The organism is Dyella sp. (genome assembly GCF_035685885.1).
GTDB lineage: Bacteria > Pseudomonadota > Gammaproteobacteria > Xanthomonadales > Rhodanobacteraceae > Dyella.
In genome coordinates, this window is sequence record NZ_DASRZX010000005.1 from 1 (window position 1) to 53913 (window position 53913).

At 64.9% G+C, this 53913-nt stretch carries 55 protein-coding genes, 2 tRNA genes, 1 other RNA gene and 1 pseudogene; 8 read left to right on the forward strand and 51 right to left on the reverse strand.

Annotated elements, in window-relative coordinates:
• The 30 genes from VFG49_RS00930 to VFG49_RS01075 all read right to left on the reverse strand — a co-directional run bounded on the left by VFG49_RS00930 (position 1) and on the right by VFG49_RS01075 (position 28996).
• Positions 1–77 (reverse strand) — tRNA-Met (locus VFG49_RS00930).
• Between the two features lie 113 nt (positions 78–190).
• A complete protein-coding gene (nuoN, locus tag VFG49_RS00935) occupies positions 191–1630 on the reverse strand; it encodes an NADH-quinone oxidoreductase subunit NuoN (RefSeq protein WP_324857463.1) in 1440 nt (479 codons plus the stop codon).
• 16 nt (positions 1631–1646) lie between these two features.
• On the reverse strand, positions 1647–3155 hold the full coding sequence (locus tag VFG49_RS00940; protein WP_324857465.1) for an NADH-quinone oxidoreductase subunit M: 1509 nt from the start codon (positions 3153–3155) through the stop codon (positions 1647–1649).
• A gap of 13 nt (positions 3156–3168) precedes the next feature.
• Positions 3169–5202, reverse strand: a complete 2034-nt coding sequence (nuoL, locus tag VFG49_RS00945) for an NADH-quinone oxidoreductase subunit L (RefSeq protein ID WP_324857467.1) — start codon at positions 5200–5202, stop codon at positions 3169–3171.
• Between the two features lie 4 nt (positions 5203–5206).
• Complete coding sequence (nuoK, locus tag VFG49_RS00950; RefSeq protein ID WP_038616898.1) at positions 5207–5512, reverse strand: NADH-quinone oxidoreductase subunit NuoK; 306 nt, start codon at positions 5510–5512, stop codon at positions 5207–5209.
• Positions 5509–6159, reverse strand: a complete 651-nt coding sequence (locus VFG49_RS00955; RefSeq protein WP_324857568.1) for an NADH-quinone oxidoreductase subunit J — start codon at positions 6157–6159, stop codon at positions 5509–5511. Before VFG49_RS00955 ends, nuoK begins: the two co-directional genes overlap by 4 nt.
• Before the next feature lie 13 nt (positions 6160–6172).
• Positions 6173–6664 (reverse strand): NADH-quinone oxidoreductase subunit NuoI, encoded by a 492-nt coding sequence (gene nuoI / locus VFG49_RS00960; RefSeq protein ID WP_038616894.1) that lies wholly within the window; start codon positions 6662–6664, stop codon positions 6173–6175.
• Between the two features lie 8 nt (positions 6665–6672).
• The gene (gene nuoH, locus VFG49_RS00965; protein WP_324857470.1) at positions 6673–7701 is read right to left on the reverse strand and encodes an NADH-quinone oxidoreductase subunit NuoH; all 1029 of its coding nucleotides are present in this window, start codon (positions 7699–7701) and stop codon (positions 6673–6675) included.
• Positions 7702–7706: 5 nt separating this feature from the next.
• Positions 7707–10028 carry an NADH-quinone oxidoreductase subunit NuoG gene (gene nuoG / locus VFG49_RS00970; protein WP_324857472.1) on the reverse strand — a complete coding sequence of 774 codons (2322 nt, stop codon included), beginning with the start codon at positions 10026–10028 and terminating at the stop codon, positions 7707–7709.
• Positions 10025–11335, reverse strand: a complete 1311-nt coding sequence (nuoF, locus tag VFG49_RS00975; protein ID WP_324857474.1) for an NADH-quinone oxidoreductase subunit NuoF — start codon at positions 11333–11335, stop codon at positions 10025–10027. The genes nuoG and nuoF overlap by 4 nt, the downstream gene beginning before the upstream one ends.
• A gap of 12 nt (positions 11336–11347) precedes the next feature.
• Positions 11348–11875 carry an NADH-quinone oxidoreductase subunit NuoE gene (gene nuoE / locus VFG49_RS00980; RefSeq protein WP_324857476.1) on the reverse strand — a complete coding sequence of 176 codons (528 nt, stop codon included), beginning with the start codon at positions 11873–11875 and terminating at the stop codon, positions 11348–11350.
• Between the two features lie 19 nt (positions 11876–11894).
• A complete protein-coding gene (locus tag VFG49_RS00985) occupies positions 11895–13148 on the reverse strand; it encodes an NADH-quinone oxidoreductase subunit D (RefSeq protein WP_324857478.1) in 1254 nt (417 codons plus the stop codon).
• A 2-nt stretch (positions 13149–13150) separates the two neighbouring features.
• Positions 13151–13879: an NADH-quinone oxidoreductase subunit C gene (locus VFG49_RS00990; protein WP_324857480.1), complete on the reverse strand. Its 729-nt coding sequence runs from the start codon at positions 13877–13879 to the stop codon at positions 13151–13153.
• A 17-nt stretch (positions 13880–13896) separates the two neighbouring features.
• A complete protein-coding gene (locus tag VFG49_RS00995; protein WP_243049268.1) occupies positions 13897–14454 on the reverse strand; it encodes a NuoB/complex I 20 kDa subunit family protein in 558 nt (185 codons plus the stop codon).
• Entirely contained in the window at positions 14445–14801 is a 357-nt protein-coding gene (locus VFG49_RS01000; RefSeq protein ID WP_324857484.1) for an NADH-quinone oxidoreductase subunit A, read from the reverse strand. Before VFG49_RS01000 ends, VFG49_RS00995 begins: the two co-directional genes overlap by 10 nt.
• A gap of 280 nt (positions 14802–15081) precedes the next feature.
• A complete protein-coding gene (locus tag VFG49_RS01005) occupies positions 15082–15438 on the reverse strand; it encodes a PilZ domain-containing protein (RefSeq protein WP_324857486.1) in 357 nt (118 codons plus the stop codon).
• A gap of 111 nt (positions 15439–15549) precedes the next feature.
• Positions 15550–16479 (reverse strand): PIG-L family deacetylase, encoded by a 930-nt coding sequence (locus VFG49_RS01010; RefSeq protein ID WP_324857488.1) that lies wholly within the window; start codon positions 16477–16479, stop codon positions 15550–15552.
• A 1-nt stretch (position 16480) separates the two neighbouring features.
• Entirely contained in the window at positions 16481–18055 is a 1575-nt protein-coding gene (locus VFG49_RS01015; RefSeq protein WP_324857490.1) for a hypothetical protein, read from the reverse strand.
• 128 nt (positions 18056–18183) lie between these two features.
• Entirely contained in the window at positions 18184–19119 is a 936-nt protein-coding gene (holB, locus tag VFG49_RS01020; protein WP_324857492.1) for a DNA polymerase III subunit delta', read from the reverse strand.
• A complete protein-coding gene (gene tmk, locus VFG49_RS01025) occupies positions 19116–19751 on the reverse strand; it encodes a dTMP kinase (protein WP_324857494.1) in 636 nt (211 codons plus the stop codon). Before tmk ends, holB begins: the two co-directional genes overlap by 4 nt.
• Positions 19748–20785, reverse strand: a complete 1038-nt coding sequence (gene mltG, locus VFG49_RS01030) for an endolytic transglycosylase MltG (protein ID WP_324857497.1) — start codon at positions 20783–20785, stop codon at positions 19748–19750. Before mltG ends, tmk begins: the two co-directional genes overlap by 4 nt.
• Positions 20782–21609, reverse strand: a complete 828-nt coding sequence (gene pabC / locus VFG49_RS01035; protein ID WP_324857499.1) for an aminodeoxychorismate lyase — start codon at positions 21607–21609, stop codon at positions 20782–20784. Before pabC ends, mltG begins: the two co-directional genes overlap by 4 nt.
• A complete protein-coding gene (locus tag VFG49_RS01040; protein ID WP_414649016.1) occupies positions 21609–22979 on the reverse strand; it encodes an aminodeoxychorismate synthase component I in 1371 nt (456 codons plus the stop codon). Before VFG49_RS01040 ends, pabC begins: the two co-directional genes overlap by 1 nt.
• 257 nt (positions 22980–23236) lie before the next feature.
• Entirely contained in the window at positions 23237–24475 is a 1239-nt protein-coding gene (gene fabF / locus VFG49_RS01045) for a beta-ketoacyl-ACP synthase II (RefSeq protein ID WP_324857501.1), read from the reverse strand.
• 214 nt (positions 24476–24689) lie between these two features.
• Positions 24690–24929, reverse strand: coding sequence for an acyl carrier protein (acpP, locus tag VFG49_RS01050; RefSeq protein ID WP_114823364.1), 240 nt, complete (start codon positions 24927–24929; stop codon positions 24690–24692).
• Positions 24930–25228: 299 nt separating this feature from the next.
• Positions 25229–25972: a 3-oxoacyl-ACP reductase FabG gene (gene fabG, locus VFG49_RS01055; protein WP_324857506.1), complete on the reverse strand. Its 744-nt coding sequence runs from the start codon at positions 25970–25972 to the stop codon at positions 25229–25231.
• A 64-nt stretch (positions 25973–26036) separates the two neighbouring features.
• Entirely contained in the window at positions 26037–26984 is a 948-nt protein-coding gene (fabD, locus tag VFG49_RS01060; RefSeq protein WP_324857508.1) for an ACP S-malonyltransferase, read from the reverse strand.
• 192 nt (positions 26985–27176) lie between these two features.
• Positions 27177–28151, reverse strand: a complete 975-nt coding sequence (locus tag VFG49_RS01065; RefSeq protein ID WP_324857510.1) for a beta-ketoacyl-ACP synthase III — start codon at positions 28149–28151, stop codon at positions 27177–27179.
• A 149-nt stretch (positions 28152–28300) separates the two neighbouring features.
• Entirely contained in the window at positions 28301–28495 is a 195-nt protein-coding gene (gene rpmF, locus VFG49_RS01070; RefSeq protein ID WP_019466219.1) for a 50S ribosomal protein L32, read from the reverse strand.
• 18 nt (positions 28496–28513) lie between these two features.
• Positions 28514–28996 (reverse strand): YceD family protein, encoded by a 483-nt coding sequence (locus VFG49_RS01075; RefSeq protein WP_324857572.1) that lies wholly within the window; start codon positions 28994–28996, stop codon positions 28514–28516.
• Positions 28997–29174: 178 nt separating this feature from the next.
• Between VFG49_RS01075 and VFG49_RS01080 the strand changes: the two genes are divergently transcribed.
• Positions 29175–29624 (forward strand): hypothetical protein, encoded by a 450-nt coding sequence (locus VFG49_RS01080; RefSeq protein ID WP_324857515.1) that lies wholly within the window; start codon positions 29175–29177, stop codon positions 29622–29624.
• The gene (locus VFG49_RS01085) at positions 29621–30205 is read left to right on the forward strand and encodes a Maf family protein (RefSeq protein ID WP_324857517.1); all 585 of its coding nucleotides are present in this window, start codon (positions 29621–29623) and stop codon (positions 30203–30205) included. Before VFG49_RS01080 ends, VFG49_RS01085 begins: the two co-directional genes overlap by 4 nt.
• Here the strand turns inward: VFG49_RS01085 and VFG49_RS01090 are convergent.
• The gene (locus tag VFG49_RS01090; protein ID WP_324857518.1) at positions 30202–31803 is read right to left on the reverse strand and encodes an ArnT family glycosyltransferase; all 1602 of its coding nucleotides are present in this window, start codon (positions 31801–31803) and stop codon (positions 30202–30204) included. The two genes, VFG49_RS01085 and VFG49_RS01090, sit on opposite strands and share 4 nt — an antisense overlap.
• A gap of 41 nt (positions 31804–31844) precedes the next feature.
• Between VFG49_RS01090 and VFG49_RS01095 the strand changes: the two genes are divergently transcribed.
• Genes VFG49_RS01095 through VFG49_RS01110 form a run of 4 tightly spaced genes read left to right on the forward strand, consistent with a single transcriptional unit; the run spans position 31845 to position 36363 of the window.
• On the forward strand, positions 31845–32786 hold the full coding sequence (locus tag VFG49_RS01095; protein ID WP_324857520.1) for a MoxR family ATPase: 942 nt from the start codon (positions 31845–31847) through the stop codon (positions 32784–32786).
• Positions 32786–33742, forward strand: a complete 957-nt coding sequence (locus VFG49_RS01100; RefSeq protein ID WP_324857522.1) for a DUF58 domain-containing protein — start codon at positions 32786–32788, stop codon at positions 33740–33742. Before VFG49_RS01095 ends, VFG49_RS01100 begins: the two co-directional genes overlap by 1 nt.
• The gene (locus tag VFG49_RS01105; RefSeq protein ID WP_324857524.1) at positions 33739–35712 is read left to right on the forward strand and encodes a DUF3488 and transglutaminase-like domain-containing protein; all 1974 of its coding nucleotides are present in this window, start codon (positions 33739–33741) and stop codon (positions 35710–35712) included. The genes VFG49_RS01100 and VFG49_RS01105 overlap by 4 nt, the downstream gene beginning before the upstream one ends.
• Before the next feature lie 48 nt (positions 35713–35760).
• The gene (locus tag VFG49_RS01110) at positions 35761–36363 is read left to right on the forward strand and encodes a Slp family lipoprotein (RefSeq protein WP_324857526.1); all 603 of its coding nucleotides are present in this window, start codon (positions 35761–35763) and stop codon (positions 36361–36363) included.
• 71 nt (positions 36364–36434) lie between these two features.
• Here the strand turns inward: VFG49_RS01110 and VFG49_RS01115 are convergent, their stop codons facing one another.
• From VFG49_RS01115 to VFG49_RS01155, 9 genes are all read right to left on the reverse strand, one after another.
• Positions 36435–36779 (reverse strand): histidine triad nucleotide-binding protein, encoded by a 345-nt coding sequence (locus VFG49_RS01115; protein WP_324857528.1) that lies wholly within the window; start codon positions 36777–36779, stop codon positions 36435–36437.
• A gap of 17 nt (positions 36780–36796) precedes the next feature.
• The gene (locus tag VFG49_RS01120; RefSeq protein ID WP_324857530.1) at positions 36797–37207 is read right to left on the reverse strand and encodes a GNAT family N-acetyltransferase; all 411 of its coding nucleotides are present in this window, start codon (positions 37205–37207) and stop codon (positions 36797–36799) included.
• A complete protein-coding gene (gene recR, locus VFG49_RS01125) occupies positions 37204–37797 on the reverse strand; it encodes a recombination mediator RecR (protein WP_324857533.1) in 594 nt (197 codons plus the stop codon). The genes VFG49_RS01120 and recR overlap by 4 nt, the downstream gene beginning before the upstream one ends.
• A gap of 99 nt (positions 37798–37896) precedes the next feature.
• Complete coding sequence (locus tag VFG49_RS01130) at positions 37897–38220, reverse strand: YbaB/EbfC family nucleoid-associated protein (protein WP_324857535.1); 324 nt, start codon at positions 38218–38220, stop codon at positions 37897–37899.
• Positions 38221–38239: 19 nt separating this feature from the next.
• The gene (dnaX, locus tag VFG49_RS01135; protein WP_324857537.1) at positions 38240–39907 is read right to left on the reverse strand and encodes a DNA polymerase III subunit gamma/tau; all 1668 of its coding nucleotides are present in this window, start codon (positions 39905–39907) and stop codon (positions 38240–38242) included.
• A 100-nt stretch (positions 39908–40007) separates the two neighbouring features.
• Positions 40008–40104: signal recognition particle sRNA small type (gene ffs / locus VFG49_RS01140), an RNA gene on the reverse strand.
• 249 nt (positions 40105–40353) lie between these two features.
• Positions 40354–40446 (reverse strand) — tRNA-Ser (locus tag VFG49_RS01145).
• A gap of 106 nt (positions 40447–40552) precedes the next feature.
• On the reverse strand, positions 40553–41311 hold the full coding sequence (locus tag VFG49_RS01150; protein WP_324857539.1) for an MBL fold metallo-hydrolase: 759 nt from the start codon (positions 41309–41311) through the stop codon (positions 40553–40555).
• 265 nt (positions 41312–41576) lie between these two features.
• The gene (locus VFG49_RS01155; RefSeq protein WP_324857541.1) at positions 41577–42302 is read right to left on the reverse strand and encodes a 3-deoxy-D-manno-octulosonic acid kinase; all 726 of its coding nucleotides are present in this window, start codon (positions 42300–42302) and stop codon (positions 41577–41579) included.
• A 58-nt stretch (positions 42303–42360) separates the two neighbouring features.
• Between VFG49_RS01155 and VFG49_RS01160 the strand changes: the two genes are divergently transcribed.
• Complete coding sequence (locus VFG49_RS01160) at positions 42361–43404, forward strand: glycosyltransferase family 9 protein (protein ID WP_324857543.1); 1044 nt, start codon at positions 42361–42363, stop codon at positions 43402–43404.
• Positions 43405–43510: 106 nt separating this feature from the next.
• On the opposite strand, the gene VFG49_RS01165 is transcribed toward VFG49_RS01160, so the two are convergent.
• The gene (locus VFG49_RS01165) at positions 43511–43909 is read right to left on the reverse strand and encodes a DUF6165 family protein (protein WP_324857545.1); all 399 of its coding nucleotides are present in this window, start codon (positions 43907–43909) and stop codon (positions 43511–43513) included.
• Positions 43910–44053: 144 nt separating this feature from the next.
• On the opposite strand from VFG49_RS01165, the gene VFG49_RS01170 reads away from it, so the two are divergent.
• Positions 44054–44527: a glycine zipper 2TM domain-containing protein gene (locus VFG49_RS01170; protein ID WP_324857547.1), complete on the forward strand. Its 474-nt coding sequence runs from the start codon at positions 44054–44056 to the stop codon at positions 44525–44527.
• Positions 44528–44589: 62 nt separating this feature from the next.
• Here VFG49_RS01170 and lpxK read toward each other — a convergent pair whose 3' ends face one another.
• The 10 genes and pseudogenes from lpxK to VFG49_RS01220 form a co-directional block, all read right to left on the reverse strand.
• The gene (gene lpxK, locus VFG49_RS01175) at positions 44590–45600 is read right to left on the reverse strand and encodes a tetraacyldisaccharide 4'-kinase (RefSeq protein WP_324857549.1); all 1011 of its coding nucleotides are present in this window, start codon (positions 45598–45600) and stop codon (positions 44590–44592) included.
• On the reverse strand, positions 45584–47356 hold the full coding sequence (gene msbA, locus VFG49_RS01180) for a lipid A export permease/ATP-binding protein MsbA (RefSeq protein ID WP_324857551.1): 1773 nt from the start codon (positions 47354–47356) through the stop codon (positions 45584–45586). The genes lpxK and msbA overlap by 17 nt, the downstream gene beginning before the upstream one ends.
• Positions 47353–47784: a biopolymer transporter ExbD gene (locus VFG49_RS01185; RefSeq protein ID WP_324857553.1), complete on the reverse strand. Its 432-nt coding sequence runs from the start codon at positions 47782–47784 to the stop codon at positions 47353–47355. The genes msbA and VFG49_RS01185 overlap by 4 nt, the downstream gene beginning before the upstream one ends.
• A 3-nt stretch (positions 47785–47787) precedes the next feature.
• Positions 47788–48429, reverse strand: coding sequence for a MotA/TolQ/ExbB proton channel family protein (locus tag VFG49_RS01190; RefSeq protein ID WP_414649017.1), 642 nt, complete (start codon positions 48427–48429; stop codon positions 47788–47790).
• Positions 48430–48558: 129 nt separating this feature from the next.
• Entirely contained in the window at positions 48559–50853 is a 2295-nt protein-coding gene (locus VFG49_RS01195; RefSeq protein ID WP_324857558.1) for a DNA internalization-related competence protein ComEC/Rec2, read from the reverse strand.
• A 101-nt stretch (positions 50854–50954) separates the two neighbouring features.
• A complete protein-coding gene (lolD, locus tag VFG49_RS01200) occupies positions 50955–51653 on the reverse strand; it encodes a lipoprotein-releasing ABC transporter ATP-binding protein LolD (protein WP_324857561.1) in 699 nt (232 codons plus the stop codon).
• 4 nt (positions 51654–51657) lie between these two features.
• On the reverse strand, positions 51658–52905 hold the full coding sequence (locus VFG49_RS01205) for a lipoprotein-releasing ABC transporter permease subunit (RefSeq protein ID WP_324857563.1): 1248 nt from the start codon (positions 52903–52905) through the stop codon (positions 51658–51660).
• Between the two features lie 88 nt (positions 52906–52993).
• On the reverse strand, positions 52994–53446 hold the full coding sequence (locus VFG49_RS01210) for a hypothetical protein (protein ID WP_324857564.1): 453 nt from the start codon (positions 53444–53446) through the stop codon (positions 52994–52996).
• Positions 53418–53666 carry a succinate dehydrogenase assembly factor 2 gene (locus VFG49_RS01215; protein WP_324857566.1) on the reverse strand — a complete coding sequence of 83 codons (249 nt, stop codon included), beginning with the start codon at positions 53664–53666 and terminating at the stop codon, positions 53418–53420. The genes VFG49_RS01210 and VFG49_RS01215 overlap by 29 nt, the downstream gene beginning before the upstream one ends.
• Before the next feature lie 66 nt (positions 53667–53732).
• Positions 53733–53913 (reverse strand): annotated as a pseudogene (locus tag VFG49_RS01220) (succinate dehydrogenase iron-sulfur subunit); the annotation flags it as partial.

The following is a 53913-nucleotide window of genomic DNA, read 5'->3' on the forward strand; positions in this document are numbered from 1 at the left end:
TGGTAGCGGGGGCAGGATTCGAACCTGCGACCTTCGGGTTATGAGCCCGACGAGCTGCCAGACTGCTCCACCCCGCATCAGAGTCCAGAAATATTAGCGAGATGGCCGATTTCTTGCAAGCCTTTTCGCGAAATTATTTCAATTCAACCGTGCCGATCACGCATGACGGACAGATCCGCCACGCGGTTCATCAGCCAACAAACACACGCTGACACCAGCCGAACAACGGGCCCCAGGCAAGGCCTAGCACCAGCAGCGCGAGCACGTTCAACGACAGCACCAGACGGACAGAAATATCGCCCTGCAGGCGGATTTCGGTGCCTTCCACCGGCTTGTCGAAGTACATCACCTTGACCACGCGCAAGTAATAGTAAAGGCCAATGATGGCAAACACGGCGCCGACGAGGGCCAGCCACAGGAAGCCGGCGTGGATCGCGGCCTGCAGCACCAGCAGCTTGGCGAAGAAGCCGAACAGCGGCGGCACGCCGGCCAGCGAAAACATCACCAGCATCATCAGGAACGCAGCCCAGGGCGAGCGCTGGTTGAGGCCCTTGAGGTCGTCGATCTCCTCGCACTCAAAGCCTGCGCGGGCCAGGGCGAGAATCACGCCGAAGGCCGCCGCACTCATCAGGGCATAGCTGATGGCGTAGAACAGCGACGCGGCAAAACCCTCGGGGGTGGGATTGACCAGGCCCAACAGCAGGTAGCCCATGTGCGAGATGGTCGAGTACGCAAGCAGGCGCTTGAGGTTGCTCTGCACGATGGCGACGATGTTGCCGATGGCCAGCGAAACCACCGCCAGGCAGGCCAGCATCATCTGCCAGTGCTGGGACATCTCACCCAGACCCGAATCCAGCAGGCGATAGGCCATGCCAAACGCCGCCAGCTTGGGGGCCGAGCCGATGAAGATGGTTACCGCTGTCGGCGAGCCCTGGTAAACGTCCGGAATCCACATGTGGAACGGCGCGGCACCCAGCTTGAAACCGATACCCACGATCATGAAGATCAGGCCGAACACCAGCAGGTGCGGCATGCCGGTATGGGTGGCGGCCGTGTGCAGGTGCGCCAGATCCAGCGTGCCGGTGGCACCGTAGACCATCGACATGCCGTACAGCAGCATGCCCGAGGCGAGCGCACCCAGCACGAAGTACTTGATCGCCGCTTCCGATGACAGGCGCGAATCGCGGTTCAACGCCACCAGCGCATACGAGGACAGCGTCAGCTGTTCAAGACCGAGGTACACGGTGATCAGGTTGCCGGCCGAAACCAGCAGCATGATGCCGATCACCGCAAAAATGGTCAGCGTGTAGAACTCACCGACGAACAGCTTGCGGTCGATCAGGTAGGGCTTGGCGTAGACGAACACCAGCGCCGTGCTGAGCAAGGCAAACACCTTGAGCACTTCGGACACGCCGTCGCGCACGAACATGCCGGAGAACGCGGTGACAGGCTGGCTGGGCTGGCCTTCCACAACGAGGTAGATGCCCACCAGCAGCACCGCGATCGACAGCCAGTGCAGCATCGGGCGCTGCTCGGCTTTCATGAAGGCATCCAGCAACAGCAGCAAGCACGCCGCCGCCACCAGATACAGCTCCGGCAACAGGATCAGAAGGTCATTGAAATTCGGCATGATCAGTCAGTCCTGCTTAGATCTTGTGGTTGCCAAGCTGCGTGACCAGCTGCGAGACCGAGGTATCCATCAGCTGCACCAGCGGATGCGGCCAGACGCCCAGCATCAGCACCGCAGCGGCGAACGCGCCGAGAACAAACCATTCACGGCCATTGATGTCCTTCATCTCGGCCACGTGCGGATTGGTGATGTCGCCCCACAGCACGCGCTTGACCATGTATAGCGTGTAAGCCGCGCCGATGATCAGGGTGAAGGCGGCGAAGAACGCGATCCATGCATTGGCCTGGAAGCTGGCCAGGATCACCTGGAATTCGCCCACGAAACCGCTGGTTCCCGGCAGGCCGCTGTTCGCCATCGCAAACAGCACGTAGAAGAAGCCGAACCACGGCATCACGTTGATGACGCCGCCGTAATCCTTGATCTGTCGTGTGTGCATGCGGTCATACAGCACGCCGATGCACGAGAACATCGCGCCCGACACGAAGCCGTGCGAAATCATCTGCACCATGGCGCCCTGCATGCCCAGCTTGGCGGCATCCACGTTGCCGGCCCCGCGCACCAGCATGAAGGCGATGAAGATACCCAGGGTGACGAAGCCCATGTGCGCCACGGACGAATACGCCACCAGCTTCTTCATGTCTTCCTGCACCAGCGCGATGTAGCCGATGTAGACCACCGCGATCAGGCTCAGTCCGATCACCACCCAGGCATAGGCCTCGGAGGCATCGGGAACGATCGGCAGCGAGAAGCGCAGGAAACCGTAGCCACCGATCTTCAGCATCACCGCGGCCAGCACCACCGAACCGCCGGTCGGCGCCTCGACGTGGGCGTCCGGCAACCAGGTGTGCACCGGCACCATCGGCACCTTCACCGCGAAGGCGATGAGGAAGGCGAAGAACAGCCAGGTCTGCTCCTTCATACTCAAAGGCAGTGCGGCCAGCGTGGCCAGGTCGAACGAGCCGGCCTTCAGGTACAGGTAGATCAGGCCCACCAGCATGAAGATGGAGCCGAAGAACGTGTAGATGAAGAACTTCAGCGTGGCATACACGCGACGCGGGCCACCCCAGACACCGATGAGGATGAACATCGGGATCAGCATGGCTTCAAAGAACACGTAGAACAGCAACGCGTCGGTGGCGCAGAACACGCCGATCATCAGGCCTTCGAGCACCAGCATGGCGGCCATGTACTGGTGCGGATTGACCTGGATGACGTCCCAGGCACCCACGATGACCAGAATGCCCACGAAGGTGGTCAGCAGGATCAGGGCAATCGAGATGCCATCCACGGCCAGTGCGTAATGCACGTTGAGGCCGGCGATCCAGAGGTGGTCTTCTACCATCTGCTTGGCGGCATCGGCCGAGTTGTACTGCGGCAGCAGGTAGAGGCTCACCGCGAAGGTGGCGATGGCCACCAGCAACGAGATCCAGCGCGCGGCGTTGGGCCGGCTGGATCCGGCGAGCAGCACGGGGATGGCTCCCAGGATGGGAAGCCAGATCAGCAGGCTGAGCAAATGATTGAACATGGAGCAGGTTCCCTTATTGCCCGACCAGCCAATACCCGCCGAGCAGCAGGATAAGGCCGAGAATCATCGCGAAGGCGTAGTGATAGAGATAACCGGATTGCAGGCGGCGCATGCCACCGGCGATGCGATCCACCAGACCCGCCGAACCATCGACCAGCACGCCGTCGATCACCGCCGCGTCACCGCCCTTCCACAGGGCCCGACCCAGCGCCATGCCACCACGGGCGAAGACGATGTAGTACACCGCATCGAACCAGTATTTGTGGTTCAGCAGGTTGTAGATCGGCTTGAGCGCGGTCTTGATGCGATCGGCCACGGACGGGTTGAACAGGTAGATGTAGGTCTGGATGGCGAACGCAGCGGCCACCAGCCAGAACGGCAGCTGGGTGAAGCCGTGTAGGGCCATCGATGCCGCACCGTGGAATTCCTTGCCGATCTCGCCGAGGACGTTGTTCGCCTCGTTGACGTGGATCGCACCGCCAAACCAATCGCCGAACAGCATCGGCTGGATCGCGAAGAAGCCAACGAGCAGCGACGGAATCGCCAGCAGCACCAACGGCAGCGTGACCACCCACGGCGTCTCATGCGGCGTCTCGTGCATGATGCCCGCCTCGTGATGGCCGTGGTGGTCCTTGTGCTCCACGTGATGGCCGTGGCCATGATCGTGGACCACCGTGAAGCGCTCCTTGCCGTGGAAGGTCAGGTACATCTGGCGGAACGTGTACAGCGCCGTCACAAAGGCACCGGCCATCACACAGAAGTAGGCGTAACCCGAGCCCCAGCGATGCGACTCGCCCACGGCCTCGATGATCGCGTCCTTCGAATAGAAGCCCGCGAAGAACGGCACGCCGCACAACGCCAGTGAGCCGATCCACATGGTGATCCAGGTGATCGGCATGTACTTGCGCAGGCCGCCCATGTAGCGCATGTCCTGCTCATGGTGCATGGCGATGATCACCGAACCCGCACCGAGGAACAGCAGCGCCTTGAAGAAGGCATGGGTCATCAGGTGGAACACGGCGCCGGAGTAAGCCGACACACCCAGTGCCACCGTCATGTAGCCCAGCTGCGACAGCGTGGAATACGCCACCACGCGCTTGATGTCGTTCTGCACGATGCCGATCAGGCCGGTGAACAGCGCGCCGGTGGCGCCGATGAGCATCACGAAGCTCAGCGCGGTCTCCGACAGCTCGAAGATCGGCGACATGCGCGCGACCATGAAGATGCCGGCGGTCACCATCGTCGCGGCGTGGATCAGAGCTGAGATCGGGGTCGGGCCCTCCATCGAGTCCGGCAACCACACATGCAGCGGCACCTGGGCCGATTTGCCCATGGCACCGATGAACAACAGGATGCAGATCACCGTCGCGGCATCCCAGTGGGTGTTCTGCGTGATCTGCAGGGTCTTGCCCACCAGGGTCGGCGCGGCCGTGAACGCCGTGGCGTAGTCCAGCGTGCCCAGGAAATACAGCACGCCCGCGATGCCAAGCAGGAAGCCGAAGTCGCCGACGCGGTTGACCAGGAAGGCCTTAAGGTTGGCGAAGATCGCCGTCGGGCGCTTGTACCAGAAGCCGATCAGCAGGTACGACACCAGGCCCACCGCTTCCCAGCCGAAGAACAGTTGCATGAAGTTGTTGCTCATCACGAGCATCAACATCGAGAAGGTGAACAGCGAGATGTAGCTGAAGAAGCGCTGGTAGCCCGGGTCCTCATGCATGTAGCCGATGGTGTAGATGTGCACCAGCAGCGACACGAAAGTGACCACCACCATCATCATGGCGGTGAGGCGATCGACCAGGAAGCCCACGTGGGCGTTGTACTTGCCGATCTCGAACCAGGTGTAGATGTTCTGGTTGTAGACCGGGGCACCGCCGGCGGTGAGCTGGTACAGCACGTAGAACGACAGGCCGCAGGCAATCGCCACGCCGAGGATGGTCGCGGTGTGCGAGCCGGCGCGGCCGATGATGCGACCGAGGAAGCCCGCCAGCAGGCAGCCGACGAGCGGCGCCAGAGCGATGGTCAGCAAAATGGAGGTAGACAGTTCCATCGGCTCAGCCCTTCATGCTGTCGATTTCGGCGACATTGATGGTGCTGCGGTTGCGGAACAGCAGGACCAGGATCGCCAGGCCGATGGCGGTTTCCGCCGCGGCCACGGTGAGGATGAAGAACACGAACACCTGCCCCGCCACGTCGCCCAGGAAGCGGGAGAAGGCCACGAAGTTGATGTTGACGGCGAGCAGCATGAGCTCAATCGACATCAGCAGCACGATCACGTTCTTGCGGTTGATGAAGAGGCTGGCCAGGGCGATGCTGAAGAGCACCGCGCCGAGCACGATGAAATGGGCGAGCGTGATCATGGGGTGGTCTCCTTGCCCGCTTCCGGCTGGGGCGCGGCGGGCACTTCCGCCGCCATCTTCACCACGCGGATGCGGCTGGTTGCCTTGACGCGAACCTGCTGCGAGGCCTGCTGGTGACGCACGCCGGTGCGATGACGCAGGGTCAGCACCACGGCAGCGACAACGCCCACGGTCAGGATCAGCGCGGCGATCTCGAACGGCAGCAGGAACTGGGTGTACAGCGCATGGCCCAGCCACTCAGTGTTGGACATGCCCGCCACGGTGGCCGGGTTCGCACCCATTACCGCCTCATGCATGGCGCGCACGCCGATCAGTCCGAGCATTTCGCCCAGCATGATCAAAGCCACGATGATGCCCACCGGCAGGAACTTGATGAAGCCTTCCCGGACATTTTCCTTGTCGATGTCCAGCATCATCACCACGAACAGGAACAGCACCATCACCGCGCCCACGTAGACCACGATGAGGGCAATGGCGAGGAACTCCGCTTCGGCCAGCAGCCAGATGCAGGCCGTGCTGAAGAAGGTGAGCACCAGCGACAGCACGGCATGCACCGTGTTGCGCAGGGTGATCACGCCCAACGCTGCCACCACGGTCACCGTGGCGAATGCGTAGAAGCAGACGAGTTGGAACACAGAAGGATCGATCACAGTAGTGTCCTCAACGGTACGCGGCATCTTGGGCGCGAGCCGCGGCGATGTCCGCTTCGAAGCGGTCGCCGATGGCCAGCAGCTGCGGCTTGGTCACCACGTTCTCGCCACGCTGCTCGAAGTGGTATTCATGGATGTGCGTCTCGACGATCGAGTCGACCGGGCAGCTCTCTTCGCAGAAGCCGCAGAAGATGCACTTGAACAGGTCGATGTCGTAGCGCGTGGTGCGGCGCTGGCCGTCGCTTTCGCGCGGTGCCGAATCGATGGTGATGGCAAGCGCCGGGCACACTGCCTCGCACAGCTTGCATGCAATGCAGCGCTCTTCGCCGTTGGCGTAGCGACGCAACGCATGCAGACCACGGAAGCGATTGGACTTGGGGATGTGCTCCATCGGGTAGCGCATCGTGTACTTCGGGCTGAACATGTAGCGCATGGTCAGGGCCATGCCCTTGAACAGCTCGATGAGCAGCAGGCTCTTGAAATAGTGAGTAACGCGGGACATGGTTCTCTTCAGCCTCCCGTGCCGACGGTGACCCAGCCGAAGTACTTCATGCAGCCGGCGACGAGGACCCAGACGATGGTGATGGGGATGAACACCTTCCAGCCCAGACGCATGATCTGGTCATAGCGGTAGCGCGGGAAGCTGGCGCGGAACCACAGGAAGAGGAATGCGAAGAAGAACACCTTGGCAAACAGCCACAGGATGCTGGCGTGTCCCAGGAAACCCCACGAGGCCGGCAGCGGCGACAGCCAGCCGCCCATGAACAGGATCGGGGCCAGGAAGCTGATCAGGATCATGTTGGCGTATTCGGCCAGGAAGAACAGCGCGAAGGCAGAGCCCGAATATTCCACGTGGAAACCGGCGACGATTTCCGACTCGCCTTCCGCCACGTCGAACGGCGCGCGATTGGTTTCCGCCACGCCCGCGATGAAGTAGATGATGAAGACCGGCAGCAGCGGCCACATGAACCAGTCGCCGATGCCCTTGCTGCCCGCCTGGGCATGCACGATGTCGGTGAGGTTCAGCGACCCCGCCAGCACCAGCACGCAGACCAGGCACAGGCCCATCGCCAGTTCGTAGGAGATGACCTGCGCGGCCGAACGCATGGCACCGAGCAGTGCGTAACGCGAATTGGACGCCCAGCCGGCGAGGATGATGCCGTACACACCCAGCGAGGTCATCGCCAGCAGGTAGAGCACGCCGGCGTTGATGTTGGCCAGCACCATCTGGTCGTTGAACGGGATCACCGCCCACGCGGCCAGCGCCGGCACCAGCGCCAGCATCGGCGCGAGGTAGTACAGGACCTTGTTTGCGCTGGTCGGAAGGATCACTTCCTTGAGCAGAAGCTTGACCACGTCCGCGAAGGCCTGCAGCAGGCCGAAGGGACCGATCTTGTTGGGCCCCATGCGCACGTGCATCCAGCCGATGACCTTGCGCTCCCACCACACATACATGGCCACCGCGATCACCAGCGGCAGGACGATGCACAGGATGTAGACGATTGGCCAGATGATCTGGTTGAGGATCTGTTCGCCCATGTGCTTTACGCCTTGCTCAGGGTGAGGGCCGCGCCGTACGGCGGCAGCGTGACAGTGTCGTCGTGCGCGGCTTCGATCCAGGCGGCGCCATCGGGCACGCTCGCATCGATCACCAGCGGAAGCACCGCATGCGCGATGCGGACCGAGGCACCCTCGCCCAAGCCCAGGCGCTGTGCTTCGTCAGCGTTCACGCGTACCGCCGGTGCGCGGTTCAGCGGATGCTTGCTGAGCGCCGTGGCGCGGCGAAGCACGGCGTCGGTGCGATAGATCGGCCAAGTGGCGAGGCGCGTCAGGCCCGAAGCCGACGGACGCGATGCCAGCTCGGCGCGCGACTGATGGCCACGATCGCTGATGCCTTCGCGCAAACCGGCGAGATCATCGAACTCGAAACCTGCCACCTTGAGCACGCCGCCCAGTGCACGCAGCACCTTCCAGCCCGGACGCGCTTCGCCTGGCGCCCTGGAACCGGCCGCCACGCTCTGGGCGAGACCATCGACGTTCACCAGCGTGCCATCGTTTTCCGGCAGCAGCGCGATCGGCAGGATCACGTTGGCCACCTCGCGCAGCGCGGGGCTGGCGTAAGCGGAGAACGCCACGACCTGCTGGGCGCCCTTGAGCGCATCGAGCAGCGCGGCACCGTCTGCAAAGTCCTGCGGCTCGACGCCGTACAGCACGTAAGCCTTGCGCGACTGGGTCAGCATGGCCTGAGCATCGAGGCCGCCATTGCCCGGCAGCACACCGACCTTGGCCAAGCCCACGGCATTCGCGCCCACCGGCAGCTCGTTGTAGGCCGCACCGGTGGCTTCCGCGATGAAGCGGGCCACGGCACGCAACCACGACGCCTGCGGATGGGTAACTGCCGCCTCGCCAAGGATGACGACGGCGCTGCCGCTCTTCATCGCGGCGATCGCGTCCTTGTCACCCTGGTCGGACGAGGCACCGTCGATGGCCGAAGCCAGCGCGGACGGTGCGCTAGCACCGCTTTCGACGGCCGCCCTGGCCAGCGACAGCAGCGCATCGATCAGCGCCTGCGGCGCCACGATGGCTTCGCCGGCCAGCGCATAGTTGAAGTTGAAGCTCGCCGGATTGACGGCGTAGACCTTGGCGCCCTTCTTCACCGCCTGATGAATGCGATGATTGAGCAGCGGCATCTCGTGACGCAGGTCCGAGCCTACCAGCAGCGCAGCCTTGACCTTGTCCAGCTCGGCCACCGGCTTGGCGAACGCCACCGCAGCGGCATTGTCGGCGAAATCGAGCTGGCGCACGCGATGGTCGACGTGGGCGCTGCCCAGTCCACGGGCCAGGCGCACCAGCAGGTCGCCTTCCTCGTTGGTGGTAGCCGGATGCACCAGCACGCCCAGGTCGCTGCCCGGCACCGCCTTCAGCGATTCCACGGCCGCACCCAGCGCGTCTTCCCAAGTGGTGGTCTGCCACTGGCCGTTGCGCTTCACCTGCGGCGCATTTACGCGATCGGCGGCGTAAAGACCCTGGTGGCTGTAGCGGTCGCGGTCGGACAGCCAGCACTCGTTGATCGATTCGTTGTCGCGCGGCACCGTGCGCAGTACTTCCCCGCGGCGCGTGTGCAGCCACAGGTTGGAGCCCAGTGCATCGTGGTAGGCGACGGACGGCTTGGCGATCAGCTCCCAGGCGCGCGCCTGGTACTGGAACGGCTTGTTGGTCAGCGCGCCGACCGGGCAGACGTCGATGATGTTGCCCGACAGCTCCGTCTCGATCGTCTTGCCGATATACGTGCCGATCTGCAGGTTGTCGCCACGGCTCATGCCGCCCAGCTCGTAGGTACCGGCGATTTCGCTGGTGAAGCGCACGCAGCGCGTGCACTGGATGCAGCGGGTCATCTCGGTGGCGACCAGTGGGCCGAGGTTTTCGTCCGCGATGGTGCGCTTGCGCTCGGTGTAACGCGACACGCTGCGGCCGTAGCCCAGCGCGACGTCCTGCAGCTCGCACTCGCCACCCTGATCGCAGATCGGGCAATCCAGCGGGTGGTTGATCAGCAGGAATTCCATGACGTCCTTCTGATACTTCAGGGCGACGTCGGTGCGGGTCTTCACCTTCATGCCTTCGGCCACCGGGGTGGCGCAGGCCGGCTGCGGCTTGGGCATGGGCTTGCCGCCCATCTCCACTTCCACCAGGCACATGCGGCAGTTGGCGGCGATGGGAAGCTTGCGGTGATAGCAGAAACGCGGAATCGACACGCCAATGGCGTCGGCCGCTTCGATGATCATGGCGCCCTTGCGGATCTGCGTGGGCTTGCCATCGACCTCGATGTTCACGAGGTCGAGATTTGGCGTGGCGGGCTGCGCACTCATGCGGCGGCTCCAAGCTTGTCGTCGACGATGGAGCGACCGTTGACGATGTAGTACTCGAATTCATCCCAGAACTGGCGCAGGAAGCCCTGCACCGGCCACGCCGCGGCTTCGCCGAATGCGCAGATGGTGTGGCCTTCGATCTGGCCGGCAATGGCCTTGAGGCGATGCAGGTCTTCCATGGTGCCCTGGCCGTCCACGATGCGGGTCAGCACGCGGTGCATCCAGCCGGTGCCTTCGCGGCACGGGGTGCACTGGCCGCAGGATTCCTTGTGGAAGAACTGCGAGATGCGGCGGGTGAAGCGGACCGTGCAGACGGTGTCGTCGAGCACCACGATGGCGCCCGAGCCAAGACCGGTCTTGAGGTCACGCAGGGTGTCGTAGTCGAACGGCAAGCCCTTCAGCTGCTCGGCGCGCAGCACTGGCATGGACACGCCACCCGGAATCGCGCCCTTCAGCGTGCGGCCCGGACGCAGGCCGCCGGCCATCTCCAGTAGTTCGTCGAAGGTGGTGCCCAGCGGCACTTCGAAATTGCCGCCCTTCTGCACGCAACCGGAGACCGAGAAGATCTTCGGACCACCGTTCTTGGTCTTGCTCTGCGCCAGGAACCAGTCGGCGCCCTTGCGCAGGATGGCCGGCACCGAGGCATAGGTTTCGGTGTTGTTGATGGTGCTGGGCTTGCCGTACAGGCCGAAGTTGGCCGGGAACGGCGGCTTGAAGCGCGGTTGGCCCTTCTTGCCTTCCAGCGACTCCATCAGCGCGGTTTCTTCGCCGCAGATGTAGGCACCGGCGCCGAGTGCGCCATAGATGTCCACATCGAGGCCGGTGCCCTGGATGTTCTTGCCGAGCAAACCGGCGGCATACGCTTCCTTGAGCGCCTCTTCGAAGTGCTCGAACGGTTCGTGATGGAACTCGCCACGCAGGTAGTTGTAGGCAACCGTCGAGCCGGTGCAATAGCACGCGATCGCCATGCCCTCGATCACCGCATGCGGGTTGAAGCGCAGGATGTCGCGGTCCTTGCAGGTGCCCGGCTCGGACTCGTCCGAGTTGCAGAGAATGTACTTCTGCATGTTGCCCTTGGGCATGAAGGACCACTTCAGGCCGGTCGGGAAGCCAGCGCCGCCTCGGCCGCGCAGGTTGCTCTTCTTGATCTCCTCGATCAGAGCGTTCGGATCGGGCTTCTCGGCGAGGATTTTCTTCCACGCTTCATAACCACCGACCTGGGTGTAGCTGTCCATCGCCCACGGCTTGTCGAAATGCAGCGTGGTGTAGACGACCTGGTGTTCCTGGGGTGCGGGTCCGTAAGCCATTGCGCCCTGCCCTTACTTGAGACCGTCGAGAATCTCGTCGATCTTCTGGATCGACAGACGCTCGTGGTAGTGACCATTGACGGTCATCGCCGGCGCGCTGGCGCAGGCGGCGATGCATTCTTCTTCGCGCTTCAGATACACGCGGCCATCGGCGGTGCTTTCGCCGAGCTTGATGCCAAGCTTCTTCTCGGCGTGTGCCACCAGTTCGTCGGCGCCATTGAGCCAGCACGAGACATTGGTGCAGATGGCGACGTTGTTGCGCCCGACGGGCTTGGTTTCCAGCATCGAGTAGAAGCTGGCAACCTCGTAGGCCCACACGGCGGGCAGCTCGAGGTACTTGGCGACGGCGGTGATCAGTTCATCGGTGAGGAAGCCCTGGTTCTGCTCCTGCGCGGCAAACAGCGCCTGGATCAGCGCCGAACGCTTGCGATCCGCAGGGAAACGGGCAACCCACTCCTCGATGTGATGACGAGTGTGTTCGTTGAGTACGACAAGCGGGTCGACGTTCTTGACCTGCTCGTAATTTCCGGTGGCTTTCATGTGTGCTTATCCTCCGGGCTCAGCGATCGACTTCGCCGAACACGAGGTCATAGGTACCGATCATCGCCACCACGTCAGCCAGCATGTGGCCGCGCACGAAGGCGTCCATCGAGGACAGGTGGGCAAACCCAGGCGCACGCAAGTGCACGCGGAACGGCTTGTTGGCACCGTCGGACACCAGGTAGCAGCCGAACTCGCCCTTCGGCGCTTCGACGGCGGCGTAGGTCTCGCCCGCAGGCACGCCATAGCCTTCCGTGAAGAGCTTGAAGTGATGGATCAGCGCTTCCATGTCCTCCTTCATGTCTTCGCGATGAGGCGGCGCGACTTTGAAGTTCTGGACGATGACCGGGCCGGGGTTGGCCTTCAGCCACTTCACGCACTGCTGGATGATGCGGTTGGACTGGCGCATCTCTTCGACGCGCACCAGGTAACGGTCGTAGCAGTCGCCGCCCGATGCCACCGGGATGTCGAAATCCATCTCGGCGTATTTGGCGTATGGCTGCTTCTTGCGCAGATCCCACTCGATGCCCGAGCCGCGCAGCATCACACCGGTCAGGCCCCAGGCCTGCGCCATTTCCGGCGAAATCACGCCGATGCCGACGGTGCGCTGCTTCCAGATGCGGTTGTTGGTGAGCAGTTCCTCGTACTCGTCCACCTTCGACGGGAAGTCGTTGGCGAACGCCTCGATGAAGTCGAGCATGGAACCTTCGCGCCAGCTGTTGAGGCGCTTGAGGTCCTTGCCCTTGTGCCAGGGCGACTCGCGGTACTGCGACATGTGTTCGGGCAGGTCACGGTAGACGCCGCCCGGGCGGTAGTAGGTCGCGTGCATGCGCGCGCCCGATACGGCCTCATAGACGTCCATCAGTTCCTCGCGTTCGCGGAACGCGTACAGGAACACCGCCATCGCGCCCAGGTCGAGCGCGTTGGAGCCGATCCACATGAGGTGGTTCAGGATGCGGGTGATCTCGTCGAACATGGTGCGGATGTACTGAGCGCGTTCCGGCACCTCGATACCCATCAGGGACTCGATGGCGCGCACGTAGGCGTGCTCGTTGCACATCATCGACACGTAGTCGAGACGATCCATGTAGCCGATCGACTGGTTGAATGGCTTGGATTCGGCCAGCTTCTCGGTGCCGCGGTGGAGCAGGCCCACGTGCGGATCGGCGCGGACGATCGTTTCGCCGTCCATCTCCAGCACCAGGCGCAACACGCCGTGCGCAGCCGGATGCTGCGGGCCGAAGTTCATGGTGTAGTTGCGGATCTCTTGCATGATCAGTTGTTCCGCCAGTTGTCGGCCGCTTCGGCCTTGGCCTGCAGCAGGTCGGCGTCGTCACGGATGACGCGCGGCACCAGCACGCGCGGCTCGATCGACACGGGTTCGTAAACCACGCGCTTCTGCTCGGGGTCGTAGCGCACTTCGACGTTGCCGATCAGCGGGAAGTCCTTGCGGAACGGATGGCCCACAAAGCCGTAGTCGGTGAGGATGCGGCGCAGGTCGGGATGGCCTTCGTACACGATGCCGAACAGGTCGAACGATTCGCGCTCGAACCAGTTCACGCCCGGCCAGATGCCGGTGAGCGACGGCACCATCGGCAGCGTGTCGTCTTCGCAGAACACGCGCAGGCGCAGGCGCTGGTTGTTTTCCAGCGACAGCAGGTGCACCACGGACGCGAAGCGGCGCTTCTGCATCTCGGGACGCGGACGGTCGGACCACTTGAAGCGACCCATCGCCTCGCCTTCCACACCACGCGAGAAGCCGGTGCCGGACACGGTTTCGGTATCCCACTCGGTCTGGCCGTAGCCCAGGTAATCGATGCCGCACACGTCGATCGGCAGACGGAAACGGAACGGGGCTTCGTCACGCAGCGCGGTGGCCACCGCGAGCAGGTCGACGGCGGCCACTTCGGCGGTGACTTCATTGCGGACGACGCTGACTTTCAGCGTGTCGCCGAATCGCGCGGAAAGGCGCTCGACCAGCGAGTTCGATCGGGTATCAGTCATGCTCAGCTGCGCCTTTGTCAGGAACGCGCGATGGTGTTGGTGCGGCGGATCTTCTTTTGCAACTGCAGGATGCCGTGGATCAGGGCTTCAGCCGTCGGCGGGCAGCCCGGCACGTAGATGTCCACCGGCACGATGCGATCGCAACCGCGCACCACGGAATAGGAGTAGTGGTAATAGCCGCCGCCGTTGGCGCAGCTGCCCATCGAGATGACCCACTTGGGGTCCGGCATCTGGTCGTAGACCTTGCGCAACGCCGGGGCCATCTTGTTGACCAGGGTACCGGCCACAATCATCACGTCGGACTGACGCGGACTCGGGCGGAAGATCACGCCGTAGCGGTCCAGGTCCAGGCGCGCGGCGCCGGCGTGCATCATTTCCACGGCGCAGCAGGCCAGACCGAAGGTCATCGGCCACATCGAGCCGGTGCGCGCCCAGTTCATCAAAGCATCGACGCTGGTGGTGGCAAAGCCGCGCTGCATGACCGGGTTGTCCTCGGCCGGACGCAGGATGTCGTCCACCAGGTTCAACGGCTGCGGGTTGTGCATCACCCGATCAAGGGACGAGATCACTCCCATTCCAGTGCTCCCTTCTTCCATACGTAAGCGAAACCAATGACCAAGAGCAGCAGGAACGTCGCCATTTCCACCAGCGCGATGATGCCGATCTTCTGGAACACCACCGCCCACGGAAACAGGAAAGCGATTTCCAGGTCGAAGATGATGAAGAGGATCGCCAGCAGGTAGTAGCGCACGTCAAAGCGCATCCGGGCGTCTTCGAAGGCTTCGAAGCCGCACTCGTACGGCGCGAGCTTCTCTGCATCGGGACGACGCGGTCCGGCCAGCAGGCCAATGGCGAGCAGCACCACGCCCAGGCCGGCGGCGACGCCGATGAACAACAGGATGGGCCAATATTCGGCAAGCACGGTGAAACGTACCTCCGCGCCTTCAATGGCGCATCAGTGACCGTCGGGGGAAACGGTCCGGAACTGGGTTCGGCAGGCCGGAGAAGGCCATGGGCTATGCGCCACGTCCACGTGCATTTGCAGCCGCGGGCGTCCGACTTTCCACGATCTGAATCGGGAATCGCGACATTGTAACAGCGCGCCTAACAACAACAAGCCTTGGCGGGTATCGGGAACGCGATCCTCGCGCGGCACCGAGCGCCTCGCGGCGAGCAGCTTGCCGGGTCGATACGACCAAGGTCTACATGGTGAGCGTGGGGCGCTCGGACGAGGTCATGCCAGCCAACAGGTTCTCGATGCGGGTACGGGCCACTTCACCGTCGGTGGACTCATTGAACTGCACACCGATACCAGCCGTGCGATTGCCCTGCGCACCCACCGGAGTGACCCAGACGACCTTGCCGGCGACCGACAGGCGCTCACCCTCGTCGGTGAGGTTGATCAGCAACACGACTTCATCACCCAGTGCATAACGCTGGGCCGTGGGGGCGAACAGGCCACCGTTCTTGAGATAAGGCATGTAGGCGTTGTACAGCGCCGCCGTGTCCTTGATCTTCAACGAAATAATGCCCTGACGGGCAGCGATGGCCGGATTCATGATTGCTCCTGCAAACCCCTGCGGGGTCGACGACCCCATGAGCCGCATCGTAGCGACCCGCGTGACCCAGCGACAAGCGACGCGTCGACGGAATGTGACGGAACGTGCGGGCTAGAGCTCGCACCATCCCCAACGGTCGAAGATCCAGGGGGACGCGAGATTCATATAGAGCTTGGCGAAACGCGGGCCAGGCGCCTCCCCGTCGAGGGCGTGCAAGACGACTCTTGCCTGCCCGTCGAGCGCAACGGGAGCCTCGCCCCACGGCCAGCTGCGCGCGCCCCGACCATCAACCAGCATGAGATGCAGCCAGCGATGGAGGCCTGATGGTGGCGTCCAGGGCAGGACAAGCGCCTGCCCCTCCGAGGCCGGGGCACGCACCTGCAGATAGCGCTCGGAGCGATCCGCCAGGCGACGCATGCGCTTTCCGCTGAGGGCCATCTGGCTTCGATGGCACGCGAGGGCAGCCAGCTTGTTGGCATGCAGGCCTACGGACGAATCGAGCTTGATCCGGCCTGTCACGCTGCCTTCACGGCCGTGGACCAGGTAGGCGAGCAGCTCCGGGGCCGGTCCGCCCCAACGGGCAAGCGCCTGCCTGACCAGCACATGGGACGCGCCGTGGTCCGGGTGACGATCGCCCAACGCAGGCATGGCCACGAGATTGGGCTGGAACTCATCCAGGCTCGCGCTGATCGCCGAAACAGCCGAAGGAAGGTCTCCGCGCAGCAGGTCGGTGATCCCCATGTCCGGCCAACCGAGTGCATGCAAGGAGGCAGGCTCGACGCCCAGCTGGGCCAACGCCTGGGTGACTTCGGTCCGCCGCCGCTCGCCCCAGCGACGTCGATCCTCCGCACCAATGCGCAGCCGTCGCTCCATCCAGCGTTGCGGCCATGGATTGTTGTCGCCGTTGGTGAGCAGCAGGATGCGCACTTCGCCACCGAACTGTCTCACCTGCTGGATAAGCTCGCCCGTGGCGATCGATTCGTCGTCCGGATGCGGCGACACCACCAGCAGGCGGGTCTTGGCGCTGAGGCTGAAGGCCATATCAGTCGCCCTGCCTTGGCGTGGCCATCGGACGCCACCCACGCTCGAACGCCTGGCGCCATACCAGGGCTACCGGCACGCCCGCCGCTGCCCTCAATTGGTGAACACCGCGATCAAGCTGCCAGTGGTCGGCAGCCGGCGCACCGTCGACGCTGCCGCTCAGCCGACGGAAGCCATCGGTGAGCACGTAGTCGCCAGGCAGGGCGACGTCAATCGTCTGCTCGGCAGCGGAGGTGGGAAACATGTGGCCCGCCACCCAGACATCACGACCTGCCGGCACGTAATTGAGCATGACGAAGCGCGCGCTTGCGTAGGGCAAGCGGCGCAGCACCACCAGCATGGTCCGGTGGTCGATCAGCTCTTCGGCAATGGTGTCGGTCATCAGTCCTTTGCGCAGCCGCCGCATGGCCAGGCTTTCCAGCACAGGGTAGTAGGGACGCATGCGGAAAATGGTATCGCCCTTGGGATCCATCACTGTGTCGGATTCGTCGGTGTAGCGAAGCACCAGCGACAATTCGGCCCGCTGCGCCGCCAACTCGTCCTGCCACGGCGGCGCGTAGGCGATCACGGAGCCGACCTCGGCCACCAACACCAGCAGCACGAGGCCTCCACGCATGTGCGGCCGCGATCCCAGCCACTGCCATTGCGATGCCCAGCCACCCAGTGCCAGCACGATGGTGGGAAGCACCGGCAGGAAATCCTGCTTGGTCACCAGCGGCCACACGAACCAGATCAGCAACAGGTACACGCCGCCCTGCACGGCGAGGAACACGGTCCAGTCAAATTCCCCCAGTGATCGTCGCCGCACTTCCCGTATGGCCAGCAAGACCGCGCCAGCACCCAGCAGCAGGAACCAAAGCAGCTGCTGAGCAGCGTGGCGCTTGTTGGCTCCGCCCATGTTGTAAAGCGCCAGGCCGTACCACGCCTCCTCCAGCACGCCATGCAGCGCAAGCCACGCCGTGAAGGCAACCGGCACCAGCAGCAACCCGACCATGGCGGCCAGCCAGCAGCGAAAGCTGGCCTTTGGCGCTCCTTCCGGCAGCAGCAATCGAAGCACGGCTACGGTGAGCAGCGTCGTGGCGAGCAGGACCAGCGTCTTCTGCGATACCGCCAGGGCGCACCCCACCAGCAGTCCCGCCATGAAAAAGCGCCAGGCCCTGGGCGGAACACCCACCACGAATGCCAGCCCGGCCAGCCATAGCGCCATCCACATATCGTCGGTGCGGAACTGTCCACTCACGATGAAAAAGCGGGGGAACAATCCGGCGACGAGCATCACCACCAGGGCAATGCGCCAGCCATAGAGACGTCGGGCCATCAGGCCGGTCGCCCCCAAGGCCACGGCGTACCAGAACTGCATCGCAAGCCGCAGCCAGGTGAGCACATCGGCGCGATTGTCGAGCCAGCGCAGCAGCGGCGAATGCAGCCAGCCGAACAGTGGGCCATGGTTGTCGAAGACGTCGCGATAGGGCAGCAGCCCCTGCGTCCATGCCCACGACACATGCGCGTGCTGGGCCTCATCGGAATTGAGGGTGTACGCGTTGAGCCATGCCAGTCGAAGGACCAGCAAGAGCAAAAGGGAAATCCAGGGCCAAAGGGGAAAGCGATGCTGCAACGGGGACTTCATGCCGGAAAGCCTAAGGCAGCAGCCCTGTCATCGGGCTTTCCCGCAGATGGCGGCCATATGACGGACGCCGGCCTCCGTCAGTGCCAGCGCGAAAGCAATTCCAGCAGCAGCAGGTCGCCTCGCAGCGGCCCACGCAGGGATTCGCGCGTGCGGTTGACGGACATGTACCACTGGTCAAGCGCCTCGGCATCCAGTTGGCTGGCCAGCGGACCCGTCCCCGTCGCGGCGCGTCCCTTCACTTCGTCCGCCACTGCCTGCGCCGCAAACCAGAGACGCTGCCCGGGTTCGTTGTCGAGCCAGCGCTTCGCCACTTCCATCGCCTCGCCGCGGCCGGCGGCCAGCGCGCCGAGATCCTTGCGCACCTCCTGTCGCCGGGCCAGTGCGCCCTCTTCGGACCACTGACGGGCCAGACCCGGATTGCCACCCGCTGCCTCGAGTGCTGCCGCCGCATCCTTCACGCCATGCTGCTGCAGCCACGACAACGCCACATCATGCGACGGCAAGTGGAACTCGATGCGCTGGCAGCGGCTGCGGATCGTCTGCGGCAGACGCCATGGCGCATCGGCCACCAGCAGCAGCAAAGTCTGTGACGAAGGTTCTTCCAGCGTCTTGAGCAGCGCATTCGCCGCGGCGGCATTCATGGCGTCTGCGGGATCGATGCAGACTACCTGCCACCCACCGAACTGGCTGGCCATGGCGAGGCGCGCGGAAAGCTCGCGAATCTGGTCGACCACGATTTCGCTGCGCTGCACGCCATCCTTGCGCAAGCCAAAACTCAGCACGGCGTAGTCAGGATGCGTGCCGGCCACGAACAACAGGCAACTACGGCACTGGCCGCAAGGCTCGCCGTCACGCGGCTGCTGGCAGAGTAGACCCTGCGCGAAGCGGTGCATGAACTCGCGCTTGCCCAAACCGGCCGGGCCACACAACAGCAATGCATGCGGCATGGCATCGCGTGCGCGCCGCGCCTGCAGGCGCGACCAGTGCTCCTCTTGCCAGGGCATCACGCTCACGCGCTCACCTCAAACAGATGGCGCGTGGCATCGATGGCCGCCGCCAGCACTCCGGCCGGCGTGAGGCTGGCATCGATGATGCGGAAACGCTGCGGCTGCTCGTGCGCACGTTCACGATAAGCGGCGCGGACGCGCTCGAAAAAGGCATCGGCCTCGCTCTCGATACGGTCCGCATCGCCACGCCCTGCGGCGCGCGCGCGTCCGGTCGCCACGGGCAGATCGAGCAACAAGGTCAGGTCCGGCCTGAGATCGTTGGTCGCCCACTGCTCCAATGTGGCAATGCGCTCCATCGGCACGCCACGGCCACCGCCCTGATAGGCGTAGCTGGCATCCGTGAAACGATCGCACAGCACCCACGCTCCCGAAGACAGGGCCGGCTCGATGCATTCGCGCACCAGCTGCGCGCGTGACGCGAACATCAGCAACAGCTCCGATTCGGCGCACATGTCCCCGCGCTTGGGATCCAGCACGATAGCGCGCACCGATTCGCCCAGCGGCGTGCCGCCCGGTTCACGCGTCTGCACGAGCGGCACGCCCTGTCCGACCAGATGCTTGTGCAGACCGGCGAGCAAGGTGCTCTTGCCGGCGCCTTCGCCGCCTTCGAGCGTGATGAATTTGCCGCGTTGGGTCATTGGCAGCGCTTCAGTTGATAACAGGCTACGTTGTGATTGTGCTCGTCCAGCGTGCTGGAGAACACGTGCGAACCATCGCCCCGCGAAACGAAGTAAAGCTCGGTGCCCGCTGCCGGATGCAGCGCCGCCTCGATGGCTGGCCTGCCGGGCATCGCGATCGGCGTCGGCGGCAGGCCTGGGCGCGTGTACGTATTGTAAGCGGTGTCGGTGGTCAGGTCGCTCTTGTGGATGTTGCCGGCATAGCTTCCGCCCATGCCGTAGATCACCGTGGGATCGGTCTGCAGCAGCATGTGGGTCTGCAGTCGGCGCACGAAGACACCCGCGATGCGAGCGCGTTCGTCGGCACGCCCGGTTTCCTTCTCGACGATGGAGGCGAGAATCAGGGCGTCATACGACGTGGCCAGCGGCAGGTCCTTGTCCCGCTGCGCCCACAGCGTGTCCAGCATCTTCGCCATGGCCACGTGGGCGCGACGCAGGATGTCGAGATCGCTGTCGCCTTTCACGTAGGCGTAGGTCTCGGGCAGGAAGCGGCCCTCCGGCATTTCGCCGGGCGCACCGAGCTTCGCCATGAGCTGGGCATCATCCAGGCTGGCGCCGTCCTGGCGCAATTTGTCGGCCTTGGCCAGCGCCTGGCGCAGATCGTGAAAACTCCAGCCGTCGACTATGGTGAAGTTGCGCTGCAGGACCTTGCCCGCCGCCATGTTGAGCAGCAGGTCACGCGGCGTCATGCCGGCACCCAACGCATACTCGCCGGCATGCAGGCGTCCCGCCACGCGCAGTTGCTCCGCCAGCACGCGCCAGTACAGCGGGCCGGTCGTGGTGACATGCTGCTCGCGCAACATGCCGACGACGTCGCGCAAATTGCTTCCCTTGCCTACGTCGATGCTCGGCGTCTGCACGGAAACGGCGAGCGGGGTGCGCACGAAGCGCTGATAGTCGATCCAGCCGTAAGCCACGGAACCGGCCACGGCCAACAGCACCAGCACGGCAAGCGCACGCCAGAACGCCCGCCCACGCATCTTCATTCGGTTCATGCCTGCTCCATCGGGAAACCCAGTCCGCGCCAGTGCTGTTGCAAGGCGCGGGTGACCGGGCCGGGAACATACAACGTATCGCCCACGGCCTGAACCGGCAGGATGCCCCGAACGCTGGAACTGAGGAAGACCTCACTGGCCTGGCGCAGGTGCGAAGGACTCATCTCGACCAGCTGGGTGCCCGGCCTGGTCGTGATCACCTCGGCGCGCGCCACGCCGGCCACGCCACAACGATCAAGCGACGGGGTCACGAGCACGCCATCGATCACGGCAAACAGATTGGCCATCGTCGCGGAGATGACATGGCCATCCAGATCGAGCACCACGCCATCCGCAATATCCGGATCGCTCCACTCGGCACGCGCCATCACCTGCTCCAGACGATTCAAGTGCTTCATGCCCGCAAGCAGCGGCTGAGGCGCCCAGCGCGTTTCGCACCAGCGCATGCGAATGCCCTGCACGTAGACGTCCGGCGAGATGCTCGGCATGTCGAATGCGGCTACCACTCGCGTGCCCACGGGCGATGCAGGCGGCGCATACCCGCGTTGTCCGATGCCGCGGGTGAGAGTCAGCCGAACCACGGCATCATCCATGTCTTGCGTAACAGCCGCGGCCTCCTCCCACAGTTGGGCCGCATCGGGCGCCGGCATGCGAAGCCGTGCGCTGCTGTCCTGCAGACGCTGCATGTGGCGTGCCCACAACGGCGCGCGGCCACCCACGAAACGAATCGTTTCGAACAGGCCGTCGCCATAGGAAAACCCGCGGTCGGCCACGGAGACCATGTCGCCGGGCATGCCATCGACCAGCACGCGCGCGACCGGCATCAGCCTGGCACTCCCAGCGCCCGCAACAATCCGCGCGCCTTGGCGCGCGTCTCGTCCAATTCCTTGTCGGCCACGGAATCGGCCACGATGCCGGCACCCGCGCGCAAGGTGATGTCCGCACCCGCCAACGTGAAAGTGCGGATCAGGATGTTGAGATCGAGATCGCCGTTGCGGTCGAGGTAACCTAGCGCACCGGTATAAGCACCGCGCGGAGCATCCTCCAGCGCGGCGATGATCTCCATGCAGCGCACCTTGGGGCAGCCGGTGATGGTGCCACCGGGAAACGTGGCGGCGATGACCTGCCCCGGCGTCACGTCGGGCCGCACGGTGCCACGGACATTGGAGACAATGTGATGAACGTGCGCGTAGCTCTCCACCACCATCAGCTCGTCCACCTCGACCGTGCCGGGCACGCAGACGCGTCCCAGGTCGTTGCGCTCCAGATCGATCAGCATCACGTGCTCGGCGCGCTCCTTGGGATGCGTGCTCAACTCGCGAATGCGTTCGATCTCATCATCATCTGGTGTGCGCGGACGCGTGCCGGCAATCGGCCGCGTCTGCGCAAGGCCGTTGCGCACTTCCACCAATCGCTCCGGCGAGGAGCTGACCACAGCCCACTCCGGCTGCTGCAGCAGGCCGGCGAACGGTGCCGGATTGGCTTTCTTCAATGCCGCGTAGACGGACGCGGGCGATGGCGGCGACGCGTAATGCGCGTGCCACGCCCGGGACAGGTTGACCTGGAAGATGTCGCCGGCATGCAGGTGATCATGGATGCGTTCGACGCCGTCGAGAAACAGCGCAGGTTGATCTTCACCGCAGCTTTCCGGTGCCGGCAGTGGCGGAATGGCTGCCTCCACGCGCAAGTCCGCTTCCATCGCATCGAGCAAGGCTTCGCACCCTTGCTCGGCTACCAGTACGGTGCAGTCGCGCGCATGATCGACCACGATGGCTGCCGGGCAACGCAGCGCCAATGCCACCGGCAGGTGTTCCGTCGGACGCAGACGCAGACGCGGCTCGATTTCGCCGGCCAGCTCGTAGGCCAGTAGCAACAGCCAGCCGCCATGGAATGGCAAGGCATCGCCGCCCTCGCGTGCTACGCGTTCGGCGCACCACGAGGCGTCGAGCGCATCGAGAAAATGCCGCTCGCTGCGTTCGCCGTTCCGATCAGTCAACCGGCCATCGGCGTGCAGGGTGAGTTGATCCTGCGGGAATGCGAACAGGATGTCGTAGCGCGCCTGCGGCGTGCCATGCGTGACGCTCTGCAGCAGGCCCGGATAGCGCTCCGGAAATGCAGCGGCCGGCGCGAGGAGATCGCGCCGGCCGTGCAAGGTCCGCTTGTGGAACGTGGGATGCTCGGAGCCATTCAACACGGGTGTCACCGTTTATGTTTGCCCACGGATGTGTGTTGCGTCAGCGAAGGCAGGCTGGCTGCGTGTCGAGTTGGCGCGGAGCGCAGCTGTGGGCAAACAGAAGCGGCCCTTCGGATGATGGCCAGCTCCGACCCAGGCCGCGGTGCACGGCTTGCCCAGGCCACCAGCCTGCGCTGCGCCGCGCACCACACTCTGCACGCGGGCTGATCATCATGCCACCCGTGTTGAATGGCTCCGAGCGTGCCTTGTCACGCCACTCAAACGCGACGGAATGCCAACGTACCGTTGGTGCCGCCGAAACCAAACGAATTGGAGATGACGGTGTCGAGCTTGGCCTCGCGCGCGGTGTGCGGCACGAAGTCGAGGTCGCAGCCTTCACTCGGCTCGTCCAGGTTGATGGTGGGCGGCAGCACCTGGTCGCGCAGGGCCAGGATAGTGAAGATTGCTTCCACGCCACCCGCCGCGCCGAGCAGATGTCCGGTGACCGACTTGGTCGAGCTCATCGCCAGCTTGTAGGCGTGATCGCCGAACACGCGCTTGGCGGCCAGCACTTCACCCAGGTCGCCCAGCGGCGTCGAGGTGCCGTGCGCGTTGACGTACTGCACGTCGGTCGGGTTGAGGCCAGCATCCTTCAGCGCGCTGTCCATGCAGCGACCCGCGCCTTCGCCACCTTCGCTGGGAGCGGTGATGTGGAAGGCGTCGCCGCTCATGCCGAAGCCGACCAGCTCGGCGTAGATCTTCGCGCCACGCGCCTTGGCGTGCTCGTACTCTTCCAGCACCAGCACGCCGGCGCCGTCGGACAACACGAAACCGTCGCGGTCCTTGTCCCACGGACGGCTGGCCTTGGTCGGCTCGTCGTTGCGGGTGGACATGGCCTTGGCCGAGCAGAAGCCCGCCATCGCCGTGCCGGTGGTGGCGAATTCGGCGCCGCCGGCGATCATCACGTCGGCATCGCCGTACTGGATCATGCGCGCGGCCAGGCCGATGTTGTGCGTGCCGGTGGTGCAGGCCGTGACGCAGGCGATGTTCGGGCCCTTCAGGCCGTACATGATCGACAGGTGGCCCGAGACCATGTTGATGATCGACGAAGGCACGAAGAACGGGGACACGCGGCGCGGCCCCTTGTCGTGCAGCTCGATCGAAGTGTGTTCGATGGTATGCAGGCCGCCGATGCCGGCCGCCACTGCCACGCCGATGCGCGGCGCGTTCGCTTCCGTCACTTCCAGGCCGGAATCGCGCAGGGCTTGCGTGCCCGCGGCAATGCCGTAGTGGATGAACGGATCCATCTTCTTGATTTCTTTCGGCGCAATCCATTGCGCGGGATCGAAGTCACGGACCTGACCGGCGATGCGCGTGGCATACGCGGTCGCGTCGAAATGGGTAACCTGCCCGATGCCGCTCACGCCCTTGAGGATGTTGTCCCAGGCGGTAGCGATATCGTTGCCGACCGGCGAGATGATGCCGAGGCCGGTTACAACCACACGTCGTTTGCTCATAACTCATCTTCCCTCGTGTTTCCGTGGCGGCCGGGTGTCAAAGGCCATTCCGCTGGTTGCGGCCACGTCATCCGGGCCGTACCTGTGCAGTCGCGCACCATACGGGATCGGACGTTGCAAATTGCAGAAACGAAAACTGCGCCAATGTGGCGCAGCTTCCGATATCGCCGGAGGGCAAGCGCATCGTGAAAATGCGCCGGCCACAACAGGGCGATTACTCCTTGGTGTGGGCCTTGATGTAATCGACAGCCTGCTGCACCGTGGTGATCTTCTCGGCCTCTTCGTCCGGAATCTCGGTCTCGAACTCTTCCTCGAGAGCCATGACCAGCTCGACGGTGTCCAGCGAATCAGCGCCCAGATCGTCCACGAACGAAGCGTTCGCCGTGACTTCATCCTCCTTCACGCCCAGCTGCTCGATGACGATTTTCTTGACGCGCTCTTCGATGGTGCTCATGTTGCCAATACCTCCCAAGGAGTAGTTACCTGTCACGCCGGCATGGGGCCGGCATATGGCCGGCGGATTGTAGTGGCTAAGCCAGAAGGCCGCCATGTCCACCGACGATGGTGAAACGCAGGCCACGGGACCGGCGTGAAAGAAGCAATTGTCGCCTAAAACAGGATTGCGTGCGACAACTCCTTGTTAAACCGGCCCGTGCCGGCGTACCGGGCGCCCGCCCAGAGCGGGCCGAGCAGACGTCCAGTCGTTTGAAACAATGCAGGAGGCGACGGCACTTGCCGCCGCTTCCTCACGCCTTACGGCATGTACATGCCGCCGTTGACGTGCAGCGTTTCGCCCGTGATGTAGGACGCCGCCGGGGACGCCAGGAAGGCCACGGCCTTGGCGATATCGCCGGCTTCACCGAGACGGCCCAGCGCGATCTGGCCCAGCAGGGCCTGCTTGGATTCTTCCGGCAGGGCACGCGTCATGTCGGTGTCAATGAAGCCCGGCGCCACGACGTTGACGGTGATGCCGCGCGAACCGATCTCACGGGCCAGCGATTTGGAAAACGCAATGATGCCGGCCTTGGCGGCCGCATAGTTCGCCTGCCCGGGATTACCGGTGAGGCCGATCACCGAAGCGATCGAAATGATGCGGCCCTTGCGCGCCTTCATCATGCCGCGCATCACTGCCTTGGACGTGCGATACACCGATGTGAGGTTGGTATCGAGGATGGCCTGCCAGTCGTCTTCGGGCATGCGCATCAGCAGCTGGTCACGGGTGATGCCTGCGTTGTTGACCAGGATCGATACCGGACCAAATGCCTTGGTGATGTCGCCGATCAGCGTATCGACAGCGCCGCTGTCGGTCACGTTGAGCAAGCGACCGTGGCCGCCATGCGGAGCCAGGCGCTCGCCGATCGCGGCCGCGCCGCTCTCGCTGGTGGCCGTACCGATGACGGTGGCGCCGAGCGACGCCAGTTCGTCGGCGATCGCGGCACCGATGCCGCGGCTTGCGCCGGTGACGAGGGCGATCTCACCTTGCAGTGTCTTGCTCATCTGTCATTTCCCTTTGGATGGCTGGACGTCGATCCGTCCAGCCGCATGAGTCGTGATGAAGGGTTCAGGCCCACTCGGCGCGAGCGGCATCGATGTCGGCGGGCGTGCCGATGGCACGCGCCTCGACGGACTTGTCGATGCGCTTGATGAGGCCCGCCAGCACCTTGCCCGGACCTGCTTCAGCGGTGCGCGTGGCGCCACCAGCAACGAGTGCCTGCACGCATTCCGTCCAGCGCACCGGCAGGTACAACTGGCGCTGCAGCGCCCCGCGGATATCTTCGATCGTGGCGTAGCTGCGCGCCTCGGCGTTCTGGATCACCGGGATCGACGGCAGCTGCCATTGAATGGATGCCATGCGCTCGCCCAGGCGATCGGAGGCTTCGCGCATCAGCGCACAGTGCGAAGGCACGGAAACAGCGAGTTTGATCGCCTTCTTCACGCCCTGCTCCGCCAGCTTGGCGAGCGCACGATCCACGGCTTCGGCGTTGCCGGCGATGACCAGCTGACCCGGCGAATTGAAGTTCGCCGGGGAGACCACCTGGCCCTGCGCGACCTCTTCGCAAACGGCCGCGATCTGTGCGTCGTCGCCACCCAGGATGGCCGCCATCGCACCCACGCCCGGCGGTACGGCCGCCTGCATCAGGCGACCGCGCTCGGCCACCAGGGCCGCCGCGTCATGCAGCGAGAGCGCATTGGCGCAGACTAGTGCGCTGTACTCGCCCAGGCTGTGGCCGGAAAGTTGCGCCGGCTGTGCGCCGCCGAGCTTCTGCCATACGCGCCACACCGCGACACTGGCAGCCAGCAGCGCCGGCTGGGTGTTCTCGGTGCGGTTGAGGTCTTCCTCGGGACCGTGCTGGCTCAGCGCCCACAGGTCGACACCCGCGCCCTGCGATGCTTCGTCGAAGGTGGCCTTCACTTCAGGATGGGCAGCGGCCAACTCGGCCAGCATGCCGACGGATTGCGAACCCTGGCCCGGGAAAACGAAAGCGAGGTTGGCGGCGGTCTGGGTCATGGAGCGAGGCTTTTCCGAAAACGAAAAACGGAATGGTGCCAGCATTGGCCGCCATACGCAGCTGTATTTGGGTCGAGATGGGCTGTCGGACCGACTTTTCGGACTCCCGAAACCCGCCCTCGGGCCTGCGCCGGAACGACGGGCAAAAAAATGCCGCCTTGCGGGCGGCATTTTTCATACGGCGATGAGAGATCAGTAACGCAGCAACGCCGACGCCCAGGTGAAACCACCGCCAAACGCCTCCAGCAGCAGGTTCTGGCCGCGCTTGACCATGCCTGAGCGTACCGCGTGATCCAGCGCCAGCGGCACCGAACCGGACGAGGTATTGGCGTGCTCCTGCACGGTGACGACCACCTGCTCCATCGGCATGTTCAGACGCTTGGCGGTGGCCTCGATGATGCGCAGGTTGGCCTGGTGCGGGATCAGCCAGTCGATTTGCGAAGCTTCCATGCCGGCGGCCTGCAGGGTTTCGTCGACCAGCGAGTCCAGCGTTTTCACGGCAACCTTGAACACCTCGCGGCCGGACATATTGATGCGCACGCCGTGATTGGGCTCATCGGTGAAGCCGGCGGACACACCCACCGGGTTGTACAGCAAGTGCTTGAAACCGCCGTCGGCATGCAGCAGCGTGGCATAGATGCCCGGCTCTTCCGAGGCTTCCAGCACCACGGCGCCCGCGCCATCGCCGAACAACACGCAGGTTTCGCGCTCGTTCCAGTCGATCATGCGGGTGAGTGTTTCCGCGCCGATTACCAGCACCTTCTTGGACTGGCCGCTGCGGATGAACTTGTCCGCCACGCCCAGCGCGTAGACGAAGCCCGAGCACGCGGCATTGACGTCGAACGCGGCACAGCCGTTGGCACCCAGGCGGTGCTGCACGAGGCAGGCGGTGGACGGGAAGATGATGTCCGGCGTGGTGGTGCCCAGCACGATCAGGTCGATCTCGGATGCCTTGATGCCGGCGGCTTCGAGCGCGCGCTGTGCGGCCTCCGTCGCGAGATCGCCCGTGGTCTGGCCTTCTGCGGCGATATGGCGGCGCTGGATGCCGGTGCGGGTGCGAATCCATTCGTCACTGGTTTCGACGATCTTCTCGAGATCGGCATTGGTCACCACGCGCTCGGGCAGCGCGCTGCCGGTACCGGTGATGCGGGCGTAGATCTGGGCCATTAACTTTCCATGCGACGAGTTGCAACGAAGGGGCAACGCATGAAGCTGCGGCCCGGTATCAACCCGTCAACGTTACGTGGGTGATCGCATAAACGCAAAGCGGCGCGAAATCGCGCCGCCATGCGGAACCGTATCCCTTGGGGGAACGATTAATCCTCTTCGACCACCGAGGTATTGGTGTCGATGACCTTCTTGCCGCGGTAGTAGCCATCCTTCGTGACGTGGTGGCGCAGATGCACCTCGCCACTGGTCGGATCGGTGGCCAGCTGCACGGTCTTGAGCGCATCGTGCGAACGACGCATGCCGCGGGTGGACGGGGTCTTGCGGCTCTTGGCAACGGCCATGGCGAATCTCCAGCTGAATCAACGTTTCTTGAGTTCGCGCAGAACCGCGAACGGGTTATCGGAACGCCCTTCACCCGAGGAGGATTCCTCAGGCCCGGGGCCTATTACTTCTTCAGGCAGTGCGCCGTCCGGATTGACCGGGACCAGCGGCAGCGCCAACAACAATTCGTCTTCGATCACATCCGCCAGGTTCAACCTGCCGTCGTCAGCGACGAGCAACGGTTCAAAACCCGGCGGCAGCGCCGATTCCTCACGCTCGGAACGGATCAGCCCAAGCTGGCTGTCCACCGTCACCGGCAGCACGAACGGCTCCAGGGTGCGTTGGCAGGTCAGCGTGAGCGGGGCCTGGACGCGAACGGCGATGTATGCCGTACCGAACTCGTCACGACCAAAATCCAGCTCGTATTGCGCTGTTCCTTCCGTACCGGCCAAGGCCCCGCCGAGCCGCGACAAGGCGGCAATGGGCAGTACCCCCTGGAACGAACGCCGCGCCGAGACCATGCGCCAAGCGTCCACGGACTCTGGCAGTGTCACGGACATAGACATGAAATCTTAGGATTACAACACGTTGAAGTCAACGGTTTGGCTGCATCTGGCTGCCTGGGATTGGCTATTTTGCCTGAATGCTTCCGGTACGGCAGACTGCGGAGCATCCCATTCCAGTGAATCGGCCCACTTCGTGAATTCCTTCCTGCTACTCGGACTGGTGACCGTGGTGGTGCTCGCCCTGATCGGTGGCGCCCTGGTCTGGCGCCGGCGCACCGACCGGCGGACTGGCAGCCTGCACCGGTTGCTGGAGCTGGCCGACCGCCTGGAAATGGATCTCAAGACCTGCCGAGCCGGCCTTCAGCAGGCCCACGCCGTGATGTCGCTCAACCCCGACCTGCCCGCCAGCGGTGAACAGGAGGCGCGCCATGCGATCGATGCCGGCCTCCGCTCATTGCTGCAGCAACGCATCTGGATTCGCGACGAAGCGCCGCGCGCGAGCCAGGAACAGCTGGACAGCGCGGTCAGCGCCATGAAGGGCACGCGCGACAAGCTGCGTCCTCTGTTGATTGCCCTGGACCGTGCCCAGCACGACCTGGACAGCGCGATGCGCGAGCATCTGCGCCGGGAACACGACGCTTGAACCTGCCCACGCTCGTGCTCGGCTCCACGTCGCGCTACCGGGCCGAACTGCTGCGGCGGATTCTGCCTTCGTTCGAACAACGCTCGCCTGGCACGGACGAAAGCCCCCTGCCGCACGAATTGCCTCGGGACCGGGCGCTGCGCCTCGCCGTCGCCAAGGCTTGGGCCGCTGCGGAAGGGCTGGAAGATGCCCTGGTGATCGGTTCTGACCAGGTGGCGGAACTTGAAGGGACGGTGCTCGACAAGCCGGGAACGATCGAAACGGCACGGACCCAACTCATGGCGAGTTCCGGACGCGATGTGCATTTCCATACCGCGCTGTGCCTGCATGACACGCGCACCGGGCAGGATCGGGTGCACGTGGATCACACGCTCGTGCGCTTCCGCAGCCTGGGAAACGACGAGATTTCCCGTTATGTCGAGCGCGAGATGCCGCTCGACTGCGCCGGCAGTTTCAAATGCGAAGGCCTCGGCATCGGCCTGTTCGAGCGCATCGACAATGAAGATCCCAGCGCCCTGATCGGCTTGCCGCTGATTGCGCTCGCCAGAATGCTCCGCGAAGCGGGCGTCCCTGTTCCCTAGTCTTTCGCTACACCGTTTTCCGCCGCACTTGCGTTGCGCCACGGCAGGCAACCATCGTCGGCAACCGCCATGACAGGAAGCGCCTCCGGAACCTCGCCCGCATAAAACGCCATCCGTCGACGTCCCTCGAACAGGTCCAGGCGCTGCAGCGCCTGCGGCTGCGCCACGCGACTGCACAGCGTCCGCAGCCATGCAGGGCGCTCATGCACGCGCAGGGCTTTTTCATCGACGACAAGCAACATTGCCTCGCCACCATGCAGGCGCCGCAACGATGTTTCGTCGCGTTGCCAGATGGCGAGCTGTGGCGCGCGCCCATGCTTCATGTTGAGCGGATTGTCGAGGGAGAAGACGGGCACGCTGCCGCCGAGCTGGAAATCCAGTTCCGCGGCCAGCATGAAATTGTCCGCCACCAGCACACGTGGCTGTTGCGCCAGCCAGCCACGCGCCACATCGGCGCTTTCCTTCCATCCGACGAAACGCGCGGGGAACGCTTTCACACCTGCGAGCACGCCCGCGCCTTGCTCATGCGCCGCCATGCCCAAATACAACAGCCCGCCCATCTGCCCCAACACCGCCAAGCCGAAGGCAGCCACCAGCCAGGCTTTTCGCCACGGAGGATGCTCGCGCAGCCACACCGGCAAAGCGGCGAGCAAAGGCAGGTATCCGGGCAACGGCCAATGCGCGCGAAAACGCAGATCGTCCGCGAACAGGCCGAGCACGAAATAGAAGACGAGGAAGCACAGCGACACCACGCTGATCACGTCCCATGGTGCTCGCGCCCTGCGTCGCCAGCTCTGCCAGGCAGCCCACAGCAACAGGAGATAAAGCAGGGGCGTGCAGGCGATGGCCTGTTCCAGCGGCTGTACCAGCGCATCGGCATGGAAGCGCCACGGATTGCGCTCGACCAACTGGAACGCCACGCCCGCGCCGCCTTGTTTCCAGTTGGAAACTGCCAGGGGGATCAGGCCGAGCGCGGCGATCGCCATGGCGATCCACAGGCCGCCACGTCGCCACTGCTGGCGCCCTCGCGGCGTCGCCACCAGCAATAGCAGGCCGGCCAGCATCGGCATCGCCGCACGATAGTGCGTCAGCCAGCACACGCCGAGCGACACGCCCAGGCCGAGCCAGTCGCGCATGTGGTTGCCTGCCATCGCGCGGGTCAGCGCCCACAACGCCACCATGATCGCCACGGTCAGCGGAACATCGGGCATGGCCATGACGCCGAGCGTGCCTGACAACGGCAACGCGAGGCACAGCACGCCTGCTTGCCACCCGGCGCGTTCACCGAACAGGTCGCGAGAGAACGCCCGCACCAACCAGGGCAACGCACTGCCGATCAGCAGGAACGGCCAGCGCATCCCCAGCAGGCCATGACCCGCGATGCTTTCGCCGAACCGGATCAGCCAGGCGGTCAGCGGCGGCAAATCGCTGTAACCCCAGGCGAGATGCCGGCTTTCCTGCCAATAGAACGCTTCATCACCGAACGGCGACAGCGTGGCCGCAAGCATGAGCTTGACCAGGAACAGAGTCACGAAACCGGCAAGGAACACGGCTCGCCAGCGTGCGAGGACGGCGGCTACACTGCCTGCGTCACGCATCCAGCCTGCTCCGCAACGCCCTTCCCCATCCGTTGAAGCCCATGTCCGCCATTACTCCGCTGCACGATGAAACGCTGCGCAATCGACTGGAGGCCGCGATGGCCCAGGTCAATCGCGTGCTGCTGGGCAAGCCGCGCCAGGTCAAGCTCGCCTTCACCTGCCTGGTCGCAGGCGGACACCTGTTGCTGGAAGACGTGCCCGGCGTCGGCAAAACCACACTGGCGCATGCGCTGGCTGCCAGCTTCGAACTCGATTTCCAGCGCGTGCAGTTCACCAGCGACCTGCTGCCGTCGGACATTATCGGGGTGAGTGTGTATGAGCGCGAGACGGGCGAATTCCGTTTCCATCCCGGTCCGATCTTTACCGGCCTGCTGCTGGCGGACGAAATCAACCGTGCCACGCCCAAGACGCAGAGCGCCCTGCTGGAATCCATGGCCGAAGGCCAGGTGACGGTGGATGGCCAGACGCATCTGCTGCCGCAACCTTTCTTCGTCGTGGCCACGCAGAATCCGCTCGACCTCGCCGGCACGTTTCCGTTGCCTGATTCGCAGTTGGACCGCTTCATGCTGCGCGTCTCGCTGGACTATCCCGACGCGGCCGCGGAACGCGCACTGCTGACGGGCAGCGACCGCCGCGACCTGCTGGCCCAGCTGTCACCCCAGCTCGACAGCAGCGGCCTGTCGCAACTGGCGCGCCAGGCGCAGGCGGTCACCGCCAGCGGCGCCTTGCTGGACTATCTGCAGGCACTGCTGGCAGCCAGCCGACGTCACGCGGACATCCGCGTGGGCCTGTCGCCTCGTGCCGGCCTCGCCCTGCTCGGCGCAGCTCGCGCATGGGCCTTCCTGAGCGGGCGCCAGCACGTGTTGCCGGAAGACATCCAGGCGCTGTTCGTGCCGCTTGCCGCACATCGCCTGGTCACCACGCGCGGTGCCAGCGGCGACAGCCTCGCGCGCAGCCTGCTGGCCGACGTCGCGGTGGATTGATGCTCGCGACCTATCGTCGCGTCCAGGCCTGGGCCGAAAAACGCCTGCCCGCGCTAACCCGCTACCGGCGGCCCGAAAGCCTGCCCATCACCTTGCATCGGCGTCGCATCTACATTGTGCCGACCGCCTTCGGCATGGCTTTCACCGTGCTGCTGCTGGTGATGCTGGTCGGCTCGCTCAACTACGGCAACAACGCCGCCCTGCTGCTCACCTGCATGCTGGGCTCGGCGTGCACCACCAGCATGCTGATTGCCTTCCGCAGCCTCAATGGCGTGCGCCTTACCGCCATCCGGCAGGGCCACGCGGTGGCCGGCGAACCGATGGTGCTGCAGCTCGTCTTCACCGGCAGCGAACGCGAGCACGCGTCCGTGCACGCGAACATGGAGGCGCAGGAAGAAACCTTTCCCGTGGCCGCACACGGCGAAACGCTGGTCTCGCTGACGCTGGCCACATCGCGACGCGGCTGGCAGCCGTTGCCGCGGATGAAGCTGTGGAGCAACTGGCCGCTGGGGTTGTTCCATGCGTGGAGCTGGCTGCACCCGGACCAGTCGGTACTCGTGTGGCCGCACCCGGAAACCGCAGGGCCGCCGCCGGTCCTGCCGGGTTCGCAGGACATCCGTCACCGGCTGCATCAGGGCGAGGACATTGCCGCGCTGCGCGACTATCGCGCCGGCGACCCGCTGCGCCACATCGCGTGGAAGCACAGCGCCCGCCACGAAAACCTGTTGGTGAAGGACTTCGAGCAGCCCGAATCCCGGGAGGAATGGCGGCTGGACTGGCGAGCGCTGTCCCTGTTGTCGCCTGAGGCGCGCATTTCCCGCCTGGCTCGCTGGCTGGGTGAGGCGGAAGTCGTAGGTCGACCGACCAGCCTGTGGCTGCCCGGCGAAGAAATTGGCCTGGGGCACGGGCGCAGTCATTACGTGCATTGCATGAATGCCTTGGCGCGGCTGCCATGATCCGGCTTCGACTGTTCCGACGCCGCCCGAAGCCGCCGATCGATGCCCGCGCGTTCGACCTGCTGTGCCTCACCGTTGCCGTGGTGCTGGGTACGCATGCCGCCCACCTGCCGCTGTGGCTGACCGCCGCCCTGGCGGCCACGCTCGGTACGCGCTGGTGGCAGCGGCGACGGCACGGAGGCCGCGCGCCCGCCCTGCTCAAACTTCCCCTGGTCGCCCTGCTCTCGGGCGCCGTGGTGTTCCACTACGGCAGCCTGTTCGGGCGTGAGCCTGGCGCGGCGCTGGCCGTGGGATTGCTGGTGCTGAAGTTGCTGGAAACCGAAACCGGGCGTGATGCCCGCGTCGGCGCCGCCTTTGCGTGTTTTGCCCTCATGACAGCGCTGTTGTTCGACCAGGGCATGGTCACGACGGCCCTGGTCGCGCTGGGTCTGCTGCCCGCGCTGGCCACCTTGCGCGCACTGGAACCCGCGCATCCGGCCGCCAGCCTGCCCCGGGAAATGCTGCCGGCACTGGCCCTGCTTGGCGCGTCGCTGCCACTGGCGCTGATGGCCTTCGTGCTGGTCCCTCGCCTGAGCTCGCCGTTGTGGGGCGCGCCGGGCGCTTCCGCAGCCCGCACCGGGCTGGGCGAAGACATGTCGCCCGGCGACTTCACCGACCTGCTGACCGATGACCGTCCCGCCATGCGCGTCAGTTTTGAGGGTGCGTTGCCGCCCCCGGCACAGCGCTATTTCCGCGCGTTCGTCATGTGGAACTACGACGGCCGGCGCTGGAGCCGCCCCAGCGCATTCGGCACGGCCGCCACGATCGAGCACGGCACGGCGCTCGTGCGCTACACCATCAGCCTCGAGGCGAGCGGCCAGCGCGCGTTGCCGGCCCTGGACGTGCCCCTGGACGCGCCGGATCAGGCGACGATCAATGCCGACCACGAGGTGTCGTCCTCGCACCCCGTCAACGAAACCCTGATCTACAGCCTGCGTTCCGCCCCCGTTTATCGCCTCCAGGCCGACCTGGACGAACGTGATCGCCGCCGCGGCCTGCGCCTGCCCGCCGGCTTCAATCCGCGCGCACAGGCGCTGGCCTCGCGCTGGCGCGCACAGTTCGGCGGCGATGATGCGGCGATCGTCCGCGCCGCCTTGAATCTTTTCCACGACGGCGGTTTCAACTACACACTGGCACCGGCGCCCCTGGGGCGCGATGCCGTGGACGATTTCCTGTTCTCCACGCATGAAGGTTTTTGCGAGCACTACGCTTCGGCTTTCACGGTGCTGATGCGCGCCGCCGGCATTCCCGCGCGGGTGGTTACCGGCTACCAGGGCGGCTACTGGAACGAACTGGGCCATTACCTGCTGGTGCGCCAGTCCGACGCGCACGCATGGAGCGAGGTATGGCTGCCCGGCCAGGGCTGGCGCCGCGTGGATCCTACGGCGGCCGTTCGACCTGAACGCGTCAGCCGCGGAGCGGCGGCGACCATGAACGCAGGCGCGGACTGGTCACCCAATGAATGGTGGCTCGGCATGCGCAACCGGTGGGACGTCGTCAACCGCTGGTGGAACCAAGGCGTTATCGGATTCGACGCGTTGCGACAGCACGGAATGCTGACGCCATTCGGCCAGAGCGAAACCGATCCGGGCATGTTGGGATTGCTGCTGGCGGTAGGCGGATCGTTGTTCGCAGCGCTGGGCTTGGCGTGGGCGATGTGGAAACGCCCTGCCGCCGATCCGGCGCGCGCGGCGATGCAGCGCCTGGAACGGCGGTTGGCCGCGGCGGGCGTGGCGCGCCGTCCCAGCGAAGGACCGCAGCACTATTTCAGCCGCGCGGCACGGGCACTCCCCACCCACCGCGTGGAGCTTGACCAACTGATGAGGACTTATCTGGCGCTGCGTTACGCCTACGATGAACCGCCGGCCGACCTGCTGAAGAACTTTCGACGGGCTGCGCGGGACTTTCGGCCGCGTCGCGTGGTCAAATGATATTGAACCGTGGGTGCACCGCATCCACCACACGATGGAGAAAGCGTCATGTCCATGTACAAGCCGTTGATTCTCGCGACCGCCATCACCACGCTGGCCGCCTGCGCAACGGTGCCGCAGCCGTTGCAGGGCACGTTCACCGATATCACGTCCGTCGCCGCCCAGCAGGGTGGCACCGGTGAAGTGCAGGTCCGCTGGGGTGGTCAGATCATCAAGACCGAACCCGGTCCGCAGGAAACCTGCTTCTACATCCTGCAGCGGCCACTCGACGACCAGGCACGACCCAAGGCGTCCACCAGCAACAACGGAACCCAGGGTCGCTTCGTGGCCTGCCGCGCCGGCTTCTACGATCCCGAGGTGTTCACTCGCGACAAGGACATCACGGTAACGGGCGTGCTGCGTGGCACCGTCTCGGAAAAAGTGGGCGAGTACAACTACGCCTATCCGCGAGTCGAAGCCAGCGTGGTCTATCTCTGGCCCGAGCGCGTCATCATGAATTACGGACCGGGCTGGTACGACCCGTTCTGGGGTCCGTACTGGGGACCTTATTGGGGCCCGTACTGGGGCGGCGGTTGGGGGGGCTGGGGCGGTTACTACTCGACGCGCGTGATCGTGCGCCCACCGCCGCGTCCGGCGCCGCACCCGCGCTGATCGAAGGAAAAACGCCGGCTTAGTGCCGGCGTTTTCTTTTGCGCGGAGAGAACCTGCTCAGCCTGCTCGCGTCAGCCCGGCGGCCAGTGCATCTGCCGTCCGCCCAGCAAATGGACGTGCAGGTGGAACACCGTCTGCCCGCCGTGCTCGTTGCAATTGATCACGGTACGGTAGCCCTGCTCCGCGAGGCCCTCGCTGCGTGCGTAGGCAGCGGCCGCCAGCAGCAGCTTGCCGAGCAGTTCCGCATCGGCGGCCTGCGCGGCATCAAGCGTCGCGATCGCTTTCTTCGGCACGAACAGCACGTGCACGGGCGCCTGCGGATTGAGGTCGCGAAAGGCCAGCACGTCGTCGTTCTCGTAGACGATGTCAGCGGGAATTTCGCGCCGGATGATCTTGCCGAAAATGGTATCGCCCATCTGCAGACTCCTTCCGTTCAAACACGCATCAACATGCCCTGCGCACCGGGCGCCACGAGCCTGAAGCCGAATTTTTCGTAGAGCTGGTGCGCCGAACCATCGGCGATGAGGCCAACCATCGTGCGGGCTGGCGCACGGGCCCGTATCTCATCCATCAGCACCTGCATGATGCGGCGGCCCCAACCCTGGCCCTGCCGCGCAGGCGTCACGGCGATATCCACCACCCACAGGAACAGCCCGCCGTCACCGACGACACGGCCCATGCCGATCAATTCACCCTGATCGCGCACGCATACCGAGCACCAGCTGGCGGGCAAGCCAAGCGCGGCGCCCTCCTCGCTCATGGCACTCAGGCCGGCCGCGACCCGCAGTGCGCGGTATTCCCCACTGCCCGGGACTTCGAGGGACAACTGCGCAGCCACGGTCATTCGACCGACTGCCGGCTGCCGAAAGCATGGGCCAGCGTGCCACGGTCCACGTATTCGAGCTCGCCGCCCAGCGGGACGCCGTGCGCCAGGCGCGTGGGTCGCACGTTGGCCGCGCGCGCGAGCTGCGCGAGATAGTGGGCCGTGGCCTCGCCTTCCACGGTGGGGTTGGTCGCGATGATCATCTCCTCGATTTCATCCTCGCCCAGGCGTTCGACCAGCAGATCCAGCCCCAACTCCTTGGGGCCAAGTCCATCGAGTGGCGACAGGCGGCCTAGCAGCACGAAGTACTGGCCGCGATAGCCGGTAGCCTGCTCGATCGCCGCCAGCTCGGTGGGTGATTCCACCACGCACAGCACCTGGCGGTCGCGGCTGCTGCTGGCGCACAACGCGCACACGGGCGTCTCGCTGAAATTGCGGCAGCGCGAGCAATTGCCGATATCACGCATGGCCTGCCCCAGCACCTGCGCCAGACGCAGTCCACGCTCGCGATCGCGCTCCAGAAGATGGAAGGCCATGCGCTGGGCGCTCTTGCCGCCCACACCGGGCAGGCATCGCAGGGCTTCGATGAGGTCGGCGAGGAGTTTGCTCATGTGAGGAGTTCTTCTGTAGGAACGCACCCCGTGCGCGATCGGCCTTCCATACGGTGACGCCAGATCGATCGCGCACAGGGTGCGCCCCTACAGGGAGTCTTAGAACGGCATCTTGAAACCGGGCGGCAGGTTCATGCCCGAGGTGACGCCGCCAAGCTTGTTCTTGCTGACCTCGGCGACCTTGTTCACCGCGTCATTGACCGCGGCGGCGACCAGGTCCTCGGCCATCTCCGGGTCATCGGCGAACAGCTTGCGGTCGATCTGCACGCGACGCACTTCGTGGGCGCCCGTCATCTGTACGGTGACCAGGCCGCCACCCGCGCTGCCGGTGACTTCCAGCTTGGCGATCTCTTCCTGCGCACGCTTCATTTCTTCCTGCATGCGCTGGGCCTGCTGCATCAGCTGACCGATCTGTCCTCTCATGACGTCACTCCGCTATCTCTCAGTTCTCGTAGGGCTTGATCGACTGGGGCACCACGCGCGCGCCGAATTCGCGCTTGAGCGACTGCACCAGCGGATCTTCTTCAATGGATTGTTCGGCTGCCGACTGGGCAGCGTCACGCGCACTGGCGGCGCGGGCGGCCGGCGTCTCCACCGCGGCGCCACGCTCCTCCACAAAACGCAGGCGGACGCGCTCACCCAATGCCTGGCTGATGCGCTCTTCCATCTGGCTCACCATCGGCTCGACGGCCAGATGCATGTGTGCCGGCTGCAGGGCGAGTACCAGCGTCTGTCCATCTCTGTCGCGCAACGCGGCGTTCTGCGCCAGCTGTCCCAGCGGACCGCGCAGGTTGGCGCTCTCGATCAGGCTGTCCCAGTGCGGCAGGCCGCGGGCGTCCCGGGCCACCTCGCGCGCAACAGGCGCCACCGCTGCAGGCGCAGGCGGCGCACTGCGCGGTGTTTCCGCCACGCTGGCCACGTGCATTCGTTCATTCGCCACGGGCGCTGACGCGCGAGACACGGGTGCCGCCGGCGCGCGCGCGGGCGCAGCAGACGTGGGGCGTTCGGCGGGCACACCGCCAGCGTCCGACGGGCGGAAGGCCAGCATGCGCAGCATCGCCATCTCGAACCCGGTGCGGGCGTCCGGCGCCAGCGCGAGATCGCGACGACCAGTGGTGGCGATCTGGTAGTAGAGCTGCACGTCCTCGGGCGCGAACTGCTGTGCCAGCGTCGCAAGCGCACTGTCGCCGGCTTCATCGTCGGGGCGATAACCCGGCACCAGCTGGACCAGCTGAATGCGATGCAGCACGCCGGCAAGATCGTCCAGCACGCCGCCGAAATCCGGCGAGAACGACGCGATGCGCGTGCATTCGGCCATCAGCGATTCACCGTTGCCTTCGACCAGCGCCTGCAGCAGGCCCAGTACCTGTCCGCGCGCCACGCTGCCAAGCATCGCGCGCACGTCGTCCGCGCGCAGCGAGCCGCCGCCATAGGCGATCGCCTGGTCCAACAGCGACAGTCCGTCGCGCAGCGAGCCGTCGGCGCCGCGCGCCAGCTCGGCGATCGCCGCGTCTTCGTAGGAGATGTTTTCCGCGCCCAGGATGTGACGCATCTGGCCGGAGATCTGCTCCGGCAGCAGGCGCTTGAGGTTGAACTTCAGGCAGCGCGACAGCACCGTCACCGGCAGCTTCTGCGGATCGGTGGTGGCAAGCAGGAACTTCACGTGCGGCGGCGGCTCTTCCAGCGTCTTGAGCAAGGCGTTGAAAGCCGGCTTGGAAAGCATGTGCACCTCGTCGACCAGGTACACCTTGAAGCGACCGCGGGCGGGGGCGTACTGCGCGTTCTCGATCACCTCGCGCACGTCGTCCACGCCGGTGTTGCTGGCCGCATCGATCTCAAGCAGGTCCACGAAACGGCCGGCATCGACCGCCGTGCAGACCGCGCACTCGCCACACGGGTCGGCCGATTCACCGCGCTCGCAATTGAGCGACTTGGCGAAGATGCGCGCGATGGTGGTCTTGCCTACGCCGCGCGTGCCGGTGAACAGGTAGGCGTGGTGCATGCGTCCGGTGTCGAGCGCGTTGGTGAGCGCGCGCACGACGTGTTCCTGCCCGACGAGTTCAGCGAACTTGCGGGGGCGCCATTTGCGTGCGAGGACCTGATATGACATTCGAGGCCTGATCTTGGGGCGAAAACCGATTGTGCCAAGTCGATGCCGGCAAGTCAGTAACGATCGCCACAAAGCTGGTCCGGGGCCGAAAAGGCGGCGGCCCTGCCAGCCACACCCCGGCACCCGAATCATTCGCTACCGTTGCTCCCTTCCGGGCCTGGCGGAATTTACGAACTATCGTCGCGGGGGGACCGACAGGGCCACCATAAGGACGTTCTATCGTGCGCCGACCCTAAGGCCGTCGCCCGGTTTCACTCACTGGCGGAGAGGAAGGGATTGCTCGGCTCGTTCCGAGCCTCACCCCTCGCTTTCGCTCGGGGCCAGCCTCCGGCTGTCCAAATTCGCCCTTGGCGAATTTGTCGAACCTGCGGGTTCTCACCCGACCTCTCTATCCGATACTTCCCATTTCAGCGCCAGTCCGCAGACCGTCGCCCGGTTTCACTCACTGGCGGAGAGGGCGGGATTCGAACCCGCGATACGGGGATAAGCCGTATACACACTTTCCAGGCGTGCTCCTTCAACCACTCGGACACCTCTCCGCAATGGTGAAACCTGTCTGCAGGGCATCTGGGCCCGGCAAAGAGGCGAAAGGATACCGGCACCGCGTCATTCGTACAAGATAGGTCCGCCGCGTCTCAGCAAGGGTCATCCGGCATCCGGCCGCAAAGGCGCGGGCGCGAGGAGCGCGATGCGGTCTCCCGCTCGGGCGATGGCGTAGCCACGCGCCTGCAGCGCAGCACCATCCGCCTCGCTGCCATAGTGATAAAGGCGCAGGCGCGGCCGCAGCGATTCGGGATATTCGCGTTCGATGTCCTCGATGCCGGTATGCGACGGGTTGCCGACGAGCCCGCAGTCATGCGCGACCACTTCGCTGCCGCTGGCCACGCGAGCCAGCACTTCGGGAATCGGGCGGGTATCGCCGGTATAGGCGAAACTGCCAGCCAGCGCGACGCCGTACGAGGTTCCCGCCATGTGGTGCCGCGTGCCAAACACGTCGAACCACAGGCCGTCCAGCCAGAAACCGCGCGTGCACGTCACCAGCCGGAATGCTTCCCAGAAATTGACGCCGCCCTCGGCCAGCACCTTCGGATAGTCGGCCACGCGGGCCTGCAGCCATGGCATCAGCCCGGCATGGACGAACACCTGCGTGCGCCCGCGCCACTGCTCGTCGAACCACAGGCGGACGAAGAGCCGCTCCATGCCGCCGACGTGGTCCATGTGCGTATGCGTGACGTAAAGCGCGCGCGGCGGCTCGCCATAGGCGGCCAGATAACGGTCCAAGGTATCGGGCCCGCAATCGATGAGCAGCACGGGTTTCCCGTCATGCTCGAGCACGACCGCCGAGGAGCCCAGTTCCACCGCATGTGCGGCGCCGACGCCGAGAAAATGCAGATGCCAGTTCATGCGCCAAGAGCCTGACTATGATCTCCCCGTAGCCCGCGCCGGGATCGGTTTGCGCGCAGAACAAGGAAGAGAGAAGGAGTGTATGTCGATACACGACTGAGCGATGACGCCGGTCTGAGTGCAAACCGCCCCGGCCCGAAGGGTTGCCGTTGAGTGGCCGCCAGGCGGTAGCGCGCGGCTTGACCTGACGGCCAGTCAGGCGCAGCGCCACGCACTACCGCCTGGCGGCCACTCAACGACAACGCGAGCTGCGGGGAGATCATAGTCAGGCTCTCAGGGTCCGCTCGTAGCGATAGATGAGGGGCTTCCACACGTTCTCTTCAAACGCGTCTTCGCCCTGTGACGCCGCGCCCAGCTTCACCAGCGAGCGGCGCAGGCGCTGCAGGTTGGAACGTTGCCAGGCTTCGGAGGGTTCACGTTGCCGGCCGCGATCGAAATCGATCAGGTAAAGCGCTTCGGCGGCCACCAGCACGTTATGCGCGTTGAGGTCCGCGTGCCAGATGCCGGCGCGATGGAAACGTGCCACCAGGGCGCCCACCAGCTCGGCCATTTCGCCGTCCAGAAGGCCATCGGCAAGGCATTCGGCGAGGGTCAGTGCGTCGGGAATGCGGCGCGTGATCAGGTCGGCGGTATAGAACAGGCCTTCGCGCCGGTAACGACATGCCACCGGTTCGGGACCGGGCAGGCCCAGCGCGCCGATGTGAGCCAACAGGCGGAATTCCACGAAGCTTCGCGTATGCTCCGCACCCTTCCACAGGTAGCGGTCACCCATCAGCGTTGCCACCATGCCTCCGCGGCGATAATGGCGCAGCACGCATTCGCCGGCCGGCGTCTGGATGACAGCGACGCCGCCGCGGCCGCCACCTTGCTGACGCAGCGCGCCAAGCGCGCGCCAGGTGGCGGGCTCAAACCAGTCCTCGTCGACTTGTGGCGACACCGCGGCGTCGAACAGAATCGCACCAGCGGCACCTTTGCGGATGTGTTCCTGCATCACCCTACCCCGTGCGTCCAACGCCGCCCTCGGCCCCAAGTCTTCCGATTCTAGCCCAATGACCCAACCCGCCTCGATTTGCCTGTTGCGTACCTCCGCCATCGGCGACGTCACCCATGTCGTGCCGCTGGTTCGCACCTTGCAGGCCGCGTGTCCGCAAACGCAGCTGACCTGGATCGTCGGCAAGCTGGAGCGGCGACTGGTGGGCGACCTGCCCGACGTCAACTTCGTGACCTTCGACAAGGGCGCGGGTCTCGCCGGCATGCGCGCGGTCGGCGATGCGCTGCGCGGACAGCGCTTCGATGCGTTGCTGCAGATGCAGGTGGCCTTGCGCTCGAACCTGCTCAGCCTCTTTATCAAGGCTGATCGACGCATCGGCTACGACAAGGCGCGCGCCAAGGACGGGCACCGCCTCGTCATCAACGAACGCATTCCCGCACGCACGGGCGAACACGTGCTCGACGCCATAGGCAGTTTCTGCGAGCCGTTGGGGCTGAAACAGACCGAGGTCCGTTGGGACATTCCCATTCCCGATGACGCCCACGCATGGGCTGCCGAGCAATGGTCCGGCGATGCGCCGGTGTTGCTGGTGAGCCCCACGTCCAGCCACGCGTTGCGCAACTGGCGACCGGAACGCTACGCCGCCGTGATGGATCATGCCGGCCAGCGCGGTTGGCGCGTGGTGCTAGTGGGCGGGCCATCCGCGTTCGAACGCAAGACGGCCGACGCCGTGCTCGCTGAGTGTCGCAACGCGCCACTCGACCTGACGGGCAAGGACACGCTCAAGAAGATGATGGCGATGTGCCAGCGCGCACCCGTGCTGCTGACACCCGATTCGGGCCCGATGCACATGGCCAACACGGTCGGCTGCAAGGTGCTTGGTTTGCACGCGGCAAGCAACCCGAATCGCTCCGGTCCCTATTCCGACCGCCGCTGGTGCGTGGACAAATACGACGAAGCCTCACGCAAGTACCTGGGCAAGCCCGCCAGCGAGATTCCCTGGGGAAGCAAGATCGAAAAGCCCGGCGTGATGGACCTGATCACCGTGGACGAGGTAATTGAGCGGTTCGAGGCGTGTGCGGCACACCTGGGAATGGCGTAACGCATTCTGCTGTAGGAGCGCACCCAGTGCGCGACAGGCGTTGCAGCTTCCCCGCTTCGTCGGCTTTTCGCGCACTGGGTGCGCTCCTACAGCGAGCAATGTGCGCTCAGGGTGCGCGATAGTCCTGGTACGACTTTTCTTCCACCAGCTGCGAGCCGAGCTTGAGGTTGATCTCGCGCTTCACGGCTGCGCGCTCGTCGTTGCGGAAATACACCGAGCGGGCCAGTTCGATGAACTCCGCGTCGAAGGCCTGTGCCTTTTCCTTCAGGCGAATGCGGTCCTCGATGTCCCACAGCGCTTCATTCACCGCCAGCAGGCGGGCGCGCTCGTCACTGATGTCGGGATGCGAGGCGGGATGCGCGGCCCACGTCTGGTTGAGCAGGTCCAGCTCGGTGCGCACGTTGGTCAGCTTGGCGGCATCGGACATCTGCCGGGACTTGATCTCCAGGATGGTGATCTTGTCGATCAGCTCGCCGTAGGAAACCGGGACTTGGATGAGGCTCATGGGAACTCCGCGGATGACTGTTGACGCCTGCCGTATCGGTCACGGCACGCGGGCGTCGAAGTTCACATGATAGCGGGGTCTTGTCCGATGGTTCAGTCTCTTTGGTTAGACTGATGCCGCACCCGACCCAAGGAGAGAAAGTCCATGCTTAACCCCCGTATCGTCGCGCTGTCGCTGGTTGCCCTGCTTGCAGCGGGCCCGATGGCTGCGAGCGCCCAGTCCACGCGAAGCAATGGCAACGTGCTGGTCCGCAACGACGGCATCTTCATCCGCTGCGACCAGTGTGGCTCGGTGGAAGCCATCGACCAGAACATCAGCCAGGGCAACGATCACAGCATGGCGGGCACCATCATCGGCGGCATCGCCGGCGGCGTGCTGGGCAACCAGGTTGGCAAGGGCAAGGGCAATACGCTTGCCACGGTGGCAGGCGCGGTGGGCGGCGGCTATGCCGGCAACCGCATCGGCGCGAACAGCGGCCGTCCCAATGCCAGCTACACGTTGCGCATCCGCATGGGCAATGGCGCTTACAGCAACGTCACCGTGCCGGACGCCAGCGCCATTCGCGTGGGCGACCTGGTGCAGATCGATCCGCAGGGCAACATCGTCCGCATCCAGTAATTGCCTGCAGCACGACGAAAAGGCCAGCTTTGAAGCTGGCCTTTTTTATTGCCGCAAGAACATCAGCGTGGCCGCGCGCGCCTCACGCGTCCGTCGAGATCATCGAAAAATGCCTCGGGAAGCACCGCTTGCACAGGCACCGACCACCAGTGTGCCTGTGGGAACAGCCGGCACTTCACCGCGTCCTTGTCGGTCATCAACACGGGTGTGCCGTCGCCAAAGCTGAGGTCATCCGGCGAAAACGCGTGGTGATCGGGAAACGCATGCTCGATCACCTGCAGGCCCTGTGTCCGCAGGCTGGCAAAGAAGCGCTGTGGATGGCCGATGGCTGCGACCGCATGCACGGCCTGGCCGGAAAAATCCGCCAGCGGCCGGAAATGGCCGTCCACCAAGGCTCGCGCCCGCCCACCGGCCAGTTCCATCGGCACATCGCCGTTCGCCACGACGCCGCCGTTGCAGATACGGAAGTCCACCCGCTGCAGGCGTGACATCGGCTCCCGCAGTGGTCCGGCGGGAAGCAGGCGCCGGTTGCCAAAGCGGCGCACGCCGTCGATGACGCAGATTTCCACGTCCCGCGCGAGGCGGTAGTGCTGCAGGCCGTCGTCGGCAATCACCACGTCGCAACCGGCCTCGATCAGCAATTGTGCTGCCGCCGGACGATCGCGCCCGATCGCCACGGCCACGCCACTGGCGCGGATCAGGCAGGGTTCGTCGCCCACCTGCGCCGGGTCGGGCGAGTCGCCAAGCAGCATCGGCCCCCTTTGCGAACCTCCATAGCCACGACTCACCACACCGGGGACATGCCCGCGACGGCGAAGCGCATCGGCCACGGCAATGGTCACCGGCGTCTTGCCGGTGCCCCCCACGCTGAGGTTGCCGATGACCACAACGGGTACCGGCAAACGCACGCTGCGCAGGACACCAAGCCGGTACAGGCCCCCTCGGAGGGCGGTCAGCGCGCCATACAACGCGGCCAGTGGAAACGTCCACCATGGCGCGCGGCCGGTGCCATACCAGGCTGACTCCAGCCGTTCGGCCAGCGTCGCGGCGGGCACGTCAGTCGGCGCCGCCATCGTGGAACTGCATGCGATGCAGGGCTGCGTAGTGGCCGCCCAAGCCCAAAAGCTCGGCGTGCGTGCCGCGCTCGACGATACGCCCCTGATCCATCACGGCAATCTGGTCCGCGTGTTCGATGGTGGACAGGCGGTGCGCGATCACCACGGTGGTGCGGTCACGCATCAGGCGCTGCAGCGCCTGCTGGATGAGACGTTCCGATTCGGTATCGAGTGCGCTGGTCGCCTCGTCCAGCACAAGGATTGGCGCGTTCTTCAAAATGGCGCGCGCAATGGCGATGCGCTGGCGCTGGCCACCGGACAGCATGTTGCCGCCCTGCCCGATCGGGCTATGGATGCCCTGCGGCATGTGCTGGATGAATTCCCACGCATTGGCGGCCTGCGCCGCGGCAATGATGTCAGCCTCGCTAGCGCCGGCCAGTTCGCCATAGGCGATGTTGTCCGCCACCGTGCCATCGAACAGCACAACGCTCTGGCCCACCCAGGCGATCTGTCGGCGCAGGGAATCGAGCGTGTAATCGGCGTAGTTTTCGCCATCGATCACGATACGGCCGCCGGTCGGCTCATAGAACCGCGGCAGCAGGCTGACCAGGCTGCTCTTGCCGCTGCCCGAGCGGCCGACCAGCGCCGTCACCGTGCCCGGCGCGCAATGCAGGTCGATGCCACGCAGGGCTTCATAATCGTTGCGCGGGTAGATCAGGCGGACATCCTGGAAGGCGATGTCGCCGCGCGTGCGATCCAGCACCTTGGTGCCGCGGTCGATTTCGGGCGGCAGATCAATCACCGAGAACAGGTCCTCGCAGGCAGCAAGGCCGCGCTGGATGTTCGACTGCACATTGGTCAGGCGCTTGAGCGAAGGCATCATGCCGCCCATCGCCGAGAGCACGGTGATGAAAACGCCCGGCGAAATCTGGTCGATCACCGAAGGACGCGTGCCGAGGAACACCAGCAACGCGAGCGCCAACGCGGCGGCCGTCTGCACCGTGGAGCTGGACATCGCGCTGGTGGCAGCCATCTTCAGGTTGAGGCGGCGGCTGTGGTCGGTGATGTCCGCGAAGCGGCCTGCCTCGTGGGCCTGCCCGCCGTAGATGCGGATCTCGCGATGCGCGCCGACCGATTCCTCGACGCTGCCCGTCACCGTGCCCATGTTGCCCTGGATGCGACGGCTGATCTGGCGATAACGGCGGCTCACCACGGTGACGATCAGCACTACCGCCGGCACCATCACGAACAGCGCAAGGCTGAGGTAGGCACTCGTGCTCAGCATCACCCAAAGCATGCCGAACACGGTAAGGCCTTCGGTCACCGACACCTTCACCGCGTCGGTCGAGGCCTGTGCCACCTGCTCGCTGGTATAGGTGATGCGGGAAACCTGCTGGCCGGAATGCTCGCTGCCAAAGAACGCGGCGGGCAGCTTGAGGTAGGCATGGAACACGTCCAGCCGCATCACCTGCACCACGTTGCGACCGATGTAGGCCACACCATAGTCGCTCAGGAAAATGCCCGCGCCACGCAACAGGAAGATGCCGATGATCCAGATCGGCATCCAGAAGATCAGGTACGGGTCCTTGTTGGTGAGCAACTGGTCGATCAGGGGCTGCAGCAGCCGGGTGAAGCCGGCAAGACAACCGCTTTCGATCACCATGCCCAGCAACGCGAGAACACCCACCGGCCAATAGCGCGCCGAATAGCCCAGCAGGCGCCGGTAGGCGCGCCACGTCTGGACGTCCCAGATCTTGACCTTGGGGGAACTCACTTGTCGCTGTCCGCCTGGGTCGGCGTGGTCGCGATGGACAGCTTGGTAAAGCCCAGCTGGCCCAGCGCATCCATGGCCGTCACGACGTTCTGATGTGGCGTCATCGCGTCGGCACGGATGGTCACCTGCCGTTCGCGGTCATCACCCGCGACATTGGCGATGGCTTGCTTGAGCGGATCGATGCCCTCGCCCAGCACTTCATCGCTACCCACGAAGAAATGCCCGTCGCGATCCACCACCACGGTGAGCGCAGGCGCCTGCATGTCGCGTTCCTCGGCACTGGACTTGGGCAGCGTCACCTGCATCCGCGAGTGCTGGATGAAGGTGGTGGTGAGCACGAAGAACATCAGCAGGGTCAGCAGCACGTCGATCAGCGAGATCACGTTGATCTCGAAATCATCCTGCCGGCGGTCGTTGCCGATACGCATGCGTCAGCCCGCGCTCGACTCGGTGGTGCTGCGAGTGGTGCGCGGACGCGGCACCGGCTGGTTGACGGTGAGGTCATCCAGCAACGCGGTGGCCTGCTTTTCCATGTCCACGCAATAGCCAGCCACCTTGGAACGGAAGTAGCGGTGCAGCACGTACGCGGGGATCGCCACTACAAGACCGGTGGCCGTGCAGATCAGCGCCTCGCCGATGCCGCCGGCCATCTTCATCGGATCGCCCACGCCGCCCTTCATGACGTCCATGAACATGCGGATCAGGCCGATGACGGTGCCGAGCAGGCCCAGCAGCGGACCGATCAGCGCGATGGTGCCCAACGTGTTGAGGTAACGCTCCATGCGATGGACGACATGGCGGCCGGTGTCCTCGATGCGCTCCTTGATCAGATCGCGCGGACGGTTGCGCACGGCCAACGCCGAGGCCAGCAGTTCACCCAGCGGCGAGCCGTTGGCGAGCGTCTCCAGATGGCTGGGATCGAGTTGGCCCGTGCGCGCCCAGGTGCGCACTTCCTCACCCAGGCCGGGCGGCAGCACCGAGCGACGGCGCAGGGTCCAGCAACGCTCCAGCACGATCGCCAGGGCGACCGCCGAACAGATCAGGATGGGCAGCATCGCCCATCCACCAGCCATCAGGATTTCCAGCACAACGACTCCAGACCACTCGATCGTTTAGGAAGGGCGCATCATAACAGCCTCATCTACCCGTTCCGCGGCACCGGTGGCAGTTGCGCCACGTGCCAGGGCGGCGCCCGTCTCAGCTTATTCGCGCCAGTAACGCGCCTGTCGTTGCCGCCAGCAGTGCGCCACGTACGGCGGCGCGTTCGCCGGGAAGTTGACCTCGATGGCACCACGGGTGGCCGTGTTCAGCCACGGCACGCCCGCAGCCTCGTAGCGCTGGATCACCAGCGGATGGGGATGGTGGAACCGGTTGCGCCAGCCCGACGAGATCAGCGCCAGCACGGGCTTCGCTCCGGTGATGAGCGCGGAGCTGGACGAGGTGCGGCTACCGTGATGCGGCACGGACAACACCAGCGGCGGCCCAGGCGGAATCGCGGCCACCACGGTCGGTTCGATGCGTGCGGTCATGTCGCCGGTCAGCAGTGCCCGACCCGCACGGCCTTCCACCAGCAACACGCATGAGCGGTCGTTGGCAGGCCCTTCGGCGCCACCGGAAGGCAGCACGGTAATGGTCACGCCGTCCCAAGCCCAGGCATGACCCGCTTCGCAGGCTTTCATGGGAATCGGCAACCGCTCGGGTTCGCCCGAATAGCGCTCCGCCTCCGGAAAACCCGCCGCCACGGCAGGAATGCCGCCCGCATGGTCGTTGTCCGCGTGGCTCGCCACCAGCACGTCGACGCTGCGGATGCCCAGCGCATGCAACGAAGGCAGCACGACGGCCTCACCGAGGTCGTAGTCCGAAGGAAACCGCGCGCCCGCGTCGTAAACCAGGAAGTGGTGTCGGGTACGCACCAGCATGGACAAGCCCTGCCCCACATCGAGCGTCCAGAGCTGGAAACCGCCCTCTTCCGGAACGTCGCGCCTGGACAACAGCAACGGCAGGAACAGCAGCGCGCCTATCCAGCGCAGGGGAATGCCACGGGGCATCAGTAGCCACAGGGCCCCGATCATCGCCAGCAGCAAGGCCCACAGGTGCACTTCGGGCAGATACCAATGCGCGCCGGGCCAGATCGCCATGCGGTCGAGCAGCCACCATTGCGCGTGGGCCATCTGCCCTGCGAGCCACAACACCGGCGAAGCCAGCATCGGGCAGGCCACAAGCAACAGCACGCCTATCAACGTGCAGGGCACGATGACAAAGCTCACATACGGCACGGCCACGAGGTTGGACAGCGCACCGACCAGCGACGCCTGCCCGAAGAACCACTGCGTGAGCGGCATCAGCGATATCGTCATGGCCAGTTGCGCCGATGTCAGTTCGGTCAGGAATCCACGCAGTCCGTGACCACGCGTGGTGAGGCAGGTCATGAGGAATGCCACGCCCACGAACGACAGCCAGAACCCCGCCGACAGCACGCACAACGGGTCGAACAACACGACCACGAACAGCGCGAGCGCCAGCGACTGCAAGCCTCCCGATTGACGCCGCAATCCGCGACACAGCGCCACGACAGCAATCATCAGCAGCGTGCGCACCGTGGGCAGGCCAAAGCCGGCGAGCGCGCTGTAGATGAAGGCTGCAACCAACGCCATGCTGGCCTGCACCTGCAGGCGCGGCACACGCAATGCCAGCGCAGGCAGCAGCGAGTAGAAAAGCCGCGCCAGCCAGACGCCGAACACGGCGGCGACACCGACGTGGAAGCCGGAGATGGCCAGAAGATGCGGGATGCCGTTGGCCCTCGCGACATCCCAGTCGCGAGGGGTCAGTCCCCGGATGTCGCCGACGGCAAAGGCGCGGATCAGCGCCGCGTCGCGCGTGTCCGCGATGCGATGCGCCATTCCTGCGCTGATGGCGTCACGCACACCATCGATGCACCACGCCGTGCCCAGCAGGCGATTGCTGTCGTCGGCGCGGACATAACCGGTCGCCACGATCCCTCGTTCCAGCGCGCTGCGCTCGCCGTCCGATCCACCCGGATTCAACAGCCCGCGCGGCCGCTTCACGCGCAAGGTCAGTTGCCAACGCCCGCAAGGTGCCACCTTGGCATTGTCGTCGTACCAGTTCGCACGGACCCGACCGCGCAGCGCAAGCGGCTGGCCGCCACGAGATGCCTGCTCCACATCGAAAAGAAAGCCAACGGCGCCCTCGCTGCGAGTCGGCAGATCGATCACCTTGCCGATGACCTGCACATCTTCGCCTTCCAGTTCGCGAGGCAGGCGCGCGTCCATGGCACCGTGACCGTGCCAGCAGGCCCATGCCATGCCGAATGCAAACCAGGCCAACCAACCGCAACGCCGAAAGAACCACCCCAGCGCGAAGGCTGCGATCGCCACGACTACGCATACCCAGCGCGGCGGCAACACTACCAGCCACTGCACGACCAGCACGCCAAGCAGCAGCATCAACGCGGGCGTGATCGCTCCATCCTTGCGCATCGGACACCTCCCTGTGGAAGGCCACAGGTTAGGCGTCGACGCTCAAGCGCGAGGAGGAAAGTCGTGTAGGCGTCCGCTTGTGAGTGCGACGCGGGCGAAGATCAGGCGTAGACCTTGTCCACCAGCATGCCGTTGTGCAGCTCCAGCGTGCGATCCATGCGCGCGGCGAGCCGGCCGTCATGCGTGACCAGAATGAAGCTGGTGCCGATCTCGCGATTGAGCTCCAGCATCAGGTCGTAGACCTGCGCCGCGTTGCCCTCATCGAGGTTGCCGGTGGGCTCGTCGCCCAGCACCACGGCCGGACGCGTCACCAGGGCACGCGCCACGGCGCAACGCTGGCGTTCGCCACCAGAGAGTTCCGAGGGCTTGTGGTCGAGGCGCTTGCCCAGGCCCACGCGGCCGAGCAACTCGCCCGCCTGGCGCTCGGCTTCCGCGATCGCCATGCCGCGGATCAGCAGCGGCATGCACACGTTTTCAAGCGCCGTGAATTCGGGCAGCAGGTGATGGAACTGGTAGATGAAACCCATCGAGCGGTTGCGCACGCGACCACGATCGGCATCGGAAAGACGCGAAAGATTCTTCCCTTCCACCTCCACCTCGCCGCGGGTCAGCGTATCCAGACCGCCGATGATGTGCAGCAGCGTGCTCTTGCCCGAGCCTGATGCGCCGACGATGGCCAGCGTCTCGCCGCGCTTCAGCGTGAAGCTCACGTCGGCCAGCACGTCAGTCTTCAGGTCGCCTTCTTCGTACGTCTTGGCGATGTGGCTGGCGCGCAGCACGATGTCGTTGTTGTGGCTCATGGGCTTACTCATAACGCAGCGCCTGCGCAGGCTGGGTGCGCGACGCGCGCCATGCGGGATAAAGGGTGGCCAACAGCGAGAACAGGAAGGTGATCAGCGCCACCCAACCCACGTCGCTGGCCAGCAGCTTGCTGGGCAGCTCGCTGATGTAATAGACGTCCGGCGAAAGGAAAGTGACGCCGGTGACGTGTTCGATCCACTTGACGATGCCCGGCAATTTCCACGACAGCAGCGAGCCCAATCCCACGCCAAAGCCGATGCCGACGAAACCCACCAGCACGCCCTGCACCATGAACATGCCCATGATGCTGCGCGGCGTGGAGCCCAGCGTCCGCAGGATGGCGATGTCGGCCTGCTTGTCGGTCACCAGCATCATCAGCATCGAGATGAGGTTGATCACCGCCACCAGGATGATCAGCGAGAGGATGATGAACATCACCTTCTTCTCCATCGAGATGGCAGAGAAGAAGTTGGCGTGGCTGTCCATCCAGGTTTCCACGCGATAGACCTGTCCGAGCTGGTCGGCCAGCTCATGTGCCACGCCGCGCGCATTGAACATGTCGTCCAGGCGCAGGCGGATGCCGGTAGGGCCGTCGATCTGGTTGAGGCGCTCCGCATCGGCCATGTTGACCAGGGCCAGGCCGGAGTCGAACTCCTGCATGCCCATCTCGAACACACCGGCCACCCTGAAGCTGCGCAGGTTCGGCACGCTGCCGGTGATCGGCGACGAATGGAACGCGGGCACCGCCATGATGACCTTGTCGCCCACGGCCACGCCCAGCGTCATGGCCAGCTCGCGGCCCAGCACGATGTTCCAGCTGCCCGGCGTGAGGTCGCTCAGCTGGCCCTCGACCATGTGCTGGCCGATGTCGGACACCTTGGGTTCCTGCGCAGGCTCGATGCCGCGCACCACCGCACCACTCGGCCGGCGAGCCTGCAGGAAAGCCTCGGTCTCGATGTAGGGCGCCGCACCGCGCACATGCTTGTTGGCTTCGGCGATCTTCACCGCTCGTGGCCAGTCCTGCACGCTCTGCCCGGGCATGCCGGACACCGTGGCATGCGAAATGGCGCCCAGGATGCGCGAACGCAGCTCATCGTCAAAACCGTTCATCACCGACATCACCGTGATCAGCGCCGTCACGCTGATGGCGATGCAGACGATGGAAACGGTGGAGATGAAGGAAATGAACTGGTTGCGACGCTTGGCGCGGGTATAACGCAGGCCGATGAATAACTCGAGCGGTCGGAACATTAGGGCGGTCGCTTGTGGGTTCTTGGGGGCTGGCCGCCCGTGTAACGCTGATTATCGCCTGAGATGCGGCCAAACCGTAGGACCGCGTTCAGCCGGCAGAGTGCCCGGGCTCTTTGTCCTTGGGCTGCGAGGCCAAAGCCAGTCGCATGCGAAGGCGGCGGCGAATGTCGGCATCGCTATTGTCGGGGGCAAGCAACAGCGACACGGGGCCAAGGCCGGCCGCCACCAGATGCAGCCACACCACCTGCTCGCCCGCCGCGCGAAACGCATGCAACGACGCGCGTTTGTCCTCGCCATCGACCGTGCGCAGGCTCCAGCCGGCATGGTGGCTCCAGCCCGCGGCGACGATAGAGCTCCGCGAAAATCGCAGCAGGGTCCTCACCACGGCCAGAGCCAACACCGCACTGAGCACAACCTTGAGCATGATGGAAATGGCACCCAACCAGAGTGCCAGCGCAGCGAGCGAAGCGACAGCCAGAAGCACGCCGCTCAGCCAGTGCGAGGGCCGATATTCAAAGCCTATGGCGGGTGCGGATGTCATCGATGATGGCCTGCCAGTCCGCACGCGTTGCCTTGGCGTGCCCCATCACCCAATCCCACAGGTCCGGGTCCTGCACGTCGAGGAGTTCTTCGAAGGCTTGTTGCTGCGCTTCGTCGGCGCTCGCGAAGCGTTCGTCCAGCCATCCACCGAACAGGGCGTCCAGTTCGCGGGTACCGCGGCGGGTGCGCCAGCGGAGGCGTTTGATGCGGGCTTCTTCCATAAATGATGCAGAGCGCCTCCTGCCGAGCGCTCCCTCTCCCCGAGGGGAGAGGGCAAGGAAGTGCGTTTAGGCGCGACGCTCGACGATCAGCTTCTTGATCTCCGCAATCGCCTTGGCCGGGTTCAGACCCTTAGGACACGTGCGTGCGCAATTCATGATGGTGTGGCAGCGATACAGCTTGAACGGATCTTCCAGATCGTCCAGGCGGGCACCAGTGTCCTCATCGCGGCTGTCCACGATCCAGCGG

Coding starts and splice junctions, on each gene's coding strand:
- VFG49_RS01195 (WP_324857558.1), bottom strand. CDS start 50,853: ATGCGCAAGGATGGAGCGATCACGCCCGCGTTGATGCTGCTGCTTGGC.
- VFG49_RS00940 (WP_324857465.1), bottom strand. CDS start 3,155: ATGTTCAATCATTTGCTCAGCCTGCTGATCTGGCTTCCCATCCTGGGA.
- acpP (WP_114823364.1), bottom strand. CDS start 24,929: ATGAGCACCATCGAAGAGCGCGTCAAGAAAATCGTCATCGAGCAGCTG.
- VFG49_RS01210 (WP_324857564.1), bottom strand. CDS start 53,446: ATGACATCCGCACCCGCCATAGGCTTTGAATATCGGCCCTCGCACTGG.
- pabC (WP_324857499.1), bottom strand. CDS start 21,609: ATGCCGGTCGCGCGCGTGCTGGTCGATGGCATGCCCGGCGACATGGTC.
- VFG49_RS01160 (WP_324857543.1), top strand. CDS start 42,361: ATGACCCAACCCGCCTCGATTTGCCTGTTGCGTACCTCCGCCATCGGC.
- VFG49_RS00985 (WP_324857478.1), bottom strand. CDS start 13,148: ATGCAAGAGATCCGCAACTACACCATGAACTTCGGCCCGCAGCATCCG.
- dnaX (WP_324857537.1), bottom strand. CDS start 39,907: ATGTCATATCAGGTCCTCGCACGCAAATGGCGCCCCCGCAAGTTCGCT.
- VFG49_RS01100 (WP_324857522.1), top strand. CDS start 32,786: ATGCTCGCGACCTATCGTCGCGTCCAGGCCTGGGCCGAAAAACGCCTG.
- nuoI (WP_038616894.1), bottom strand. CDS start 6,664: ATGTCCCGCGTTACTCACTATTTCAAGAGCCTGCTGCTCATCGAGCTG.
- nuoF (WP_324857474.1), bottom strand. CDS start 11,335: ATGGCTTACGGACCCGCACCCCAGGAACACCAGGTCGTCTACACCACG.
- VFG49_RS01185 (WP_324857553.1), bottom strand. CDS start 47,784: ATGCGTATCGGCAACGACCGCCGGCAGGATGATTTCGAGATCAACGTG.
- VFG49_RS01170 (WP_324857547.1), top strand. CDS start 44,054: ATGCTTAACCCCCGTATCGTCGCGCTGTCGCTGGTTGCCCTGCTTGCA.
- VFG49_RS00990 (WP_324857480.1), bottom strand. CDS start 13,879: ATGACTGATACCCGATCGAACTCGCTGGTCGAGCGCCTTTCCGCGCGA.
- VFG49_RS01190 (WP_414649017.1), bottom strand. CDS start 48,429: ATGGCTGGTGGATGGGCGATGCTGCCCATCCTGATCTGTTCGGCGGTC.
- mltG (WP_324857497.1), bottom strand. CDS start 20,785: ATGAACCGAATGAAGATGCGTGGGCGGGCGTTCTGGCGTGCGCTTGCC.
- tmk (WP_324857494.1), bottom strand. CDS start 19,751: ATGACCCAACGCGGCAAATTCATCACGCTCGAAGGCGGCGAAGGCGCC.
- VFG49_RS00995 (WP_243049268.1), bottom strand. CDS start 14,454: ATGGGAGTGATCTCGTCCCTTGATCGGGTGATGCACAACCCGCAGCCG.
- VFG49_RS01215 (WP_324857566.1), bottom strand. CDS start 53,666: ATGGAAGAAGCCCGCATCAAACGCCTCCGCTGGCGCACCCGCCGCGGT.
- VFG49_RS01205 (WP_324857563.1), bottom strand. CDS start 52,905: ATGTTCCGACCGCTCGAGTTATTCATCGGCCTGCGTTATACCCGCGCC.
- VFG49_RS01165 (WP_324857545.1), bottom strand. CDS start 43,909: ATGAGCCTCATCCAAGTCCCGGTTTCCTACGGCGAGCTGATCGACAAG.
- nuoG (WP_324857472.1), bottom strand. CDS start 10,028: ATGAGTGCGCAGCCCGCCACGCCAAATCTCGACCTCGTGAACATCGAG.
- VFG49_RS01115 (WP_324857528.1), bottom strand. CDS start 36,779: ATGGGCGATACCATTTTCGGCAAGATCATCCGGCGCGAAATTCCCGCT.
- recR (WP_324857533.1), bottom strand. CDS start 37,797: ATGAGCAAACTCCTCGCCGACCTCATCGAAGCCCTGCGATGCCTGCCC.
- VFG49_RS01065 (WP_324857510.1), bottom strand. CDS start 28,151: ATGGCCCAGATCTACGCCCGCATCACCGGTACCGGCAGCGCGCTGCCC.
- VFG49_RS01110 (WP_324857526.1), top strand. CDS start 35,761: ATGTCCATGTACAAGCCGTTGATTCTCGCGACCGCCATCACCACGCTG.
- lolD (WP_324857561.1), bottom strand. CDS start 51,653: ATGAGCCACAACAACGACATCGTGCTGCGCGCCAGCCACATCGCCAAG.
- VFG49_RS01155 (WP_324857541.1), bottom strand. CDS start 42,302: ATGCAGGAACACATCCGCAAAGGTGCCGCTGGTGCGATTCTGTTCGAC.
- VFG49_RS01130 (WP_324857535.1), bottom strand. CDS start 38,220: ATGAGAGGACAGATCGGTCAGCTGATGCAGCAGGCCCAGCGCATGCAG.
- VFG49_RS01010 (WP_324857488.1), bottom strand. CDS start 16,479: ATGGCCTTCAGCCTCAGCGCCAAGACCCGCCTGCTGGTGGTGTCGCCG.
- nuoL (WP_324857467.1), bottom strand. CDS start 5,202: ATGGAACTGTCTACCTCCATTTTGCTGACCATCGCTCTGGCGCCGCTC.
- nuoE (WP_324857476.1), bottom strand. CDS start 11,875: ATGAAAGCCACCGGAAATTACGAGCAGGTCAAGAACGTCGACCCGCTT.
- VFG49_RS01150 (WP_324857539.1), bottom strand. CDS start 41,311: ATGAACTGGCATCTGCATTTTCTCGGCGTCGGCGCCGCACATGCGGTG.
- nuoN (WP_324857463.1), bottom strand. CDS start 1,630: ATGCCGAATTTCAATGACCTTCTGATCCTGTTGCCGGAGCTGTATCTG.
- VFG49_RS01005 (WP_324857486.1), bottom strand. CDS start 15,438: ATGAATCCGGCCATCGCTGCCCGTCAGGGCATTATTTCGTTGAAGATC.
- lpxK (WP_324857549.1), bottom strand. CDS start 45,600: ATGGCGGCGCCGACTGACGTGCCCGCCGCGACGCTGGCCGAACGGCTG.
- fabG (WP_324857506.1), bottom strand. CDS start 25,972: ATGAGCAAGACACTGCAAGGTGAGATCGCCCTCGTCACCGGCGCAAGC.
- VFG49_RS01105 (WP_324857524.1), top strand. CDS start 33,739: ATGATCCGGCTTCGACTGTTCCGACGCCGCCCGAAGCCGCCGATCGAT.
- nuoK (WP_038616898.1), bottom strand. CDS start 5,512: ATGATCACGCTCGCCCATTTCATCGTGCTCGGCGCGGTGCTCTTCAGC.
- nuoH (WP_324857470.1), bottom strand. CDS start 7,701: ATGGGCGAACAGATCCTCAACCAGATCATCTGGCCAATCGTCTACATC.
- fabF (WP_324857501.1), bottom strand. CDS start 24,475: ATGAGCAAACGACGTGTGGTTGTAACCGGCCTCGGCATCATCTCGCCG.
- fabD (WP_324857508.1), bottom strand. CDS start 26,984: ATGACCCAGACCGCCGCCAACCTCGCTTTCGTTTTCCCGGGCCAGGGT.
- VFG49_RS01075 (WP_324857572.1), bottom strand. CDS start 28,996: ATGGTCTCGGCGCGGCGTTCGTTCCAGGGGGTACTGCCCATTGCCGCC.
- VFG49_RS01090 (WP_324857518.1), bottom strand. CDS start 31,803: ATGCGTGACGCAGGCAGTGTAGCCGCCGTCCTCGCACGCTGGCGAGCC.
- VFG49_RS01095 (WP_324857520.1), top strand. CDS start 31,845: ATGTCCGCCATTACTCCGCTGCACGATGAAACGCTGCGCAATCGACTG.
- rpmF (WP_019466219.1), bottom strand. CDS start 28,495: ATGGCCGTTGCCAAGAGCCGCAAGACCCCGTCCACCCGCGGCATGCGT.
- VFG49_RS01120 (WP_324857530.1), bottom strand. CDS start 37,207: ATGACCGTGGCTGCGCAGTTGTCCCTCGAAGTCCCGGGCAGTGGGGAA.